The sequence below is a fragment of the Finegoldia sp. P2-F-LR genome (assembly GCF_052932265.1).
Genome location: NZ_JBRFJF010000012.1, coordinates 1 through 57671, shown reverse-complemented (window position 1 = coordinate 57671; position 57671 = coordinate 1). Strand labels below are relative to the sequence as shown.

At 29.5% G+C, this 57671-nt stretch carries 62 protein-coding genes, 4 tRNA genes and 1 other annotated feature (1 of these 67 running past the window's edge); of the genes, 59 read left to right on the top strand and 7 right to left on the bottom strand.

The window, feature by feature from the left end; all coding sequences use genetic code 11:
- From asnS to ACU68W_RS08035, 21 genes are all read left to right on the top strand, one after another.
- Nucleotides 1–268: the 3' portion of an asparagine--tRNA ligase gene (gene asnS / locus ACU68W_RS08135; protein ID WP_094208497.1), read on the top strand. It extends 1118 nt beyond the left edge of the window; 268 of the gene's 1386 nt are visible here — the last part of the coding sequence; its start codon lies beyond the left edge, outside the window; its stop codon occupies nt 266–268.
- 46 nt (nt 269–314) lie between these two features.
- Nucleotides 315–496 (top strand) — a binding site (T-box leader).
- A gap of 37 nt (nt 497–533) precedes the next feature.
- Nucleotides 534–2942, top strand: a complete 2409-nt coding sequence (leuS, locus tag ACU68W_RS08130; protein ID WP_094208498.1) for a leucine--tRNA ligase — start codon at nt 534–536, stop codon at nt 2940–2942.
- A gap of 106 nt (nt 2943–3048) precedes the next feature.
- Complete coding sequence (locus ACU68W_RS08125) at nt 3049–3456, top strand: RrF2 family transcriptional regulator (RefSeq protein ID WP_002839398.1); 408 nt, start codon at nt 3049–3051, stop codon at nt 3454–3456.
- A 2-nt stretch (nt 3457–3458) separates the two neighbouring features.
- Entirely contained in the window at nt 3459–4646 is a 1188-nt protein-coding gene (locus ACU68W_RS08120) for an AI-2E family transporter (protein ID WP_094208499.1), read from the top strand.
- Between the two features lie 10 nt (nt 4647–4656).
- A complete protein-coding gene (alaS, locus tag ACU68W_RS08115) occupies nt 4657–7278 on the top strand; it encodes an alanine--tRNA ligase (protein ID WP_094223379.1) in 2622 nt (873 codons plus the stop codon).
- A 12-nt stretch (nt 7279–7290) separates the two neighbouring features.
- Entirely contained in the window at nt 7291–7557 is a 267-nt protein-coding gene (locus ACU68W_RS08110; protein ID WP_094205556.1) for an IreB family regulatory phosphoprotein, read from the top strand.
- A 52-nt stretch (nt 7558–7609) separates the two neighbouring features.
- On the top strand, nt 7610–8023 hold the full coding sequence (gene ruvX, locus ACU68W_RS08105; protein WP_094208500.1) for a Holliday junction resolvase RuvX: 414 nt from the start codon (nt 7610–7612) through the stop codon (nt 8021–8023).
- Between the two features lie 2 nt (nt 8024–8025).
- Nucleotides 8026–8268: a DUF1292 domain-containing protein gene (locus ACU68W_RS08100; RefSeq protein WP_094205558.1), complete on the top strand. Its 243-nt coding sequence runs from the start codon at nt 8026–8028 to the stop codon at nt 8266–8268.
- Nucleotides 8268–8720 carry a Fur family transcriptional regulator gene (locus ACU68W_RS08095; protein WP_094208501.1) on the top strand — a complete coding sequence of 151 codons (453 nt, stop codon included), beginning with the start codon at nt 8268–8270 and terminating at the stop codon, nt 8718–8720. The genes ACU68W_RS08100 and ACU68W_RS08095 overlap by 1 nt, the downstream gene beginning before the upstream one ends.
- Nucleotides 8721–10388: a ribonuclease J gene (locus ACU68W_RS08090; protein WP_094223377.1), complete on the top strand. Its 1668-nt coding sequence runs from the start codon at nt 8721–8723 to the stop codon at nt 10386–10388.
- 1 nt (nt 10389) lies between these two features.
- On the top strand, nt 10390–10728 hold the full coding sequence (locus ACU68W_RS08085; protein WP_094205561.1) for a YlbF family regulator: 339 nt from the start codon (nt 10390–10392) through the stop codon (nt 10726–10728).
- Nucleotides 10721–11365, top strand: a complete 645-nt coding sequence (locus ACU68W_RS08080) for an O-methyltransferase (RefSeq protein ID WP_094205562.1) — start codon at nt 10721–10723, stop codon at nt 11363–11365. Before ACU68W_RS08085 ends, ACU68W_RS08080 begins: the two co-directional genes overlap by 8 nt.
- A gap of 46 nt (nt 11366–11411) precedes the next feature.
- Nucleotides 11412–12638, top strand: a complete 1227-nt coding sequence (locus tag ACU68W_RS08075; RefSeq protein WP_094208503.1) for a peptidase U32 family protein — start codon at nt 11412–11414, stop codon at nt 12636–12638.
- Between the two features lie 37 nt (nt 12639–12675).
- Entirely contained in the window at nt 12676–13833 is a 1158-nt protein-coding gene (locus ACU68W_RS08070; RefSeq protein ID WP_094208504.1) for an HlyD family efflux transporter periplasmic adaptor subunit, read from the top strand.
- Complete coding sequence (locus tag ACU68W_RS08065; protein WP_094208505.1) at nt 13833–14513, top strand: YggS family pyridoxal phosphate-dependent enzyme; 681 nt, start codon at nt 13833–13835, stop codon at nt 14511–14513. The genes ACU68W_RS08070 and ACU68W_RS08065 overlap by 1 nt, the downstream gene beginning before the upstream one ends.
- Before the next feature lie 9 nt (nt 14514–14522).
- The gene (locus ACU68W_RS08060) at nt 14523–15008 is read left to right on the top strand and encodes a cell division protein SepF (RefSeq protein ID WP_094203538.1); all 486 of its coding nucleotides are present in this window, start codon (nt 14523–14525) and stop codon (nt 15006–15008) included.
- The gene (locus tag ACU68W_RS08055) at nt 15005–15277 is read left to right on the top strand and encodes a YggT family protein (RefSeq protein WP_094223378.1); all 273 of its coding nucleotides are present in this window, start codon (nt 15005–15007) and stop codon (nt 15275–15277) included. Before ACU68W_RS08060 ends, ACU68W_RS08055 begins: the two co-directional genes overlap by 4 nt.
- Before the next feature lies 1 nt (nt 15278).
- On the top strand, nt 15279–16046 hold the full coding sequence (locus ACU68W_RS08050; RefSeq protein ID WP_446756384.1) for a YlmH/Sll1252 family protein: 768 nt from the start codon (nt 15279–15281) through the stop codon (nt 16044–16046).
- Between the two features lie 18 nt (nt 16047–16064).
- The gene (lspA, locus tag ACU68W_RS08045; RefSeq protein ID WP_094223380.1) at nt 16065–16511 is read left to right on the top strand and encodes a signal peptidase II; all 447 of its coding nucleotides are present in this window, start codon (nt 16065–16067) and stop codon (nt 16509–16511) included.
- Nucleotides 16511–17188, top strand: coding sequence for a uracil-DNA glycosylase (locus ACU68W_RS08040; protein WP_094223381.1), 678 nt, complete (start codon nt 16511–16513; stop codon nt 17186–17188). Before lspA ends, ACU68W_RS08040 begins: the two co-directional genes overlap by 1 nt.
- The gene (locus tag ACU68W_RS08035; protein WP_094223382.1) at nt 17185–18108 is read left to right on the top strand and encodes an RluA family pseudouridine synthase; all 924 of its coding nucleotides are present in this window, start codon (nt 17185–17187) and stop codon (nt 18106–18108) included. Before ACU68W_RS08040 ends, ACU68W_RS08035 begins: the two co-directional genes overlap by 4 nt.
- 16 nt (nt 18109–18124) lie before the next feature.
- On the opposite strand, the gene ACU68W_RS08030 is transcribed toward ACU68W_RS08035, so the two are convergent.
- Together ACU68W_RS08030 and ACU68W_RS08025 are read right to left on the bottom strand one after the other, a co-directional pair.
- Nucleotides 18125–19012, bottom strand: a complete 888-nt coding sequence (locus ACU68W_RS08030; protein WP_094223383.1) for a DegV family protein — start codon at nt 19010–19012, stop codon at nt 18125–18127.
- Nucleotides 19013–19045: 33 nt separating this feature from the next.
- Nucleotides 19046–19121: transfer RNA gene (locus ACU68W_RS08025), tRNA-Thr, on the bottom strand.
- Nucleotides 19122–19237: 116 nt separating this feature from the next.
- Here ACU68W_RS08025 and ACU68W_RS08020 point away from each other — a divergent pair.
- The 4 genes from ACU68W_RS08020 (at nt 19238) to ACU68W_RS08005 (ending at nt 20910) form a co-directional block, all read left to right on the top strand.
- On the top strand, nt 19238–19912 hold the full coding sequence (locus tag ACU68W_RS08020; protein ID WP_094223384.1) for a glucosaminidase domain-containing protein: 675 nt from the start codon (nt 19238–19240) through the stop codon (nt 19910–19912).
- A 19-nt stretch (nt 19913–19931) separates the two neighbouring features.
- The gene (locus ACU68W_RS08015) at nt 19932–20621 is read left to right on the top strand and encodes a thermonuclease family protein (RefSeq protein WP_094223385.1); all 690 of its coding nucleotides are present in this window, start codon (nt 19932–19934) and stop codon (nt 20619–20621) included.
- A gap of 125 nt (nt 20622–20746) precedes the next feature.
- Nucleotides 20747–20823 (top strand) — tRNA-His (locus ACU68W_RS08010).
- Between the two features lie 3 nt (nt 20824–20826).
- A tRNA-Leu gene (locus tag ACU68W_RS08005) sits at nt 20827–20910 on the top strand.
- A gap of 270 nt (nt 20911–21180) precedes the next feature.
- On the opposite strand, the gene ACU68W_RS08000 is transcribed toward ACU68W_RS08005, so the two are convergent.
- Nucleotides 21181–21267 (bottom strand) — tRNA-Leu (locus tag ACU68W_RS08000).
- Nucleotides 21268–21444: 177 nt separating this feature from the next.
- Here ACU68W_RS08000 and ACU68W_RS07995 point away from each other — a divergent pair.
- Together ACU68W_RS07995 and ACU68W_RS07990 are read left to right on the top strand one after the other, a co-directional pair.
- Nucleotides 21445–22401: a DUF1002 domain-containing protein gene (locus tag ACU68W_RS07995; RefSeq protein WP_102163543.1), complete on the top strand. Its 957-nt coding sequence runs from the start codon at nt 21445–21447 to the stop codon at nt 22399–22401.
- A gap of 130 nt (nt 22402–22531) precedes the next feature.
- Entirely contained in the window at nt 22532–23095 is a 564-nt protein-coding gene (locus ACU68W_RS07990; RefSeq protein ID WP_002836263.1) for a redoxin domain-containing protein, read from the top strand.
- A gap of 27 nt (nt 23096–23122) precedes the next feature.
- On the opposite strand, the gene ACU68W_RS07985 is transcribed toward ACU68W_RS07990, so the two are convergent.
- Nucleotides 23123–24964, bottom strand: coding sequence for an ATP-dependent helicase (locus tag ACU68W_RS07985; protein WP_094208516.1), 1842 nt, complete (start codon nt 24962–24964; stop codon nt 23123–23125).
- Between the two features lie 94 nt (nt 24965–25058).
- Between ACU68W_RS07985 and ACU68W_RS07980 the strand changes: the two genes are divergently transcribed.
- From ACU68W_RS07980 to ACU68W_RS07865, 24 genes are all read left to right on the top strand, one after another.
- The gene (locus tag ACU68W_RS07980) at nt 25059–25859 is read left to right on the top strand and encodes a nitroreductase family protein (protein ID WP_094207050.1); all 801 of its coding nucleotides are present in this window, start codon (nt 25059–25061) and stop codon (nt 25857–25859) included.
- Nucleotides 25860–25927: 68 nt separating this feature from the next.
- Complete coding sequence (gene modA, locus ACU68W_RS07975) at nt 25928–26734, top strand: molybdate ABC transporter substrate-binding protein (RefSeq protein WP_094223387.1); 807 nt, start codon at nt 25928–25930, stop codon at nt 26732–26734.
- Nucleotides 26727–27410, top strand: coding sequence for a molybdate ABC transporter permease subunit (modB, locus tag ACU68W_RS07970; RefSeq protein WP_446756383.1), 684 nt, complete (start codon nt 26727–26729; stop codon nt 27408–27410). The genes modA and modB overlap by 8 nt, the downstream gene beginning before the upstream one ends.
- Entirely contained in the window at nt 27397–28011 is a 615-nt protein-coding gene (locus ACU68W_RS07965; protein WP_446756382.1) for an ATP-binding cassette domain-containing protein, read from the top strand. The genes modB and ACU68W_RS07965 overlap by 14 nt, the downstream gene beginning before the upstream one ends.
- 76 nt (nt 28012–28087) lie before the next feature.
- Nucleotides 28088–30193, top strand: a complete 2106-nt coding sequence (gene rnr / locus ACU68W_RS07960) for a ribonuclease R (RefSeq protein ID WP_094207054.1) — start codon at nt 28088–28090, stop codon at nt 30191–30193.
- Between the two features lie 12 nt (nt 30194–30205).
- Nucleotides 30206–30655: an SsrA-binding protein SmpB gene (gene smpB / locus ACU68W_RS07955; protein WP_094223390.1), complete on the top strand. Its 450-nt coding sequence runs from the start codon at nt 30206–30208 to the stop codon at nt 30653–30655.
- 9 nt (nt 30656–30664) lie between these two features.
- Nucleotides 30665–32401 (top strand): Rqc2 family fibronectin-binding protein, encoded by a 1737-nt coding sequence (locus ACU68W_RS07950; protein WP_094223391.1) that lies wholly within the window; start codon nt 30665–30667, stop codon nt 32399–32401.
- Nucleotides 32402–32471: 70 nt separating this feature from the next.
- Complete coding sequence (locus ACU68W_RS07945) at nt 32472–33347, top strand: YicC/YloC family endoribonuclease (protein ID WP_094223392.1); 876 nt, start codon at nt 32472–32474, stop codon at nt 33345–33347.
- Nucleotides 33348–33354: 7 nt separating this feature from the next.
- Nucleotides 33355–33606: a DUF370 domain-containing protein gene (locus ACU68W_RS07940; protein ID WP_002838275.1), complete on the top strand. Its 252-nt coding sequence runs from the start codon at nt 33355–33357 to the stop codon at nt 33604–33606.
- Nucleotide 33607: 1 nt separating this feature from the next.
- Complete coding sequence (gene gmk, locus ACU68W_RS07935; protein WP_094207058.1) at nt 33608–34195, top strand: guanylate kinase; 588 nt, start codon at nt 33608–33610, stop codon at nt 34193–34195.
- The gene (rpoZ, locus tag ACU68W_RS07930; protein WP_094203559.1) at nt 34188–34385 is read left to right on the top strand and encodes a DNA-directed RNA polymerase subunit omega; all 198 of its coding nucleotides are present in this window, start codon (nt 34188–34190) and stop codon (nt 34383–34385) included. Before gmk ends, rpoZ begins: the two co-directional genes overlap by 8 nt.
- Entirely contained in the window at nt 34378–35544 is a 1167-nt protein-coding gene (coaBC, locus tag ACU68W_RS07925) for a bifunctional phosphopantothenoylcysteine decarboxylase/phosphopantothenate--cysteine ligase CoaBC (protein WP_094223393.1), read from the top strand. The genes rpoZ and coaBC overlap by 8 nt, the downstream gene beginning before the upstream one ends.
- 6 nt (nt 35545–35550) lie before the next feature.
- Nucleotides 35551–37920 (top strand): primosomal protein N', encoded by a 2370-nt coding sequence (gene priA, locus ACU68W_RS07920; RefSeq protein WP_094223394.1) that lies wholly within the window; start codon nt 35551–35553, stop codon nt 37918–37920.
- An 8-nt stretch (nt 37921–37928) separates the two neighbouring features.
- Nucleotides 37929–38417 (top strand): peptide deformylase, encoded by a 489-nt coding sequence (def, locus tag ACU68W_RS07915; protein WP_094223395.1) that lies wholly within the window; start codon nt 37929–37931, stop codon nt 38415–38417.
- Nucleotides 38407–39339, top strand: a complete 933-nt coding sequence (gene fmt, locus ACU68W_RS07910; RefSeq protein WP_094223545.1) for a methionyl-tRNA formyltransferase — start codon at nt 38407–38409, stop codon at nt 39337–39339. The genes def and fmt overlap by 11 nt, the downstream gene beginning before the upstream one ends.
- A gap of 9 nt (nt 39340–39348) precedes the next feature.
- On the top strand, nt 39349–40032 hold the full coding sequence (locus tag ACU68W_RS07905; protein WP_094223396.1) for a zinc metallopeptidase: 684 nt from the start codon (nt 39349–39351) through the stop codon (nt 40030–40032).
- Between the two features lie 114 nt (nt 40033–40146).
- Nucleotides 40147–41418 (top strand): 16S rRNA (cytosine(967)-C(5))-methyltransferase RsmB, encoded by a 1272-nt coding sequence (gene rsmB / locus ACU68W_RS07900; protein WP_094223397.1) that lies wholly within the window; start codon nt 40147–40149, stop codon nt 41416–41418.
- A 49-nt stretch (nt 41419–41467) separates the two neighbouring features.
- A complete protein-coding gene (gene rlmN, locus ACU68W_RS07895; protein ID WP_094223398.1) occupies nt 41468–42517 on the top strand; it encodes a 23S rRNA (adenine(2503)-C(2))-methyltransferase RlmN in 1050 nt (349 codons plus the stop codon).
- A complete protein-coding gene (locus tag ACU68W_RS07890; protein WP_094223399.1) occupies nt 42514–43251 on the top strand; it encodes a Stp1/IreP family PP2C-type Ser/Thr phosphatase in 738 nt (245 codons plus the stop codon). Before rlmN ends, ACU68W_RS07890 begins: the two co-directional genes overlap by 4 nt.
- Nucleotides 43241–45124: a Stk1 family PASTA domain-containing Ser/Thr kinase gene (gene pknB, locus ACU68W_RS07885; RefSeq protein ID WP_094223400.1), complete on the top strand. Its 1884-nt coding sequence runs from the start codon at nt 43241–43243 to the stop codon at nt 45122–45124. Before ACU68W_RS07890 ends, pknB begins: the two co-directional genes overlap by 11 nt.
- Nucleotides 45114–45992: a ribosome small subunit-dependent GTPase A gene (gene rsgA, locus ACU68W_RS07880; protein ID WP_094223401.1), complete on the top strand. Its 879-nt coding sequence runs from the start codon at nt 45114–45116 to the stop codon at nt 45990–45992. The genes pknB and rsgA overlap by 11 nt, the downstream gene beginning before the upstream one ends.
- The gene (rpe, locus tag ACU68W_RS07875; RefSeq protein ID WP_446756381.1) at nt 45992–46642 is read left to right on the top strand and encodes a ribulose-phosphate 3-epimerase; all 651 of its coding nucleotides are present in this window, start codon (nt 45992–45994) and stop codon (nt 46640–46642) included. The genes rsgA and rpe overlap by 1 nt, the downstream gene beginning before the upstream one ends.
- 16 nt (nt 46643–46658) lie before the next feature.
- Nucleotides 46659–47198: an energy-coupled thiamine transporter ThiT gene (gene thiT / locus ACU68W_RS07870; protein ID WP_316512911.1), complete on the top strand. Its 540-nt coding sequence runs from the start codon at nt 46659–46661 to the stop codon at nt 47196–47198.
- Nucleotides 47195–47827, top strand: a complete 633-nt coding sequence (locus tag ACU68W_RS07865) for a thiamine diphosphokinase (RefSeq protein ID WP_446756380.1) — start codon at nt 47195–47197, stop codon at nt 47825–47827. The genes thiT and ACU68W_RS07865 overlap by 4 nt, the downstream gene beginning before the upstream one ends.
- Before the next feature lie 29 nt (nt 47828–47856).
- Here the strand turns inward: ACU68W_RS07865 and rpmB are convergent, their stop codons facing one another.
- Nucleotides 47857–48072 carry a 50S ribosomal protein L28 gene (rpmB, locus tag ACU68W_RS07860; protein WP_002836298.1) on the bottom strand — a complete coding sequence of 72 codons (216 nt, stop codon included), beginning with the start codon at nt 48070–48072 and terminating at the stop codon, nt 47857–47859.
- A gap of 179 nt (nt 48073–48251) precedes the next feature.
- Between rpmB and ACU68W_RS07855 the strand changes: the two genes are divergently transcribed.
- The 6 genes from ACU68W_RS07855 (at nt 48252) to ACU68W_RS07830 (ending at nt 53976) form a co-directional block, all read left to right on the top strand.
- Entirely contained in the window at nt 48252–48614 is a 363-nt protein-coding gene (locus ACU68W_RS07855; RefSeq protein ID WP_094208535.1) for an Asp23/Gls24 family envelope stress response protein, read from the top strand.
- 8 nt (nt 48615–48622) lie between these two features.
- Nucleotides 48623–50251, top strand: coding sequence for a DAK2 domain-containing protein (locus ACU68W_RS07850; RefSeq protein ID WP_446756379.1), 1629 nt, complete (start codon nt 48623–48625; stop codon nt 50249–50251).
- Between the two features lie 88 nt (nt 50252–50339).
- A complete protein-coding gene (recG, locus tag ACU68W_RS07845; protein ID WP_446756378.1) occupies nt 50340–52376 on the top strand; it encodes an ATP-dependent DNA helicase RecG in 2037 nt (678 codons plus the stop codon).
- 8 nt (nt 52377–52384) lie between these two features.
- Complete coding sequence (gene rsmD / locus ACU68W_RS07840; RefSeq protein WP_094205599.1) at nt 52385–52945, top strand: 16S rRNA (guanine(966)-N(2))-methyltransferase RsmD; 561 nt, start codon at nt 52385–52387, stop codon at nt 52943–52945.
- Nucleotides 52938–53426: a pantetheine-phosphate adenylyltransferase gene (coaD, locus tag ACU68W_RS07835; RefSeq protein ID WP_094205600.1), complete on the top strand. Its 489-nt coding sequence runs from the start codon at nt 52938–52940 to the stop codon at nt 53424–53426. The genes rsmD and coaD overlap by 8 nt, the downstream gene beginning before the upstream one ends.
- 76 nt (nt 53427–53502) lie before the next feature.
- A complete protein-coding gene (locus ACU68W_RS07830) occupies nt 53503–53976 on the top strand; it encodes a hypothetical protein (RefSeq protein ID WP_035109473.1) in 474 nt (157 codons plus the stop codon).
- A gap of 56 nt (nt 53977–54032) precedes the next feature.
- Here ACU68W_RS07830 and ACU68W_RS07825 read toward each other — a convergent pair whose 3' ends face one another.
- Nucleotides 54033–54452 carry a flavodoxin gene (locus tag ACU68W_RS07825; RefSeq protein ID WP_094205602.1) on the bottom strand — a complete coding sequence of 140 codons (420 nt, stop codon included), beginning with the start codon at nt 54450–54452 and terminating at the stop codon, nt 54033–54035.
- Between the two features lie 3 nt (nt 54453–54455).
- On the bottom strand, nt 54456–55001 hold the full coding sequence (locus tag ACU68W_RS07820; RefSeq protein WP_094205603.1) for a DUF3793 family protein: 546 nt from the start codon (nt 54999–55001) through the stop codon (nt 54456–54458).
- A 205-nt stretch (nt 55002–55206) separates the two neighbouring features.
- Here ACU68W_RS07820 and secG point away from each other — a divergent pair, with 205 nt between their 5' ends.
- Nucleotides 55207–55431 carry a preprotein translocase subunit SecG gene (gene secG / locus ACU68W_RS07815; protein WP_002836307.1) on the top strand — a complete coding sequence of 75 codons (225 nt, stop codon included), beginning with the start codon at nt 55207–55209 and terminating at the stop codon, nt 55429–55431.
- A 24-nt stretch (nt 55432–55455) separates the two neighbouring features.
- Nucleotides 55456–57468, top strand: a complete 2013-nt coding sequence (locus ACU68W_RS07810; protein WP_094205604.1) for a sodium-translocating pyrophosphatase — start codon at nt 55456–55458, stop codon at nt 57466–57468.
- Nucleotides 57469–57671 lie beyond the last annotated feature (203 nt).

The following is a 57671-nucleotide window of genomic DNA, read 5'->3' as shown; positions in this document are numbered from 1 at the left end:
GGCAACAGATCTTTTAGTCCCAGGAATTGGTGAATTAATTGGTGGAAGTCAAAGAGAAGAAAGATACGAATTGTTGGATAAGAAAATGAATGAATTAGGATTCAATAAAGAAGAATACAAATGGTATCTTGATTTAAGAAAATACGGCGGAGTTAAACACGGTGGATTTGGTTTAGGTTTTGAAAGAATGGTTATGTATATGACAGGAATGTCTAACATAAGAGATGTCATTCCATTCCCTAGAACTGTTGGACATTGTGAATACTAATATTGAATTTAATTCTGTTATGTGATATCATAATAGTAAGTTTTTATAATAATATTTGAATAAAAGTAGTAAATAATTAAAAATTTTCAGAGAATTGGTGGTTGGTGCGAAACAATATTTGAGATTATTGAACTTGTTTATTGATAGAATATTCGTATATCTGCGTTAAAGATTTGAGTGGGATTAACCAATAAGAGTGGTACCGCGGAATTTTATTTCGTCTCTTCTTTGTAAGAGGCGAATTTTTTATTATTTGGAGGTAAAAATGGATAGATATAATCCGAATTCAATTGAGAAAAAGTGGCAAAAATATTGGGAAGAAAACAAAACCTTTAAGACTTCTGATGATAAGTCAAAAGAAAAATTCTACGCTTTAGTAGAGTTTCCTTATCCTTCTGGACAAGGACTACACGTAGGCCATCCAAGACCATACACTGCATTGGATATCGTTTCAAGAAAAAGAAGAATGCAAGGATATAATGTTTTGTATCCAATGGGTTGGGATGCATTTGGACTTCCTACAGAAAATTTTGCTATTAAAAATAAGATAAGACCTGAAATTGTTACAGAAAATAACATCAAAAACTTCAAAAGACAGATGCAATCAATCGGTTTTTCTTTTGATTGGGACAGAGAAATAAACACAACAGACCCAGATTACTATAAATGGACTCAATGGATTTTCATCCAAATGTTTAAAAAAGGACTTGCATATAAAAAAGAAATGCCTATTAACTGGTGTCCTTCATGTAAGACAGGACTTGCAAATGAGGAAGTAATAAACGGTCATTGCGAAAGATGTGGTGGAGAAGTAATCAGAAAAGTTAAGAATCAATGGATGCTTAAAATAACTGAATACGCTGATAGACTTATAGATGATTTAAAAGATGTTGATTATTTGGATAGAATAAAATCTCAACAAATAAACTGGATTGGAAGATCATACGGTGCAGAAATTAAATTCTCATTAAAAGAAGTTGACGAAAAAATTACTGTTTTTACAACAAGAGCAGATACTATATTTGGTGCAACTTACATGGTTATTTCTGTTGATCATCCTTTGATTGAAAAATATAGTGATCAAATTAAAAATATCGAAGAAATTAGAAGCTACAGACAAGAAGTAGCTAAGAAATCGGAATTGGAAAGAACAGATTTATCCAAAGAAAAGACAGGATACAAAATTGATGGATTAACAGCGATTAATCCTTTGACTAATAAAGAAATTCCAGTTTATGTATCAGATTATGTATTGATGACTTATGGAACAGGCGCTATTATGGCAGTTCCTGCTCACGACGACAGAGACTATGAATTTGCTAAAAAATTTAACATTGAAATGATTCCTGTAATTGAAGGATCTGACATAGAAAATTCTGCATTCACCGAAACAAACGAAGGAAATCTTATTAATTCTGAATTTTTGAATGGCTTGAGTGTAAACGAAGCAAAACAAAAAATGTATGAATACATTGAAGAAAAAGAAATAGGTCACAAGAAGACAAACTATAAATTAAGAGATTGGGTTTTTTCTAGACAAAGATATTGGGGAGAACCAATTCCATTGGTTTATTGTGAACATTGTGGATGGGTTCCTTTGGAAGAAAAAGATTTACCATTAGTATTGCCTAAGGTTGATAATTATGAACCAACAGATAATGGAGAATCACCACTATCAAATATAGATGAATTTGTTCACACAAAATGTCCAAAATGCGGTAGAGATGCTGTAAGAGAAACTGATACTATGCCACAATGGGCAGGATCTTCTTGGTATTATTTGAGATATACTGATCCTCATAATGGTGAAGCGATAGCAAGTAAAGAAAACTTAGACTATTATGTTCCAGTTGACTGGTATAACGGTGGGATGGAACACACTACACTTCACTTATTGTATTCAAGATTTTGGCACAAATTCTTGTATGATATTGGAGTAGTTCCTACAAAAGAACCATATATGAAGAGGACTAGCCATGGAATGATTTTAGGTGACAACAACGAAAAAATGAGTAAGTCTCGTGGTAATGTTGTAAACCCAGATGATATCGTCAGAGATTTTGGTGCAGATACTTTGAGATGTTATGAAATGTTCATTGGAGATTTCGAAAAATCAGCTCCTTGGTCTGAAAATGGAGTTAAAGGTTGTAGAAAATTCTTAGATAAAGTATGGAGAACACAAGAATTAGTAGATGAAGATTCTAATTTTGAAAAAATGGAAACTTTAACGCATCAAACTATTAAAAAAGTAAGTGAAGATTATGAAAATTTAAAATTTAATACAGCGATCGCTCAGCTTATGACATTATTGAATGAATTCAACAACTTAGATAAAATTTCTAATGAACAATATAAGATATTCTTGATATTATTAAATCCTGTTTGCCCTCATATAACAGAAGAAATTTGGCAAAGAATGGGATATGAAGGATATGTTCACGAAGCTAGTTGGCCAGAATATGATGAATCAAAGACTATATTAGATGTAATAGAACTTCCTATACAAGTAAATGGTAAGTTAAGAACAACTGTAGAGATAGGTAGAGATGCTTCTGAAGATGAAGTTTTTGAGAAAGCTATCAAGGATGATGTTGTAGCAAAATATCTTGAAGAAGGAAATGTAGTTAAGAAAATTTATGTAAAAGGTAGAATTTTTAATATAATTGTTAAATAATTTTGGTAATAGTAGATTGAGTTTTCTTAATCTACTATTATTATTGCAATAGGATATTTACACAACTATTTTACTATGATAAAATTTATCATAAATAGGAGGGCTTATGAGATTATCTACGAGAGGAAGATACGGGCTTGCGGCCATGATATATTTAGGCAAAAAATATGGAGATAATCCTGTTAGTTTAAATGAAATATCTAAAGCCACAGGACTTAGTAATAATTATTTAGAACAACTTATACGAGAATTGAAAAAACAAGATTTGGTGATTTCAGTTAGAGGTGTGCAAGGTGGTTATTTATTGAAAAAATCTCCAAAAGAAATTTCAGTAGCTGAAATTTTGGAGTGTTTAGAAGAGTTTTTTGGAGTGACAGAATGCTCTGTAGTTCCAGGACTTTGTTCAAGAGAAGACACTTGTCCATCTAGGCTTATTTGGACTCAAATGCACGATGATATGATTAACAGTATAAAAAACGTGAGTTTGCAAGATTTAATTAGCAAAGAGAAATAGATATGCTTATTAATTCTGAATTTTTGCGAAATGCATTAATATTTATAACTATTATTTTCATGGTTTTTGGAACTTATTTTCTGATTACTGTGGGAAATAGTAAAGTAGACGAAAAATACAAAATTGTATTTAATTTTCATAAAATAAAAAAGACTACAATACTAATACTTATATTGCTGGGAATCGCAGCTTTATTTTCAAAATATCCAATCATATATCATACAATTAATACTTTATTGATAGGAATAGTGCTTTCATATATTATAAATCCTTTGGTAAAATATATTGAAAAAAAAGGAGTTAAAAGGTCAATAGCTATTTTAATCATTTACGTTATAGTAATCCTCTTGATTATTTTATTGGGGATGATTGTCGTTCCACAAACTATACAACAAATTAAAAAAATGATAATAAGCTTACCTGGCTTTATGTCGGATATTTCTGTGAAATTAAATGCTATCAACAATAAAATATTTAAGGAATATCCTAACGTTAGCAAAATTATGTCCAATGCAATGCAAACAATTAACCAAAAGCTTGGAACTATCCAAACTTCTATACTGGACAAATTATCCCAAACTGGAGATGTTACGGGAAATATATTCAGCAATTTACTCAGAATTGTTTTAGTTCCAGTTGTAAGTTTTTATATGTTATTAGATAAAGAAAAGTGCATTGATTTTATTATGGGATTTATACCAAATGAAAATAAAGACAAGTTTTTGAGCGTTTGCAATGATATGGATAAAGCTTACAGTGAATTCATTCGTGGTAGATTAATAATGGCGATATTTGTAGGAGTGCTTACAGCTATTGCTTTAATTATAATGAGAGTTGATTTTGCGATTATCATAGGAATACTTACTATGGTAGGAGATATTATTCCGTATATTGGTCCTTTTATAGCGGTTACTCCCGCCTTTATCTTGGCTTTTTTGGACAGCCCTTTAAAAGCGGTGGTTGTAGTAATTGTATTTGTTTCTATTCAATGGGTTGAAAATAATATTCTTGCTCCTAAATTATTAGGTTCGAAAATTGGCATTAATCCATTGTTAGTAATTGTTAGTTTGATTATAGGTGGAGGAATGTTTGGAGTTGTAGGTATGATTCTTTCAGTTCCATTCGTTGCTACAGTTAAAATATTATATTTACATTTTAAGGATAAAATTAAAATGTTTTTTAAAAATTAGTGAGGTTATAATGAAAGATTATGGTTTAAATGAAATTAGAAAAAAATTCTTAGATTATTTTGGGGAAAGGGGACATCTTGTGATCAAATCATTTCCTCTTATACCACAAGATGATAAAAGTCTTCTACTTATAAATGCTGGTATGGCTCCTTTGAAGAAGTATTTTACAGGTGAGAAAAAACTAAAAAAAGACAGAGCAACATCTTCACAAAGATGTATCAGAACAGCTGATATTGACGAAGTAGGGAAGACTCAAAGACATGGTACTTTCTTTGAAATGCTTGGTAATTTCTCTTTTGGAGATTATTTCAAAAAAGAAGCTATTACATGGGCTTGGGACTTCTTGACAAATGAATTAGAAGTACCAAAAGATATATTGTGGATAACTGTATATGAAGAAGACGAAGATGCTTATAATATTTGGGTAAATGATGTAGGAGTTAGTCCAGAAAGAGTTGTTAAATTAGGAAAAGCTGACAACTTCTGGGAACTAGATCAAGGACCTTGTGGACCATGTTCTGAAATTCACATAGATAGAGGATTTGAATTTGACCCTAGAGAAGATGCAAAACCAGGTGATGAAGGCGAGAGATTCTTGGAAGTATGGAATTTAGTATTCACACAATTTAACAAAACAGCAGATGGAAAATACGAAAGAATTGCTCATCCAAACATAGATACTGGTATGGGTCTTGAAAGAATTACAATGGTTTTGGAAAATGCTGATAATATTTTTGAAATTGGACTTGTAAAAGATATAATCAAAACTATTGAAGAAATTTCAGGCGTAAAATACAAAGAAAATCATCAAAATGATGTATCAATCAGAATTATTGCTGACCACGTACGTGCTATGACATTTTTGATTTATGATGGTGTAATTCCAAGTAATGAGCAAAGAGGATATGTACTAAGAAGACTTATAAGAAGAGCTTGTAGACACGGAAAATTATTGGGAATAAACGACAGCTTTATAGAAAAAGTTATAGATTCTTGCATTAAAGTTTATGAATCTGGATATCCTGAATTAAAAGAAGAAAGAGATAGAATTGTAAAAATAGCTAATGCTGAAGAAAAGAAATTCCAAGAAACTTTGGATTTAGGTTTGAGTATTTTGGATTCTATGCTAAAAGAAACTGAATCAGATGTGTTTAGTGGAGAAAATGCATTTAAGTTATATGACACTTATGGATTCCCTATAGATTTAACTAAGGAATTGGTTGGTGAAGTCAACAAAACTGTAGATGAAGATGAATTCAAAAAATTAATGGAAGAACAAAAACAAAGAGCCAGAGGATCAAGAAATGAATCTAACATGGGTTGGTCTTCTGACAAAAAATATGGCGAAGGACTTCCTGAAACAAAATTTGATGGATATGATTCTTTAAAAGATGAAAGTGAAGTTATCGAAATCTACGGTGAAAATGATAATAATTTAAATGCTGAAGATATGGGTATAATAGTATTAGACCGTACAACTTTTTATGGAGAAGGTGGAGGTCAAGTAGGTGATAAGGGAATTATCTATAATGATAATTTCAAAGCTGAAGTGTACGACACGAAAAAAACTGGAAAGAAAGTATTCTTGCATTACGTAAAAGTTATCGAAGGAAGCTTAAATGTAGGCGATAAAGTTACAATCGAAGTAGATGAACTTAATAGAAGAGATATTATGAAAAATCACTCCGCTACGCACTTATTGCATCAAGCATTAAAGGATGTTGTAGGAGATCACGTTAATCAAGCAGGTTCTTATGTTGATGGCGAAAGATTAAGATTTGATATTACACATTTTGAAGCAGTTACTAAAGAACAATTAGAAGAAGTTGAACAAATTGTCAATGAAAAAATAGCTTTAGGTATTCCTGTAAAAATTGATGAAATGTCATTAGAACAATCTCAATCAATTGGAGCTAGAGGTCTTTTCGAAGATAAGTATCAAGACGTTGTAAGGGTTGTTCAGATGGGAGATTATTCTAAAGAATTATGTGGAGGAACTCACGTTAAGACAACAAGTGACATTCAAATGTTGAAAATACTTTCTGAATCAAGTGTAGCTGCAGGTGTCAGAAGAATTGAAGCAATTACTGGTCGCGCAGTATACAAATATTTAAAAGATAGAGATAGTTTGATTGATATTGTTAAGCATTCGTTAAAGGCATCTAATGAAGATGAAATCACAAGAAGAATTGAAATGAACACTGAAGAAATTAAAGAATTGAAGAAAAAACTTAAAGATATAACAAATAAGGATTTATCTTCAAATATTGATTCAGTTATTAATGATGCTGTAGAGGTTAATGGTACAAAAGTTTGCACATTTGAATTAAGTGGTTTGGACAATAATTCATTTAGAGATTTTGGAGAAAATATTAAATCAAAATTAGAAGATGGTGTTGTAATATTAGCTAATTCAGATGATTCAAAAGTATCATTTATAGCTTTAGTTACGGATTCTGCAGTTAAAAAAGGTGTATTTGCAGGAGATATTGTAAGAGAAGTTGCCAAAGTATGTGGTGGTAACGGCGGTGGACGTAAAGACTTTGCACAAGCTGGTGCAAAAGATAGTTCCAAAGTTGATGAAGCACTACAAAAAGGAATTGAAACAGTAAGATCAAAAATTAATGCTTAAAGGAGGCAAAAAATGGAAGGTAAGGATTTAAACCATACGGTTAGATTTGAAGCATCAAAACTTGAACAGAAATCAATAAAGGAGACTTTGAAGAAAGTTTACCAAGCTTTAGAGGAAAAGGGATATGATCCTAAAAATCAAATTATTGGATATATATTATCAGGAGATCCTACTTACATTACAAGCTTTAATAATGCAAGAAATTTGATAAGACAAATAGATCGAGATGATTTATTGGGAGAAATGTTAGAAGTTTACTTGAATGAAATAGATAAATAAAGGATAATGTAGAGCTGTTACTTGTAACAGCTCTCAAAATATGTAAAAACTTATGGAAAGATATATTGGACTTGATGTGGGAGATAGGACTATAGGTGTCGCTATAAGTGATCCGTTTTTATTGACTGCCCAATCATTAATGACGATTAAGAGAAAAAGTAAAATTGAAGATATAGAAATCATTAATGATATAATTAAAGAGAAAGAGGTCAGTAAAATTATAGTAGGTCTACCTAAAAATATGAATAATACAATTGGCCCTCAAGCTAAAAAAGTTAAAACATTTGTAAAAGAACTAAGAAAACACACTGATCTAGATATTGAATATGTTGATGAGAGATTGACAACAATCAGTGCTACGAGAGTTTTGATAGAACAAAATGTATCAAGAAAAAAAAGAAAAGATGTAATAGATAGTGTTGCAGCGACATATATTCTGCAAACTTATTTAGATATGGGAAGATAATTATGGAAACAATAAAATTATACGATGAAAATAATAATGAAAAAGAATTTAAAATAATTAATACATTTGGTATGGATGATGATAATTATTGCGTATTAGAGGATGTATCAAATGGAGAGAATGTTATTTTGAAATATATAGAAAATGATGAACAAGTTGAATTTATTGGATTAGAAAACGAAAAAGAATTAAACGATGCTATTGAAGTATATGAAGATCTAATGAATTCACAAAAGGAGCAATAATGAACATTGAAACATTAAAAACTAAACTAATCAATGCAGGATACAAAGTAACTAAACAAAGAGAAGTAATTTTTGAAGCGTTGTTAGAAAATATGGATTCACACCTATCTCCGGAAGAATTAAACGAAATAGTAAGCAAAAAAGATCCGGAAATTGGTATAGCTACGGTTTATAGAACTCTATTAATTTTTGAAGAACTTAACTTGGTTTACAAGTTAGATTTTGATGATAAAAGATACAGATATGAATTGGTAGATGAGGATGAAGACCACCATCATCACCATATTATATGTACTAGATGTGGTAAAGTTGATGAAGTTAAGTATGATTTATTAGAAGGCATCGAAAAGCAAATTAGAAAAGATTACAACTTCGATATACAAAATCACGATTTAAAGTTTTATGGGATATGTTCTGATTGCCAAGAGAAACTTAAAAATGAGGAGAAATAAATGGCAAAAAAGAATATTGATAAATTAAAAGTTATTCCACTAGGAGGACTTAATGAAATAGGGAAAAATATGACAGTAGTAGAATACAAAGATGATATTATTGTCGTTGATTGTGGAATGACATTTCCTGATGAGGAAATGTTGGGGGTAGATATAGTAATCCCTGATATTTCTTATCTAGAAAAAAATAAGGAAAAGATCAGAGGAATAGTTATAACTCACGGTCACGAAGACCATATTGGAGCAATTCCTTATGTATTAAAAAAATTAGATGTCCCTGTTTATGGAACAAAACTTACAATGGGACTGTTAGAAAATAAAATATTGGAGCACAAGTTAAGTTTGAAGTCACTTCATACAGTTGATTACAGAAAACCAATTAAACTTGGAGCTTTTAGCGTAGAATTTGTAAAAGTATGTCACTCAATTCCTGATGCTGCAAGTTTATCTATAACAACTCCTGTGGGAGTTTTGTTCTTTACTGGTGATTTTAAAATTGACTACACTCCAATTGATAACAATAGAATGGATTTTGGAAGAATAGCTTCTATAGGTAATAAGGGAGTTCTAGCACTATTCGCTGATAGTACAAATGTTGAAAGACAAGGCTATACTTTAAGCGAAAAAAGCGTTGGAAAAACATTTATAAATTTATTTGATGATGCACCTGCTAGAATAATTGTAGCTACTTTTGCGTCTAATGTTCACAGAATTCAACAAGTTATTTCAGCAGCTGAACATTTCAATAAGAAAGTCGCTCTTTCGGGCAGATCAATGATTAACACTGTTAATGTAGCTCGTGAGTTGGGATACATTAAAGTTAATGAAAAAACTATTATTGATATAAATGATATCAATAGGTACCGTCCAAACGAAATAGTTCTTCTAACAACTGGTTCTCAAGGGGAGCCTATGAGTGCAATGACGAGAATGGCTAATGGTACACACAGAAAAGTTCATTTAGATCCTACTGATACAGTTATTTTGTCTGCTACACCAATTCCAGGAAATGATAATCAAGTTAGTTCAGTTATCAATAAATTGATGGAAATGGGAGTTAAAGTTATTTATTCTTCATTGGCTGATGTGCACGTAAGTGGACACGCTTGTCAAGAAGAATTAAAGTTGATGCATTCATTAGTTAGACCTAAATTTTTTGTTCCACTTCATGGTGAAATGAGACATTTGAAATGTCACGCGAATTTAGCGCTTGATATGGGAATGAAAGAAAAAGATATTGTGATTGCAGACAATGGTAATACAATTGAATTTACAAGAAAAAGCATTAATCTTGTCGACACTAAATTTGCAAGTAATATTTTAGTAGATGGACTTGGAGTAGGCGATGTAGGAAATGTTGTATTACGAGATAGAAGACATTTATCAGAAGATGGACTAATAGTTGTAGTAATTACCTTAGATGCTAGAAATAAAGAAGTTATAGCTGGTCCTGACATCATTTCGAGAGGATTTGTATATGTTAAAGAAAATAATGATTTAATGGAAGATTGCAAATCTGTTGTCCAAAAAGTCCTAGATGAATGTTATACAAAAAATATATATGACTGGTCTACTCTTAAACACAATATAAGAGAAACACTAAAGAAATTCTTGTATCAAGAAATTAAGAGAAATCCAATGATATTGCCAGTAATAATGGAGGTATAATATGGAATATAAGAAAAAAGCTGAAGAATTAGCACAATTGTTGAACAATTCTCAAGAATTTCAAGAGCTCAAAAAACTTCACAAAGAAGTTTATAAGAAGAATGAAACTAACAAAAATATGATAGATGATTTTAAAAAGCATTTATTTGAATATCAATTAAAAATTCAACAAACAGGAAAAGAAGATCCTGAAGATGTACAAAAACTTCAAAGCTTACAAAATATTATCATGACAAATCATGATATAGCAGCTTATTTACAAGCAGATGCAAGATTTTCTATGATTTTGAAAGATGTCTACGATGCATTAGAAGGTGGCATAAAATTAGAAGATGAATAGTATTGTAAATGAACAACTACAAGATTATTTAAGACAATTATCAAAAAGTAACGATGAAACTATTTTAGAACTAGAAGAATTTGCTAAGAATAATCATATACCGATAGTTGAACCAGAAGTTAGACAATTATTAAAGATGATTTTGCTGATGGAACAACCAAAAACTATTCTAGAAATAGGCACAGCTATTGGTTACAGCTCGATTATTATGAAAAAAACATGTCCTGATGCAAAGATTACTACAGTCGAAAATTACGAAAAAAATGCAAATTTTGCCAGAGAAAACTTCAAAAAGTATGGCTATGACGATATCGAATTAATATTTGGAGACGGATATGAAGTAATGAAAAATATGGATACAAAATTTGATTTGATATTTATCGATGCTGCTAAAGGACAATATATAAAATATTTTGAAGAAGCTGTACGATTATCTAACAAAAATTCAGTTATTGTATGTGACAATGTTTTGTTTAGAGGAATGGTATGCGAAAAAGAATTCTATGAACATAGACATAGAAAGATAACAATTGTTAAGAGATTAAGAGAATTTTTAGAAATTATTTCTGATAGTTCAAAATACGATACAACTATAATTCCAATAGATGATGGAATGAGCATAACTAAATTAAAATAGCGATAGTCGGAAGTCTATGATTTCCGACTATTTTTGAGGAGATTAAATGAAAAAAGTTGAGTTATTAGCACCGGCAGGTGATTTAGATAAATTAAAAACAGCCATAGATTATGGCGCAGATGCAGTGTATATGGCAGGTCCTGACTATGGTTTGAGAACTGCATCTAAAAATTTCACATTAGATGATATGAAAGAAGCAGTAGAATACGCTCATAGTAGAGACAAGAAAATATATATAACCATGAATATATTAGCCCACAATGACGATTTGGAAGGAATTGAAGACTACATTCAAAGCTTGATCGATATTAATGTAGATGCTCTTATTGTTTCTGATCCAGGAATTTATTCTATTATTAGAAGTATTAATCAAGATATTGAAGTTCACATGTCGACACAAGCATCTGTGACAAATTTTAGAACAGTAAAATATTGGATGGATCAAGGAATCAAACGAATTGTTTTGGCTCGTGAATTATCTTTAAAAGAAATTCAAGACATCAAGAAAAATATCCCTGATTCTGAATTAGAATGTTTTGTACACGGAGCGATGTGTATGTCTTATTCGGGAAGATGTTTATTGAGTAACTACATGACAGGAAGAGATGCAAACAGAGGAGACTGCGCACAAGCATGTAGATGGAAGTACAGACTTGTTGAAGAAAAAAGACCTGGAGAATATTTTCCGATTGAAGAAGATGAGAACGGAACTTTTATTTTCAATTCAAAAGATTTGTGCATGATTGAGCATTTAGATAAATTAATCGAGGCAGGAATTGATAGTTTGAAAATAGAAGGTAGAGTAAAGAGTCAATACTATGTAGCTACGGTAGTTAGAAGCTATAGAATTGCTATTGACAAGTATTACAATAATGAATTTGACGAACAAACAGCGAAGCGACTTTTAGAAGAGATTAAAAAAGTATCTTATAGAGATTTTACTACAGGATTTTTTGAAAAAAAACCTGATGAAAACGACCAATTGTACGAATCATCCTCCTACATTAGAAAATATGATTTTGTCGGATTATTATTGGATTATGATGAAGAAAATAATATTGCTACTTTTGAACAAAGAAATAGAGTTTTCAAAGGGGACGAAGTAGAAATTTTTGGACCAGAAGATGGATTTATTACCACGAAGATCGAAAAAATGTATGATGAAAAAATGAATGAAATTGAAGTGGCAAATAAGGCTCAACAAATTTTTAAAATAAAGATTGATCAAAAACTTCAACCGAATTCTATGATGAGAAAAAAGAGTGATAATTAATTTTGGAATGTAATTTATACTATGATATAATCAGATTATGAAAACGAAAAAACTTAACAAAAAAGAATTTTTTATAATAATTATTTCTTTTTTACTATTAGTATTTATTGTTCACAATTTATTAGGTTTTTTATTCAAACGAAACTTATATCTTGTGAACGATATTTCCAAAATAAAAAACGAAATAAATGTAAATGCTCTTGTTCTCAAAGATGAGTACATTTATTTAAATGATGTGGATACGAAAGTGGCTGAAAATGTCAAATATCCTGTGGGATCTAATGTAATAAACGTACCTAAAGATATCAACCTACAAATGAGTACAAAATATATAGATGACAAATTGAACGATTTGGAAATAAATCACGCCGATAAGACTACAAGTAAATTTGAGATTAAAGATACAGATATTAAAACACTATCAAATTCTATAAGAAATAGAAACTTTGATGATAAGTTTCTGTCTGAATATGATAAGAAAAAGAATATAACAGAAGAAGAGTATTTTCATTCTAAAAAAGAATTGGAAATATTGAAACAAGTTTTAAATTCAAAATCATCTACTGTAAAGACAACAGTTAGTGGAGTGTTAAAAAACGATATTGATAATTATGAAAACTTCGTAGGATATAATTCTTCAAGTATTATGGGTAGTGATTTTTATCTAAGAGATATAGATGAAAGTTATACTTCTAAAGGCTTATCAGTAGTTGATAGTATGAATTTGTCTTTGGCCTTTGATGTGGAAAGTTCTAAGTTAAATAGAAATTTAAAAAATAACGACGAAATAGAAATCCATGTTGACAAAAACGAATATTCAGCGCATATAAAAGACATAAAAGTAAATGGAGATATCATAACTATAGTATGCGATATGAATGATGGTATTAATTATTTAATGAATAAAAGATTTGTGCCTATAACTATGATTGATAAAAAAACAAAAGTATTCAAAATACCTAACAAGTCAATTATTACAAAAGATTCTACACAAGGCGTTTACATCAAAAAAGAGACAGGAATTATAAAATTTGTAGCTGTAAAAGTTTTAAAAACTGATGGTAAATTTGCTTATGTTTCAACGGGTATTGATGGACAGATTGATGTTAATAACAGAAAAGTAAACACTTTGGAGCTATACGATTATATTGTAAAAAATCCAAGGTTTGTCAAAGAGGGGGAACTTTTAAAATAATGAGTATAAAAGACAATCTAAATGAAGTTAATGAAAATTTGAAAAAATTTGCATCTCATGGAGAAACACCACAACTTATTGCGGTTACAAAAACTGTGGACATCGACAGGATTAGGGAAGCTATTGATTGTGGAGTAACTGATATTGGCGAAAACAAGCCCCAAGAAATGAGCTGGAAATATGATGAATTAAAAGATTGTGTTAATTATCATATGATTGGTCATTTGCAATCTAATAAAGTTAAAGATGTTGTAGGAAAAGCTTGTTTGATTCATTCATTAGATAGAATGAGTGTTTTAAAAGAAATAGAAAAAAGAGCTCGTGCAATTAATAAACCGCAAGATTGCTTGATTCAATTAAACGTTGCAGAAGAAGAGCAAAAATCTGGTTTATATCTTGATGATTTGGATTCTTTTATTGAAGAAATAGAAAGAAGAGAGTTCGTCAAAGTAAAAGGATTGATGAGCATTGCTCCATTTGCAGAAGATCCTGAAGAAATTAGATGGGTTTTCAAGAAAATGAGAGAAATTTATGATAAAATAAAAAATACAGAATACAAAAATATAGAAATGAAATACTTATCAATGGGAATGAGCCACGACTACAAAGTAGCGCTTGAAGAAGGATCCAATATGGTAAGAGTTGGAAGCTTTATTTTTGGCAAAAGAAATTACAATTAGGAGGACGTTATGTCATTTATGAATTCATTTAAAAAATTAGTAGGGGTAGAAGACGATTACGACGAATATTACGATGATGAATACTACTATGATGACTCAGATCATGTTGAAGCTGAATCAAATGATTATGAACCAAAACAAAATTACGAAACAAAAAACAATATAGTAAGCATGAATAATTCTACAACTAAACCTGTGGAATCAAAACCTTTAAACAGAGTTAAGATTAATATTCACGAACCAATTAGTTTTGATGATGCACCAAAGGTTATTGATGTTATATTAAAAAACGAAGTTGCTGTATTAAATATTGAAATGCTTGAAAAGGATGTAAAGCAAAGAATATTTGACTTTGTTAGTGGAGCTATTTATTCACTTGATGGTAAAATGCAAAAAGTAACTAAAGATATTTTTGTTTTAGTTCCAAAAGGGGTAGAAATTGACGGCAAGATTAAGGATCAAATTACAAAAAATAATGGATTTTTCCAATTATGATAAATGGATTTAGTATCGTTAATTTTTTCTTAACCATTTTAAAGCTAATAGAATGGTCGATATTTATTAGAGTTATATTGTCTTTTGTTCACATATCAAGAGACAATGCCTTAGTTGATTCGATTTATTTGATTACTGATTATATAATGTATCCTGCAAAAAAACTTTTAAATATGTTTGGACTTGATAGAGGCATTATAGATTGGTCACCATTAATAACATTGATATTTCTTCAAATTATTGGATCGGTTATAATAGGATTGGTTTAAAATGAGTTATGAATTAAATTACATTCAAGATATAGAAATTAAAAAGACTATCGATAGATTTATTGATAGTCTTATTTCAGTTAAAAGGACCAAAACTATTTATGCAACTGATTTTATGAATCCAAAGGAAATAGAGTATGCTACTTCAATTTTGAATACAGAGACCGATGTAGGGTATATGGTTACAAATTGTCCAATAAACTGTGAAAATAGCATTATTATAATGTGGGATAGGTTTTGCTACGCAGAAGAATACATTAATATGTTCGATTATATTGGTCTTTTAGAAATACAAACGGATCAGGAAATTACTCACAGAGATATTTTAGGAGCTGTATTGAATTTAGGAATTAATCGTGAAAAAATCGGAGATATTTTTATTCATAATAAAAGATTTTATCTGTGTGCTACAAATACGATGATTGATTTTTTGAATTTGAATTTGGCCAAGATAAAAAAGTTTAATATTTCGACATCGATTATTGAAGAGAATATAAAAAAAGATGAAGAAAAGGTTAAATCTTTTACTGGAATTATTAACTCAGAGAGATTGGATTGCTTGGTTTCTGAGATGGCAAATATTTCTAGGAAAGATGCTCAGATTATGATAAAAAACAAGAAAATCAAGCTTAATTATGAAGTAATATCCAATACAAGCAAATCAGTTGAAGAAAACTCTCTTGTATCAATAAGGGGATATGGTAGATACAGGCTTTTAGAATATTTGGGAAGCACAAAAAAAAGACAAATTGAGAATAAAATATATTAAATACATTTAGGAGTAAAAATGGTTACAATTTTAATGATGATTTTGGTAATTGGCTTGGATCATTTAACGAAATATATGGCAATTTCTCTAAAAGAAGGAGATATTATCATTTTTGATAAATTTTTGAAGCTTACTTACCTTGAGAATAGAGGAGCGGCTTTTGGAATTCTAGAAAATAAGAAAATTATTTTAATGATAATTACATTACTAATAATTGGATTTGTAATCGTGTATATTTTTAAGAATTACAAAAGCTTGGTTAGTTTTGAAAAAATAATATACGGACTATTACTTGGAGGTGCATTGGGAAATCTTATCGACAGAATTTTCAGAGGTTATGTCATCGATTTTATTTCTGTACGATTACCTTTTAATTACGATTTTCCAGTATTCAATGTTGCAGATATAGCTGTTGTAGTATCTTGTATTTTACTTGTGATATTTAGTTTAAAAGGACAGAAATAATGAGTGTTAGTATTGGAAATAGTTGGGATGATTTATTAAAAGATGAATGGAACAAGGATTATTATAAAAAAATAAGAGAAGTTTTGATACACGATTATCAAAATTACAGGGTATATCCTGATATGAATTATATTTTTGAAGCGTTGAAATTAGTTCCATTTGAAGATTGTAAGGTTGTGATTTTAGGTCAAGATCCATATCACAATCCTAATCAAGCTCATGGACTTAGTTTTTCTGTTAAACCAAATGTTAAAACACCTCCTTCATTGATCAATATTTACAAGGAATTGCAAAATGAATTTGGTTATCCAATTCCCAATAATGGATATCTGATGAAATGGGCAAAACAAGGGGTTTTGTTATTAAATACTTCACTTACAGTAATCGAAAACAAACCAAATTCTCATTCTAAAATTGGTTGGCAAATTTTAACGGATAAAATTATAGAATTATTAGGAAATTCTAATAGACCTATAGTTTTCATATTGTGGGGAAACAACGCTAGAATGAAAAAAGATTTAATTAAAAGCAAAAATGCTCTTATATTAGAATCACCACATCCTTCTCCTTTTTCTGCAAATAGGGGATTTTTCGGTTGCAATCATTTTATTAAAACTAACGATTATTTGAAGGATAACGGGCTTGAACCTATTGATTGGAAGATAGAAAATATATGATGTACGAATTTTTAATAGATGATTCTAATCAAAACTCAAGATTGGATGTTTTTTTGGCTAATGAAGTTGAATTATCCAGAAGTGAAATTCAAAAACTTATCGATGACAAAAAAGTACTGGTAAATGAAAAATTTCAGAAAAAAAACTACAAGTTAAATCTGAACGATAAAATTAAATTGGAGTATGAAAAGCCAGACAAAACTATAAAACCACAAAAATACGATTTGGATGTCGTATATGAAGACGATTATCTTGCGATTATAAATAAAGACAAAAATGTAATAGTTCACCCAACAGAGACTATATATTCTGATACATTGGTGAATTATTTGATGTATAATTTTGAAAATTTGAGTGATGTTGATGGAGATTATAGAAGGGGAATAGTTCACAGATTAGACAAAGATACTACAGGACTAATAATAATTGCAAAAGACAACGATACACATTCAAAATTAAAAGAGATTATCAAAAATCACGAAATTACAAAAACATATTTGTGTATTGTTCATGGAAAAATCGATGAATTTGGAACAATTGAAGAATATATGACTAGAAATCCAAAAGATAGAAAGAAGATGATGATTTCCGACGAAGGAAAATTATCTATTTCTAATTATGAAAGACTTGATTATAATGACGATTATTCCCTTGTAAAAGTTCAAATCAAAACGGGCAGAACTCATCAAATTCGAGTTCACATGAATTATATTCATCATCCGATTTTAGGTGACAAATTATATGGATTGAAAAAAGAAAAAATACTTTTCGACAGTCAAGTTCTACATGCATACAACCTTCAATTTGTTCATCCTCAAACTAACGAAAATATCAATGTAATTGGAAATTTGAAACAGGACTTTATCACAGCTATAAAAAAAACAAAACTAGATTACACAAAAATACCTTCTAAGTTATAACTTAGAAGGTATTTTTTTAAACTTCTGATAATTCGTCTCCCAAATCTTTGTTACTAAAATAAATACTTAGTAGATTTGGTCCAGTGTGAGCGCCTATTACACACCCTAAAGGACATTTAACAATTTTCTTGAAATCAAAATCTTCTTTAATTTTTTCAATAAGAAGATCTGCTTCATCTTCATCTTCTCCGTAACAAACATAAAGTGTTTGATTTAAATTCACATTGTTGTTACATTTTTCAATCATTAAATTCTTCATTTTAATAAAAGTTTGTTTTTCGCCGCGCGCTTTTTCTACAACATATAAGCTACCATCATTTTTATCCACACTCATAATTGGTCTTATGTTCAATAATGCTCCCATTACCTTTTGAGTCTTAGATAATCTTCCACCTCTGTACAAATACTCTAAGTTAGTAACAGTAAAAATATGCTCTTGTGCGCAGATAATTTCATCCAATTTTTCGTTTAATTCTTCAAATGAATAATTTAATTCTACAAGCTTGAGTACTTTGTTAATGACAGAAGTTTCTCCAGAGCAAGCACTCACAGAATCCTTAACCATTATCTTATAGTCTTTATTTTCTTCTACTAGTGCATTCATTGCCATTGTAGCAGTTTGAAATGTGCTTGTTAATCCACTAGACAATGTAATACATACTACATCATTTCCTTGTTCTAATTCTCTTTTAAAATTTTCGTAATAAGCTTTGTATGGCACTTGACTTGTTTTAAAAACTTCTCCATTTTTCATTCTAGAAAACATATCTGAAGAATTAATTGTTTGACCTTCTATGTATTCTTTATCAGAACTAATAACTGGCATATTCAGTATTATTAAATTTTCATTTTTATTAGAATCTGTTATTTGACAAGCAGAATCTGTGATTATTTTTATAGACATTCTTACCTCCAGATAAGTATTGTTTTTTTCGATTGGTGCTGTTGAGAGGGATCGAACCTCCGACCTATTGATTACGAATCAATTGCTCTACCAACTGAGCCACAACAGCATATACATTTATTATAAGCTTTAGAGTGCAATAATTCAAGATTATTATAATAATGAAAATCAATAGGAAATTAGCAAAAATTATGATAAAATACTAGTCATATTCTAGGAGGCAGAATGAAAAACAAGAAACTAATAAAAAAAAGAGTTGGGATATTCTTTCTTATGTTGGTATTTTGTGCCTGTTTAATAATTAATTATTCTGAAAATTATTTTTCTTTTTCTAACAAAATCACTTATCAAAAAAGTGAATTGGAAGACAATGAGTTGAAAACGCTAAACAAAATAGAAAAAGATTTGGCTGAATTTAAAAGAGTAGGCGCTTTAAAAATTACAGAAGATAATATGTTTTATCCAACTCACAAATCTCAAATATCTGAACGAATGTTAGAGGTTGCATTGGAAGGCACTGATTTAAAAGGCAATGCGCATTCATTTATTAAAGTAGAAAAGAAATACGGTGTGAACGCCTTGTATTTACTAGCTATAGCAAATCATGAATCTGATTTTGGACAAAGCAGAATAGCAAAGGACAAGAATAATTTGTTTGGATTCAATGCTATTGACTCAAATCCATATAACGGAGCAAGTCAATATGATTCACTTGATGAAGGAATTCAAGATATAGGCAAAAAAATAAAAATATTGTATCTTAGCGACAATGGGAAGTATTTTAAAGGGTACAATTCTTACGCTATGAACAAAAATTATGCTAGTGATAAGAATTGGGGAGAAAAAGTTAACAATCATATGATACTAATAGCTGAAAAGATTTTATCAAGCTATAAATAATAAAAAGTGAGAGAAAAACATGAAGAAATTTTTAGTAGGATTATTAATACTAATATCCTTAACAAGCTGTGACACAATTATTAAAACAGAAAATCAAAATAATTTGTATGAAGTAGTCAGAGTTGTAGATGGAGATACTGTAATATTAAATATAGATGGACAAAAAACGAGAGTAAGACTTATAGGAATTGATACACCAGAAAGTGTAGCGGAAGATAAAAGTCGAAATGTCAAAGAAGGCAAAATTGCAAGTGAATACACTAAAAATTTGCTAGAAAATAAAAAAGTTAGGTTAGAATTTGACGATGAAAAAGAGGATGTATATGAAAGAAAACTAGGTTATGTGTTCTTAGATGATGAATTTATTAATGAAAAATTACTAAAAGAAGGAATGGCAAAATTATACACTAAGACAACCAATCAAAAATATTCTGAACGATTAAAAAAGGCCGAACAATATGCAAAAGATAACAAAAAAGGATTCTGGAAAGATTTCTATGTAAATGATCCAAGTTTATATTTAAAATACACCGATTCTAAAGGTAGGGGAATGATAAAAGGAAATATCAACACTAAAGGATTGAAAATATATCACATGCCTAATCAGAAGAGTTACAAAGATGTAAAAATCAATTTCAAAAAAGGTGAGAAATATTTCGTAACAGAAAAAGAAGCGCAAGACGAAGGTTTTTCAAAATCTTCAAAATAATACTTGCAAAATTAAAAACACGATGCTATAATAATAAAGTCAAGTTCACTTGAAATAAATTTTACAAATGCTTGACAAACATATTTTATTATGGTACACTTATAAAGTAGTCAATTGAGGCTATGGTGGATGTAGCCTAGTTGGTTAGGGCGTCAGTTTGTGGCACTGAAGATCGAGAGTTCGAATCTCTTCATCCACCCCACAAGCAGGAATGGCGGAATTGGCAGACGCGCTAGACTTAGGATCTAGTGTCTTTGACGTGGGGGTTCAAGTCCTCTTTCCTGCACCAAATTATATCGACTCAATTCAAATGATTAAATCATTGGAATTGAGTCTTTTTTGTTTGTGTATTTAATTTAATTGATTACACATTTAATGATAAAACGTAACAAGAAACGTAACAATTTTTATCGGTTTGATTTTATTTTTTATGTTTTGATTTCTCTAAGAAATTTTAGCTATTATTTAATAACAAAACGAAAATAACCCAGGTAAAAATTTTTACTTGGGTTTTAAAATTTGCAAGAAAAAAAGATAGCTTTGAAAGCTATCTTGTATATGGTGCCGGAGGCGGGACTTGAACCCGCACGGTGTTGCCACCGCTGGATTTTGAGTCCAGTACGTCTGCCAATTCCATCACTCCGGCTGACTTTATAAGTATAGCATAAAGTAAAAACAATGTAAAGGAATTTTTGTAAAAATTTGAAATTTATTTATTAGTCTTTGAGATTTGGCTTATTATGTTTAGTTTTTCTTAATAATTTTGTAGACTTTGAACGCTTGATTTTGTGCTATAATCAATGTGAACGGAGGATAACAATCTATGAAAAAAATTACAGTTTTTTTATTAGCTATTTTGATTTCATTATCATCAACTATAAGTTTTGCCGGAGAGATAGACACGAAGGTTGTTGATGAGAGATGGGGCAAGCCAACTTTTGTGTATGGTGAAAGCTTAGATAAATCTCAAATCAGAAAAACAAAAGGACTTTTGAATATTGAAAATGATGACAATATAAAGTCTGTTATGGTTACTTATAATGATTTATTGAAATACATTGGAGGAGATGATTCAAATCCAGGTAGTATGATTTCAAGCGTTTTAGTGAAAAAAGAAAACAAGAACAAAGGTATAAAAGTCAATATTACAACACCAAAAAACATTACATTAATTACCGAAAAACAATATGAAAATGCTGCAATTACAGCAGGTGTAAAAGACTGCACAATAATGGTTGCTGCAGTGAGACCAGTAACGGGAGAATCTGCTCTCACTGGTGTATTCAAAGCTTTTGAGTCAAATGGTGAAAAGCTTGACAGTGACAGAATAAAAGTTGCCCAAAAAGAACTAGAAGTTGTCAGTGATATTAATAAAGAAAACAAAGATAAAAGTGACTTTAATAGAGACAAATTAAATGATGTCATTGTTGTAATAAAAGATAATATTGCTAACATAAATATCAACAATAATGGTCAAGCGCCAACTCTTGAAGAAATTAAAAAGATTGTCAACGACGCAATCAAAGAGAATAATCTTGAAAATGTAATTACAGAAGATCAAAAACAAGAATTGGTTAATTTTTTCGAAAAATATTCTAATGTGAAATCTATTGATTCAAAAGATATTAAAGATGAATTGTCTAATATTTCTGATAAAGTAATAGAAGGAGCTAAGGATATTTATAAAAAGGCAGAGGATGCAGGTATTATTGACAAAATAATCAACTTTTTCTCTTCAATCATAAAATCCATCGCAGATTCTTTTGATTCAAATAAATAACAAAATTAGAGGCTTTTGAGCCTCTTTTTTTAAAATTATAAAATATAAGAAATAATATCAATACAACTTGTAATCATTACAAAATATGGTATAATTAAATTGTAAATTAAATAGGAAAGGATGATTATTTATGTCATTAATTAAAAAACACGTTGAAGAATTTAAAGTTCCTGCTTATCACAATGAAGAACTTACAGAAGTTTCTAGTGAAGATTTAAAAGGTCACTGGTCATTATTGTTCTTCTATCCAGGAGATTTTACATTTGTATGTCCTACTGAATTAGAAGACTTACAAAACCTATACTCAGAATTTAAAGAATTAAACTGTGAAATATATTCTATCTCTACAGATTCAGAATTTGTTCACAAAGCATGGCATGATAAATCTGAAAAGATTAAAAAAATCGAATATCCAATGTTATCAGATAGAGCATTTGTTTTATCAAAACAATTTGGAGTTTTAAAAGAAGCTGACGGTCAAAGTCAAAGAGGAGCTTTCTTGATCAATCCTGATTTAGATGTTGTATTATACGAAGTATCTGCTGATGGAATTGGTAGAAACGCACACGAATTATTAAGAAAATTGCAAGCTGCACAATATGTAGACAAATATGGTGATCAAGTTTGTCCAGCAAACTGGGCACCTGGTCAAGACACTTTAAAACCAGGAATTGACCTAGTAGGTAACTTATAAATAGCAAAACTAGCTGTAAAATTACAGCTAGTTTTTTAAATTATTTTCAATTTCTATGATATCTTTTAAAAATTGAGACGAATCAACTTCAACGGAATTTCTAGTTTTGGGAGATAACAGTGTTAATTTATCCTTAGCCCTAGTCATAGCTACATAAAACATTCTTCTTTCTTCTTCAAATATATTTTCGTAATTCTTGTTGTTGGAGTCGATATTTGTAGGAAACTCACCATCTATCAAATCTATAATGAATACTTCATCAAATTCCAAACCTTTTGCAGAATGTACAGTTAATAAATTAAGATTGCTAGTATGTTTTATCGAATCTTTTTGGATTGTTTTCAAATTTTCAATTTCATTAATAAAATCTTCGTAGCACTCACAATCTTTAAACAAATATTTATAGATTTCTATCAAAAGATCCAATGATATCTTTTGATTTTGGAGTAGAACACTGTCTTCAATATATGTTTTGTAATCAATATCATTCATAATAATATCAATTTTTTTGGAACCTTTTGCTCTTTTTATTCCTGAAAAAAATGATTTTAAGTCCATAAATCTGTCTACATAAAATCTACTTAGAGTTGAATCATCCAAAAGACGATCTAAAATAGGCATTGATTCATCATAGGTTTCCAGTTGATTTATAGAAGTTTTTTTAATATAGCTGTTTAATTTGTAATAAATATCCCTAAAAAGTCCAACAGACGTTTTATTTTCAGAAAATGCAATCATTTTTAAAATATCATTGAGCACAAAATGATTGTAAAAATCATCTTTTTGATATCTAGAGTGGAAATCAATATCTTGATCGTGTAAATACTTACTCAAGGCAATAGAGGAAATATTTTTTCTGTATAAAATTGCCGTCTTTTTTTCAGGATTTATATTGTTTTTTAGATAAGAAAACATCGACAAAAAGTTTTGAGTAAATTTTATAATTATTTTCTTGTCTGATGATTTTGTGGAAGTAACATCCTTATTGTATCGATTTTTATTTTGCTTGATAAACAAGTTACTAGCATTAACTATTTTGTCGCTACATCTGAAATTCTGATCAATATAATAAATACTAGCATCTGGGAAAATTTTATTAAAATCTAATAAATAGCTAGGATCTGCTCCCCTAAAAGAATAAATCGACTGGTCGTCGTCTGCTACAATAAACAAATTATTTTCAGGGTAGGCGATTTTTTTGATTAATTCAAATTGGATTTTGGAAGTATCTTGTCCTTCATCTACTTGAAAAAATTTGTACTTACGTTTAATTCTTTTTAATATATAATCATCTTCGTTGAGGATTTCAAATGATTTAGTAAGCATATCATCAAAATCAATATAAAAATTCTTTTTCTTGAAGTTTTCATATTCAAGGTATATTTGTTCAAAATTTTGAATATCGAATTTTGGAAAATCCTTGAATATCATCATATTTTTACAGTATCCATAATATTGCAAAAATTTTTCAACGTCTTCATCTTTAGAGTTTGTTTTATTGACTTTTCTAATTATATTTCTAATAACAAGATATTTATTGATATCATTATTAGATTCAAGAATTTTAAATATTCTATTATTCATTTTATAATGTAGTTTTATAATATAATAGCAAAAAGAATGAATCGTTGAAAAATACGCGGAATCTGTTTCTGGAAATTTTTCAGAAAATCTTTCTTTCATATCTACTGCTTGAGATTTGCTAAATGTTATGGATAAAATACTTTTTGGATCAATATTGTGAACTTGTTCCAAGTATTTAATTCTATTAAGAAGTACGGTGGTTTTACCGGCCCCAGGAACCGCTAATACTAATGCAGGAGATTTAAAATGAGATATTGCTTTTTGCTGATTTTCAGTAAATTTCATATTATCACCATTAATTATTATATCAAAATGTTTGTGATTATTCGCAATTTGTAGTATTATTTAATTATAAGATTTATTATAAGGGGTAATTAAAATGTCAATGAATGAATTTTTAGAAAATAGAAAATCAGTAAGAGATTTTAAATCAAAAAATCTTAGTGATTCAGATTTAAAAAAAGTTGAATCTATTATTTTTGATATAAACAATTTAGCAAAGAAATACGATGTTAATTTTAAATTATACAAAGATGGTTCTGTGGTTTACAATGCTCTTGATGGAGAGGGTGGGTACGATGGTACTATGATAAAAGCTAACCATTATATTGCAATGGAAGCTGACAAGAATAATGAGTTATCAATGATATTTGGTGCATTTTATTTTGAAAATTTAATCACTAAATTAGATGCACTAAATGTAGGAAGTTGCTGGGTGACTATATCCAACGCTTCAGAAGAATCCAAAAAATCAGCTTTTGGAGATAATTTTAATGTAGATTTCTTACTTGCTATGGGATATGCTCCAAACGAATTTGGATTTGGTAAGAAGAAATTTAGCTCAAGAATTGGTGTTGAAGAATTTGTTTGCGACAAATCATTGTCTACTCCAATCGATATAGATAAATTACAAAATTATGGCTTGGATGAGTTATTTAGTTATTTGAGATTTGCTCCTTCAACTAAAAACGAACAACCATGGAGATTTGTATTAAATGATGACGATTTTGATTTGTATATTAAAGATTACAAAGGAATAGAAAATTTAATAGATGCAGGAATTGTAATGTACTATTATACAGAATTAGCTAATTATAATAATATAGATGCAAATTGGATTGTAAAAGAAGAATTAAGTGATAAAGACAATTTCAAATACATTGCATCAGTAAATTTCTAATTAAGAAAAAAAAGCCTTTGACTAGGCTTTTTTAATACATATCGTTATATTTTAAGGAGGATAATGAAATGAAAAAAAAGTACTTATTATTCATGTTAGTGGGGTGTTTAATTTTGGCTAGTTGCGCAAAAAATGAAAAACAAAATTCTGGACAAAAAGAATTAAAGAAAACTGAAGAAAAAACGGATATTGAAAACATAAGCTTATTTGCAGCTGCATCATTAGAAGAATCGTTAGCAAAAATTATTCCTGAATTTGAAAAAGAAAACAATGTAAAAGTTGATGTTAACTTAGCAAGTTCTGGAAAATTACAAAAACAAATCGAACAAAAAGCGCCATGTGATGTTTTTGTTTCAGCAGGACAAAAGCAAGTAAAAGCTCTTGAAGAAAAAGATTTAGTGAAAGAATCAAAAAGTTTATTAAAGAATAAACTAGTAATAGTGAAAAACAAAGAAACAGACATTAAAATTTCTAAAATTGAAGATTTAGAAAATATTAAAGGTAAGATAGCTGTTGCTGAATTAGAAACAGTTCCAGTTGGACAATATACAAAACAAAGTTTGACTCATTATAACTTATTAGATAAGCTTACAGACAAATTTGTATACGGTAAAAACGTAAAAGATACTTTAAGATATGTCGATAGCAAAGAAGCTGATGTAGGTTTTGTATATTCTTCAGATGCTGTAACTGATGAAAAGGTGGAAGTAGCTTTAAATGTTGATGGAAGCTCACACAAGTCTATAATTTATCCAATTACTAAGACAACTTATTCGAAGAATACTGACATGCAAAATAAATTATACGAATTTTTGCAAAATGAATTATCAACAAAATATTTCAAGGAAGCAGGTTTTGAATCTAGTAATGAATAATGATATTATGATGCCTATTATAATTTCATTAAAGGTATCCATAATCTCAACCATTATAACCTCTATTTTATCTATATTTATTGCATGGATGATGGTAAAATTTAACAGGAAAAACGGTAGTGTTTTGGAGGCAATTATCACATTGCCTCTAGTTTTACCACCATCAATTTTGGGATACATACTTTTAATTGTAATAGGAAATAACGGATTAATTGGTAAAATTTTTTACGATAATTTTGGATGGAGCGTTATTTTTACATGGAAGGCATGTGTCATAGCATCTGTAATAGTTTCGTTTCCACTCATGTATCAAAACTGCAAAGCTTCATTTCAAAGTATTGATAAGAAAATTTTGAATGCAGCAAGAACAATGGGTGCTAGTGAATGGAAAATATTTTTCAGAATAGCAATTCCGTTAGCTTATACAGGGATAATCAGTGGGTTGGTACTTGCTTTTGCTAGAAGTTTAGGAGAATTTGGAGCAACTATGATGGTTGCTGGAAATATTCCAAGCAAAACTCAAACAATACCATTAGCAATGTATTATGCTGTTGAACGAGGAGATAAAACGATGGCGAATACTCTAATGATAGTTGTAGTGGTTTTTTCCTTCTCGTTGATATATTTCTTGAATAGATGGATAGAGAAGAGAAGGAATAGAAATGCTGAAGTGTAATATCGAAAAGAAATTAAATCATTTTGTTCTTAATGCTGAATTTATCGTGGAGAATCAAATTTTGTGCATAATGGGTGAGTCCGGAAGCGGAAAAACATCCATATTAAATTCAATCGCAGGTCTATTAACTCCGGATAAAGGAGAGATTATTCTTGATGATAATATTTTGTTTTCAGATAAAATAAATTTGAAACCACAGGAAAGAAATATAGGATATGTTTTTCAAGATTACGCATTATTTCCAAATATGAGTGTTAAAAACAATATTTTCTTTATGAATCCTGATAAAAATTATACAAATTCACTTATAGAAAAACTAGGAATTGAATATCTTTTGGGAAATTTTCCAAATACTTTATCAGGTGGAGAAAAGCAAAAAGTTTCAATAGTAAGAGCGTTAGCAAATAAGCCGCGCTTGCTATTAATGGATGAACCTTTCAGTTCAATTGATGAAAAATTTAAGTATAAGTTTTATGAAGAATTGATCGAAATCAAAAAATCATTGGATATTCCAATTATCATGGTTACCCATAATAGACACGAAGCAGAAATTTTATCTGATAGATTAATTTTTATTGATAAGGGGAAAATTGTAAAATAAACGTTAAATACATCAATTAGGTAGTTTCTTACAATTTAGGGTATAATATAGATAGGAAACAACTAGGAGGTATTTAATGAAAATAAAGCAAAAGGTACTTAATATCGTAAATTCTAATGATTATATTCCTCTAACTTTTGATGAATTATCTTCAAGATTAAATATTGAAAAAAAAGATAAGAAAATTTTTCATAAGATTATTAATGAACTACAAAAAGATAAGAAAATTTTACTTGATAAAAATTCTAATATAATTCCAATTACAGAGCAAAAAGCATATCCAGGTACAATTCAAGGATCTGGAAGTGATTTTTGCTATTTTATTCCCGATGATGAAAGCATTGATGATATATTTATAGCCAAAAAAGATTTAAATGGTGCAATCCATAAAGATAAAGTTTTAGTTACGATAACAGTAGAAAAAAAACCAAACAGAAGTCCTGAAGGGAAAGTTTTACAAATTCTATCCAGAGAAACAAAAAAACTTGTGGGAACTTTTGATGAAGCAAAGGGTTATGGATTTGTAATATTAGATGATAAAAAATACGGATTCGATGTTTTTGTCCAATCTGGTAATAAGAATGGGGCGAAAAACAACGATAAAGTCGTAGTTAAATTAATCAAAAATCCATCTAAAAAACACAAAAATCCAGAAGGTGTTATAGTTGAAGTCTTAGGAGGCAAGGACGATCCTGGAATTGATATTTATTCTATAGCAAAGACTTTTAAATTACCGTATGAATTTCCAAAGAAAGTAAAAGAACAAGCAAAGGAAATAGAGCAACAGGTCGATGAATCAGAAAAGAAATCTAGAATGGATTTTAGAGATTTATTTACAGTTACAATTGACGGGTCTGATGCAAAAGATTTTGATGATGCTATTAGTATTTCAAAAAAAGATGATAATTTTATATTATATGTTCACATAGCTGATGTCAGCCATTATGTAAAAAAGAACACTGCACTTGATAAGGAAGCTTTTAGAAGAGGAACAAGTGTGTATATGTTGGATAGAGTAATTCCTATGTTACCTATAGAATTATCTAATGGAATTTGCTCACTAAACCCTAATGAAGACAGGCTTTGTTTAACGATTAAAATGGAAATTTCACCAACGGGTAAAACTCTTGACTACAAATTTTATGAGTCTGTTATAAACTCTGATTATAGATTAGTCTACAAAAATGTGTCAGACTTTTTGGAAGACATAGAAAATCCTTATGATGATGAAAAACTCACGCATAATTTATTACTAATGAAAGAATTGTATGAAATTCTAAGCGTTAGAAGAAAAAACAGAGGAAGCATTGACTTCGATTTTCCAGAAACTAAAATTATTTTAGATGAAAATTCTAAAGTAGTTGATGTCACAAAAGATGAGAGAAGAATTGGAAATAAATTGATTGAAGAGTTCATGCTGATTACAAACGAAACAGTGGCAAGTCATTTTGGATATTTGGATAGACCATTTTTATACAGAGTTCACGAAGAACCTGACGAAGAAAAGGTGAATACTTTTAAAAGAATTTTGTCTAATTTTGGATACCATTTGAAAGGTAAGAATTTGTATTCAAAGGATTACCAAAGAATTTTAAATGAACTAGATGGCAAGCCTGAAAAACCTCTATTATCTTCGCTCTTATTAAGATCGATGCAAAAAGCTGAGTACAGTCAAAATCCTAGCATTCATTTTGGACTTGCATCGATGTTCTATACGCATTTCACTTCTCCAATCAGAAGATATCCGGATTTATTTATACACAGAATTGTGAAGAATTTTATAAATCATAAGCCAGATACTAATAACGAAAAAGAATTCATGAAATATATCAAAGACATTGCAAAACAATGTTCAGCAACTGAGAGAAGAGCTGAGGAAGCTGAGAGAGAAGCTATTGATATGAAATCTGCAGAATATATGCAACAACACATAGATGAAGAATTTGAGGGAATTATTAGTTCGCTAACAAAATTTGGAATTTTTGTACAACTTGACAACACGATTGAAGGTTTAGTACAATTTCAATCTATGATAGATGATTATTATGTATTTGACGATAAAAACTACACAGTTTATGGAGAAAGAACTAAAAAATCATACCATATTGGGCAAAAAGTTAGAATTAAAGTTATAAATAGTGACAAAGATAAACGTCAAATAGATTTTGAATTTGTAAATTAGAAAAGGAAAATAATGAGTGATATAAAATTATTAGCAAACAATAAGAAAGCACGTCACGAATATTTTATCGAATATGTGTACGAATGTGGAATTGAACTAAAAGGAACTGAAGTAAAGTCTATCAAAAAAGGAAAAGTTTCCATTAAGGAAAGTTATTGCATGATAGAAAATTCAGAAGTTTTTGTTTATTCGATGAATGTAAGTCCGTATACTCAAGGAAATATTTTTAACGTGGATAGTTTAAGAAAAAGAAAACTTTTAATGCATAAATCTGAAATCAGAAAATTAATAGGAAAAACAAAAGAACAAGGTTATACTTTGATACCTTTAAGAGTATATGAAAAAAATGGACTTGTAAAAGTAGAGATAGCTCTTGCAAAGGGTAAGAATCTGTATGATAAGAGAGAAACTCTGAAAAAACGTGATGATTTGAGAAATATGCAAAGAGCAATGAGAAGATAAGGAGTAATAATGAGCTTTGACGGAATTGTAACAAAAGCGATAGTAGATGATATAAAAGAAAAATTAACTAACGGTAAAATCAGTAAGGTTAATCAACCGGATAAAAACGAATTGGATTTAATTATCTATAATAACAAACAAAATTATAAACTTCTTATTTCTGCATCCTCATCGTTACCGAGGATGCATTTTACAAATGACAATAAGAAAAATCCAATTGAGGCGTATAATTTCTGTATGCTGATGCGAAAATACTTACAAGGAGCAGTTATAACTGATATTTATCAAGAATCGATGGACAGAGTTGTTAATATTGACATCAATAGCAGAGATGAGATGGGTTATGACATGAACTACACATTAGTTGTAGAACTTATGGGCAAGCATTCCAATATAATTTTAATTGAAAAAGAAAGTAAGATGATTGTAGATGCAATCAAAAGAATTAGCTTCGACACTAAAAGCATCAGACAAATACTTCCAAAAACCAAGTATTCGTGCTTGGAAGATGACAAGAGAAACATTCTGCAATCAGATGATCTTCCAACAGAAATAGCGGAGGGGACTACTAAACTACAAAAAGTTTTTTATATGAATTATACTGGATTTTCTCCCACTATTTCTAGAGAAATATGCCTGAGAGCAGATTTGGATTTTAATATAAGGCTCGAAGATTTGACCGAAGATGAAAAATCTCGATTTAATCAAACATTTATTGACGTTAGAGAAGCTATCAAAAATTGTGATTATGATTATTCTATCGTCATTGATGAAGATGAAAAATTAAAGGATTTTCATGTAATTAAATTAGAAAAATACGGATATCAAAAGAAAAACTTTGATGATATTCACGAAATGTTGGATTATTATTATAAAAAACACAGTTCGAATGATTCAATTACACAAAAATCTTCGCACTTGAAGAAAATAGTTTCAAATAAAATTCAAAGAAATTCAAATAAATTGAGCAATTTAACTGTAGATTTACAAGAAGCTAAGAAAAGAGATATTTACAAAGTTTATGCTGATTTGATAAGTTCAAATATGCATTTGATTCATAAAGGCGTGGATAAAATAAATGTACAGAATTTCTATGATGATATGAACCCAATTGAAATTCCATTGAATCCAATAAAATCTGGAAATGAAAATGCACAAAATTATTACAAAAAATTTAGCAAATTAAAAACTAGAGAAAAAATGATTACACAAGAGCTCCCTCTTATAAAACAAGAAAACGAATATTTACTACAACTTCTAGAAACGCTGGAGAGAGTGACAGAATATCAGGAACTATCAGAGATTAAGGATGAGATGGTAAAAATAGGTTTGATAAAAAAATCTAAGAAAAAAACTGCAAAAGTAAAACCATCAAAGCCAAGACATTTTGTAACAGAAAATAACGTTGATATTTTTGTAGGTAAAAATAATTACCAAAATGATAATCTTACTTTGAAACAAGCTAACAAAGAAGATATTTTTGCTCACGTAAAAGATATGCCAGGTTCACACGTCATAATGAGAAACGAAAACTTGACTGAAGAAGACTACGGCATTGCTTGTTTCTTAGCGGCGTATTTTTCATCAATGAGTAAAGAAAAATACGTTGAAGTTGATTATACTGAAAAGAAAAATGTTAAAAAAGCTAAGGGAGCAAAACCTGGAATGGTTTTTTACAATAATTTCAACACTGTTAATGTCGACATGAGTTCTTACGATATTGATAAAATCAAAGAAATTGTTTAAAAATTGTAATAAATTATTGTAAATTCTTAAAAATTAATATACACTAACAATATCAAGGGAGGCGATAGAAATGAAGTCTATGACAGGATTTGGATCTTCAAGTTTGGAATTAGAAGATTGCAGCATAGATATTGAAATCAAATCTGTTAATAATAGGTATTTGGATTTCAATTTTTCAATGCCGAGTTTTTTGAATTTTATGTTGGAAGACATGAAATCATTAATCAAAAATAAGTTAAAACGTGGTAGAGTTGATGTTTATATCAAAATTAAAAAATATCAACTATCAGTTGACAGTGTGGATATTAACTATGAATTAGCTCAAAAAATCAAGGAAAAACTTGATTCATTAAATCAAAAGTTAGATATGAAATCGGATATTAGTGTAAGAGATTTAGTAAAATATGATGATGTAATGACATTTACTTACAAAGATTTGGACAATGAATTTTTGCACGATAATATTCTAAAAGTTTTAGATGAAGCTGTGAATAAAATTTATTCAATGAGATCTATTGAAGGCGATAATTTGAGAGAAGATTTATCGACTAATTTATCAAAAATAGAAGATCAAATATCTAAGATATCAAGTTTAACTGAAAATAGTGTAAAAGAATACAGAGAAAATTTGTTTAATAAAATATCTGAATTGTTAGATGAAGAAAAAATTGATAAGGATAGAATGTACTTGGAAGTTGCTTTGATGGCTGATAAAGCTGACATTAACGAAGAATTAAAGAGATTTGATTCACATATAGTTCAATTTAAATCGGCAATGGATATGAAAGATTGCATCGGACGTAAATTGGATTTTATAATTCAAGAAATGAATCGCGAAATTAATACAATTTCTTCAAAATCTAATGATGAATCTATTTCAGTTTGTGTTATTGAAGTTAAAAGTTTGATTGAAAAATTAAGAGAACAAGTACAAAATATTGAATAGAGGGAAAATGGAAAGTTTAGGTATAGGTTTTTCAAATTTAGTTAATAGCAACAGGATTATCGCAATTGTTAGTCCCGAAACAAATCCAATTAAAAGAATTGTTCAAAAAGCAAAAGAAGATAATAATCTTATAGACGTTACTTTTGGAAGAAAAACCAGGAGTGTAATAATTATGGATTCAAGTCATGTTGTGTTGAGTTGTCTTCAACCAGAGACTTTACAAATGAGATTAGATAAATCAAATAATAAGGAAGATTAAAATGAGAGACGGATTTTTATTAGTTGTTTCTGGACCATCAGGAGTTGGTAAAGGAACTGTTTGTGAAAAATTAATATCACAAAAAAATGATATTGTATATTCTGTATCAGCTACAACAAGGAAGAAGAGACCCTATGAAGTAGACGGAGAAAATTATTATTTCTTGAGCTTGGATGAGTTTAAGAAGAAAATCGAACAGGGAGATTTCATCGAATATGCCAATGTACACAATAATTATTATGGGACTCCAAAATCATTTGTTTTTGATCAAATAAATAAAGGGGAGATAGTCATTCTAGAGATTGATGTTCAGGGTGCATTAAAAGTAAAAGAAAACTATCCAGAAGCTGTTTTTGTTTTCATTCTTCCACCGGATTTAATTGAACTTAGGAGAAGAATTGAAGGCAGAAATACAGAAGATGAAGAAACAATTAATATTAGAATGCAAAACGCCAAGAAAGAATTGAGTTTTATTGATGAATATGATTATGCAGTTATCAATGAAGATGTCGATGAAACTGTAAAAAATATTGAAACTATAATTGATGCAGAAAAATTTAGAGTTGTAAAAGGAGAAAAATATGATTAATCCATCATTTAAAAAATTATCAGAAATAAATAATAGTAGATATGCACTTTGTGTAATGGTGAGTAAAAGAGCAAGAATGTTAATAGATGGCAAAGACACAAAACTAAAGAAAGCAAAAGCTCAACCAGTTACTACAGCTTTAGAAGAAGTTATGGAAAAAAAGGTTTGGGAAAACAAATCAAATGAATAAAAATATTCTTTTAGGTGTTACTGGAGGAATTGCTATTTACAAGGTTGTAGATGTTGTAAGTAGACTAAAAAAACTTGACTATAATATCAAAATAATTATGACTGATTCAGCTTGTGAATTTGTAAGTCCAATGACTTTTGAAACAATTGGCAAATGCGATGTTAAAAACAAAATGTTTCATAATAATTCACACAAGGTTGTTGAACATATAGAGCTTGCAAAATGGGCAGATTTGTTTTTGATTGCACCTGCTAGTGCAAATACTATGGCTAAAATAAATTATGGTATCGCAGAAGATTTGTTATCATCTACTGCGCTAGCATATACCAAGCCAATAATGTTTTGTGTAAGTATGAATACCAATATGTTGAATAATCCTGCGACACAAAAAAACATAGAAGATTTGAAACAAAAAAAACACTTAATTGTAGATTCAAATAGTGGGATGCTTGCTTGTAATACAAAAGGAAACGGAAGATTAAAAGAACCTTGGGAAATTGTTGAAGAAGTTGAAAAATACTTTTGCGAAAAAGATTTACAAGGTAAGAAAATTTTGGTTACTGCAGGAGCAACAGTTGAAAGAATTGATCCTGTACGATATATAACGAATGATTCCAGTGGGAAAATGGGATATTCGATTGCTAAGAAAGCTTTTATGAGAGGAGCCGATGTAACAATTATTTCTGGAAAAACAACAGCAGAAAATCCATATGGTATTGAAAACATAAAAGTGGAGTCTGCAATTGAAATGAAAGAAAAAATAGAAAGTTATATTGACGACTTTGACTGTTTAATTATGGCGGCAGCTGTAAGTGATTTTAAAGTAAAGAACAGAAAAGATTTAAAAATAAAAAAACAAGATGGCATTAATTCTTTAGAATTAGAAGAAAACCCAGATATTTTAAAATCATTAAATAAAAAAGATAATCAAATCTTTATTGGATTTGCCGCAGAAACAAATAATTTATTAGAAAATGCTAAGAAAAAGTTAGATAAAAAAAATCTAGATTTTATAGTATTAAACGATGTATCAAAAAAAGACATTGGATTTAATTCAGAATATAATAAGGTAACTGTAATCAGCAAAGATAATATATTAGAAATTGGTAAGGACACAAAGTTAAATATCGCAGATAAGATATTGGATTTGATAAAGTAGGTAAACATGTATATTGATGTTATTTTTAGAAACAAATCGAAGATGACTAACAGACTATACTCATATTATTCAAGTGAAGATGTCGAAGTTGGAATGAGAGTTATAGTCCCTTTTGGTAAATCAAATATTAACAAATTAGCATTAGTGGTTAGAATTAATGATAACCCTAAACGAGATATCGATTACAAAGAAATAATATCAGTAGTAGACTTGAATCCTATTGTCACACAAGAATCAATTGATATGGCTTTTTTCATGGTAGATAATTATTTAAGCGATTATAGCTCCGCTTTTCAAACTATTTTGCCACCTGGAAACTTTGAAGAATTAAAAGAATATTTCACTGCAAATGATAAACTACTGAATGTAGATGAAGATTTGTACAATATTCTTAAAACCAAGAAAGAATATTCAGAAATTAAAGAAATTTCAGATATTAGCCATAAAAAGCTAATGGAGTATGTAAAATCTGATTTTTTAAAAATGGATTTAGTATATGATCAAAAAATTACTCCAAAATTTTTAAAATACGTCAAACTTATAGACGATAATCCAGTTATTTCAAAAAGGGCAAATGCTCAACAAAAAATAGTTGATATGCTAAAAACTAATAATAACATACTTTATAGTGAGATTTTAGCGAAAACAAATACGACTTCAAGTGTAGTAAAATCACTTGAAGAAAAGAAAATTGTTGAAATTTATTTTAAAGAAGTTGACAGAGTTGTCGTGGACGATACTAAAACTTATCAAAAAATAAAACTAAATTCACAGCAAGAAAAAGCCTATAATTCGATTTTAGAAAATCAATTTAATTTGTTACATGGTGTAACAGGTAGTGGTAAAACTGAAGTTTATTTGCATTTGGTTGAAAAAATGTTAAATGAAGGTAAAGATAGCATAGTATTGGTTCCAGAAATATCATTGACTCCGCAGACGATTGAAAGGTTTGAGGGTAGGTTTCCAGGGAAAGTTGCGATAATTCACTCTAAGCTAAATGTTAACGAAAAATTCGAACAATTTCGAAAAATGTATAATGGAGAATATAAAATAGTAGTTGGAGCTAGAAGTGCTGTATTTTCTCCGTTTAAAAATTTAGGATTGATAATAATAGATGAAGAGCATGAAACAAGTTATGTAAGTGAAAAAAATCCTAAATACAACGCTATTGATATTTCCAGATTTAGAGCAGAATATAATAATGCAAAGCTTTTATTGGGTTCAGCAACTCCTGGAGTTGAAGAATACAGCAAAGCTTTAAAAGGTGAGTACAATCTTATTGAAATGAATAAAAGAGCTAATGACACAAACCCTGTTGAATGCACTATTGTAGATATGAGAAAAGAACTTGAAACTGGAAACATGAGAATGTTCAGTAAAGTTCTACTCAATAAAATTCAAGAAAATTTAAACAACAAAAAACAAACTATTTTGTTTTTAAACAAGAGAGGTCACACTTCTTTTATTTCGTGTAGAAGATGTGGATATGTACTAAAATGTGATAGCTGTGATGTCTCCATGACATATCATAAGACAAAAAATAGATTGATTTGTCACATGTGTGGAAGAACAGCTCTAAAGCCGAAAGTATGCCCAAACTGTGGCTCGAAATTTATAAAAGAGTTTGGAGCAGGTACTCAAAAATTAGAAGAAGAAACTAGAGAGCTTTTTCCAAATGCTCGAATTGCACGAATGGATAGAGACACTACAAACACAAAAAAAGATTACAAAAAAATCTATGATATGATGAATAATCAAGAAATAGATATATTAATCGGGACGCAAATGTTGTCGAAAGGATTTGATTTTCCAAATGTTACATTAGTCGGAGTAATGGCTGCAGATATTAGTTTGAACTTAGGAGATTACAAATCTAATGAAAAAACTTTTCAATTGATAACTCAAGTAGCTGGAAGAGCAGGAAGAGCAGAATATGAAGGAGATGTGATTATTCAAACATATAAGCCTGATAATTTTGCTATAACATCGGCGGCACTTCATGATTATAAGATGTTTTATGAAAAGGAGATAAAGCTAAGAAAATCATTTAATTATCCTCCTTTTTTCAGAATATTAAATATTAATATTTCCAGTAAAAACAGAAATGTTGCTATGAAAAAAATCAATGAAGTTTCGAATTACGTTGCTGCCCTTATCAGAAGATACAAACTATCTACAACATTAATAAATGGGCCTCATCCTTCTCCAATAGAGAGAATTAATAATATGTACAGGTTTGATTTGTACTACAAATTTCCAAATGGAGAAGATAAAATAATAGAAATAATAAAAAAAGTTTTGATAAATAATGAATACAATATTAACTTAGAGGGAATAACACTTAAAATAACGTTAGATCCTCAAAGTTATTTTTAGGAGATAAAATGGCATTAAGACAAATAAGATTAGAAAATGATCCAATCTTGAGAAAAAAATCAAGAGAGGTTGAAAAAATAGATGATAGAATCAAACAAATCGTAGATGATATGTTTGAAACAATGTATGAAAATAAAGGAATAGGATTGGCTTGTGTTCAAGTAGGAATGCTTAAGAGAATAGTAGTAATAGACATGCAAGATGAAGACGGTAAAATGGTTCTAATAAATCCAAAAATCGTAGAAAGATCAGATGAAAAGCAAATTAATGTTGAAGGTTGTCTGTCAGTTCCTGGTAAAAATGGATATGTTGAAAGACCTAAGACTGTTACTGTAGAATACACAGACTTGGACGGAAACATTCAAAGGAAAACAGGCACTGATTACAAAGCACATTGTTTTTGTCATGAATTAGACCATTTGGATGGCGTATTGTACACTGATAAAGTATTGAATCTTTCTGATGAAGAGATTGAGAGATTGAATGATGAAAAATAAAATTGTATTTGCGGGATCTCCAGATTTTGCAGTTGAGAGTTTGCAAAGATTATATGACAACCCAAATAACGAAATTCAATTAGTGATATCACAACAAGATAAAAAACGAAATAGAAATAAGTTTTCACCTACGGCAGTTAAAAAAAGAGCTATGGATTTGGGAATAGATGTTATTACTCCACAAAATATAAATGACGATGAAGTCTTTGATCTATTAGACAGACTTAATCCTGATTTTATTGTGGTGGTAGCTTATGGTCAATTAATCAAAAAAAGAATTTTGGATAGATTTAAAAATAAGATTTTAAATGTTCACGCATCAATTTTGCCCAAATACAGAGGGGCTTCTCCTATAAATTATTCGTTACTAAATGGCGACAAAGAATCTGGTGTAAGTATTATGCTAGTTGAACAAGGGCTTGATACAGGTGATGTTTTAGCTGTAGATAAAATTGAGCTTGACAAAAACATTATGCTTGAAGAATTACACGATAAATTAATGATAATGGGTGCTGATTTAATAGATAAAGTTATCAATGATTATCAAAAATATTTCGATTCAAGAGAAAAACAAAATGAAGATAAAGCATCTACTGTAGGTAAAATTCAAAAATTTATGGGTGAAATTAATTTTAATGAAAAAGCAGAAGTAATTTACAATAAATTTAGAGGATTGACTCCTTGGCCAGGTTTATTTTTTAAATTAAACGATAAAACTGTAAAAGTTCACAATATCAACATAATAGAACAATATAATGATAATAAGAATGGGGAAGTTGTAAAAGTAGACAAAAATGGAATTAAGGTTGCTTGTGAAGATGGATTTATAATTATCACAAGATTACAACTTCCAAATAAAAAACCTCTTAACGTTAGCGAATATTTGAATGGAAATTCATTTGAAGAGGGAATAATTTTGTAGGAGGAATCATTGTTTAATTTTTATTATGATAGAACTATGCTGCTGTTAATTCCAGCTTTGATATTGGCGTTTTATTCACAAATCAAAGTTACTCATACTTTTGATAAGTATAAGGAAACAACTAATTCAAAAGGATTGACTGGAAAAGAAATGGCAAGAGTTTTGCTTGATTACGAAGGTTTGTCAGATATAGAAATAGTAAATGTTCAAGGAAGCTTGACTGATTACTATGATTCATCAAAAAAAGTTTTGGCTTTATCAGATGCAGTGTATAATAGTCAGTCGATTTCTGCAGTTTCTGTGGCAAGTCACGAAGTAGGTCATGCGATTCAAGACAAGGAAAATTATGGTTTCTTGAGATTTAGAGAATCGTTGTTTCCTGTTGTGAATTTCGCATCGAAATCAGTGTGGATTTTAATTTTACTTGGATTTATGTTTAGCATGAGACCATTAGTAGAATTTGGAATTATTTTATTCTCAGCGACTGTTTTGTTTCAATTAGTTACATTACCTGTTGAGTTTGATGCTAGTAGTAGAGCTATACGAGCTTTATCAAATGGGCTGTTGACTGATGATGAAATAGAACCTGCGAAACAAGTTTTAAAAGCAGCTGCATTAACTTATATAGCAAGCGCTTTGGTTTCACTGTTACAATTGGTAAGATTAATACTGATATCAAGAGATAGAGATTAAAAATTAATGTAGATTGAACCTAAGGTTAATCCTTTTAGGTTCAATTTTTTTATTTTTGCTGTTTTAGTGTAAAATATATTATGTAATTAAAATAATTAAAAGAAATGAGAGATTATGAATATTAGAAACGAAATAATTAATATTACCAACTCAATTAATAATAAATCGGGATACTCTTCTGAATTATTAAAGACTTATGATTATGGTGATTTGGACAAGAGAGATATCGCGTACATTAAAAGGTGTGTATTTACAGAAATAGAAAATAGATTTTTCATAGATTATGTAATATCTAAGTGCAGCGATTTGGAATTAAATAAGCTTGATAAAATTGTTCTGGAAATATTGCGAATGGCAACTACGGAAATACTATTTATGAAAACAGCTGATTATGCTGTAGTTGACGAAGCAGTAGAATTGGCTAACAACTTAACACATTATAAAGATTATGTTAATGCTGTTCTAAGGGAGGTTTGCAGGATTAATTTGGATGAGGAAGATTTAGGAGATGAATTAAAATTTTCCATAAACAAAGAATTACTTAAGATGTTGAACAAATCTTATTCTAAAAAAACTGTAAAAAAACTTCTCAAATCTTTCTTTTACAAATCTGATTTTGTAATTAAACAAAATAAATTGAAGGAGAATAATTTAAAAACAAATTTAGAAAATCAGGGATTCGTATTAGAAGAACATCCTTTTTTAAAAGATAGTTTTATCGTAAGAAATCCTGAATCGATAATAGATACGAACGAATTTAAAGAAGGTAAATTTATTATCCAAGATGGTTCTTGTAGTTTGTGTGCAGAGGTTTTAGAGCCAGTGGAGAACTCCATAGTTCTTGATATTTGTGCAGCTCCTGGGTCAAAATCATGCAACATTCAAGAGATAACAAATAATCAATCGATTATTTACTGTAATGATATTAACGAGAATAAAATATATAGAATAAAAGAGAATGTGAATAAATGTGGAGTTGAAAATGTTCAATATATGAATTTTGATGCGACTATTTTACAAGAAGATTTGATAAATAAATTTGATAGAATTCTTGTGGATGCACCGTGCTCTGCAACTGGTGTTATCAATAAAAATCCAGAGATAAAGTTGTTCAGAACGAAAAAAGATGTAGAAGATTTGGTTCGAATCCAAAGAAAAATTCTTGAAAATTGTGAAAAATATTTAAAAAAAGACGGCATCTTAGTATATTCTACATGTTCTCTTTTAAAAGAAGAGAACGAAGAAAATGTGGATTATATTGAAAACAAATTAAATTTAAAAAGAGAAGATATTGATTTTTATGGAGATAAAAATGAATTTATAAAACTTATGCCTTTCCAAAAAGGAACACAGGGATTTTTCATTTCAAAGTTTGTAAAAGACTAATAGATTACAAAACTTGAGATTTTTGATATAATTTAGATTGGTGAATAATATGCAAAATAAAATTGTCTTGGAAAATATGACTGTCTATGAACTGAAAGAATTTTTTGTGAATAATGGAGAAAAATCTTTCAGAGCATTGCAGTATTTTCAAGCTATTCATAAAAATAGAATATTCAATCCTGATAAAATGACTAATTTTTCAAATGATTTAAGAAAAAAACTAGAAGAATATAATGATATCAAAAATTGTTCTATTATCAAAAGGATTGATTCAAAATTAGACAACACGAAAAAATATCTTATAGAGTTGAGTGATGGTAACATCGTAGAGACGGTGTTTATGGAATATAAAACTCACACTTCAATATGCCTATCAACACAAATTGGTTGTAGAATGGGATGTAAATTTTGTGCGTCGACAAAGAAAAGTTTTTTAAGGAATTTACAACCTTATGAAATGTGCGCTCAGATATATTTGGTAGAAAATGATTTGGGTATACGAATTAACAATATGGTACTAATGGGGATAGGAGAACCATTAGATAATTACGATAATGTTATTAGATTTATTAATCTGATTACGAATAAAGAAGGACAAGATATGTCTATTCGAAATATAACATTGTCTACGTGTGGATTAGTCGATAAAATAATTAAACTTGCAGATGAAAATATAGGTATAAACATAACTATTTCACTTCATAATCCATTTGATAATGAGAGAAATCAGCTAATGCCCATTGGAAACAAATACTCAATTGAAGAAATTCTAGATGCTTGTGACTATTATTTTGATAAAACAAAAAGGCGAATTGGATTTGAGTATACGGTAATCGAAAGTGTAAATGATTCAAAAAAATATATGGACAAGCTAGTCGATTTATTAAAAAATAGAAATTGTCTTTTGAACTTAATAACATTAAATCCTATTGAAGAATTTAATCAAAAATCTCCAGATAGAAACAAGATGATGGAATTTATGAATTACATGAATAAAAACAATGTTAATACTACAATAAGAAGAAAACAGGGCATTGATATTGAAGGAGCCTGTGGACAATTAAGAATTAACAATATGACTAAAAGAGGTGTGAAATGAAATATGCTTCAAGCACAGATATCGGATTGGTAAGAAAGCTTAATGAAGATTATCATATGAATTACATTACAGATGATTTTAGCTTGCTTGTTGTGTGCGATGGAATGGGTGGACATAAAGCTGGTGAGGTTGCAAGTAAAAAAGCTGTCGAAACAGTTATAAACTACGTAAAAGAAAAAGAAAATGAAAAAGATTACGAAAGCATACTGCGTAAAGCAATTACTTTAGCAAATGAGGAAGTTTACAAAGACAGTGAAAATAATACTGAACATAGAAATATGGGCACAACGATAGTTGCTTGTTTAGTTTATGATGAAAATGCTATTGTTGCAAATGTTGGCGATAGCAGATTGTACTTATACAGGGATGAAGAATTAAAGCAAATAACTGTAGACCATTCTCTTGTGAATGATTTATTATCATCTGGAACTATTACTGAAGAAGAAGCCGTTGATTTTGCACAAAAAAATGTTATTACAAGATCTTTAGGAATTCAAGATACTGTAGATATAGACATTTTTAACGTTGAGCTTGTTAAGGGTGATTTGATATTAATGTGCACAGATGGTTTGACTTCACAATTAGAAAATGAAGATATAGTTGATATTATTAAAGAAGAATCAGATTTGGATAAAATAGCTCAAAATTTGATTGATGAAGCAAATGATATCGAAGGTATTGATAATATAACTATTACGCTTTATTTATATGAAGGGGAAAATTATGATAGGTAAAGTTTTAGGCGATAGATATGAGATAATAGAAGAGGTCGGCGTTGGCGGGATGGCCAAAGTATACAAAGCTTTGGACACTGTTTTAAATCGATATGTTGCTGTAAAAGTATTAAAAAATGAATATATGGAAGACCAAGATTTTCTGAGAAAATTCGCTATGGAAGCACAATCTGCTGCATCATTGACTCATGCAAATATAGTAAGTGTGTTCGATGTTGGAAGTTCGTATGTTGATGGTCGCAAATATAATTACATCGTAATGGAATATGTAGATGGTAAGACATTAAAAGATATAATCGATGAAAAACAAATTTTGCCGATTGAAGATATCGTAAATTATGGAGTTCAAATAGCAAGTGCATTAGAATGTGCTCATAAGAATGGAATAATTCACAGAGACATTAAGCCACATAATATGTTAATTGATAAATCTAATAATTTAAAAGCTACAGATTTTGGTATTGCAAGAATTTCTTCGTCTGCAACATTGACATATACTTCAACTGTTTTGGGAACTGTTCATTATATTTCACCAGAACAAGCAAAGGGTAAATTTATTGATGAGAAAAGTGATATATATTCATTAGGTGTTGTATTGTATCAAATGGCTACAGGAGAAGTACCGTTTGATGCACCAAATGCTGTTGGAATTGCATTGAAACATATTCAAGATCCATTGGTGCCACCTATAAATCTTCGTCATGATTTACCACAAGGTCTTAATGATATAATAGTTAAAGCGATGGCAAAAGATCCTAATGATAGATTTAAATCAGCTACAGAATTGAAAGAAATGTTGAGAAATTATCAAAACTATTCTTCTGATTTATATCAAAAAACTACTAAAAATCCAATAATTAAAGAAAATGATGAACAACCTGAAGTAAAAGAAGCAGTTTATAAAACGCCCAAACAATCTTCTACAAAAGATAATAAAAATAAATCTAAAAAATTTATGTGGATTCTATTGCCTATAGTTTTAGCAGCTCTGGTATTTGTTGCAATTATATTTGGCAAGAAATATATAAACAAGAATAAGCAAGATCTAGTTTTAGTTCCTGCATTAACTGGTTTAACGGAAACCGAAGCTTTAAATAAAGCTAAGGCTAATAATTTAATTGCTGTTGTTTCAGAATATAAGACTGAAAGTAGTGTTGAACCAGGAAAAGTATTAGAACAAGATCCTGAATCCAGTACAGAAGTGAAAAAAGGAACTATTATAAAATTAGTTGTAAGCAAAGGCGAGGAACAGGTGTCTGTACCTAATTTATCCAATATGACTATTGAAAATGCTAAAATTCAACTAAATAAATTAGGCTTAGAAATTGGTGAAATAACTAAAGAAAATAGCGATAATTTTGAAGCTGGAAAAATTATGCAACAACACCCAGATGCAGGAACTAGCATAAGTAAAGACTCTAAAGTTGATGTTGTAATTTCTTTAGGTAAAAAAGAAGAACTAGTAGAGATGGTTGATTTAATAGGAGCGGATATAAGTCAAGCTAGTAATAAATTAAAATCAATCGGACTAAATATAGGAAATATTGAAAAGAAATTTAGCAATTCATATGATACAAATCAAGTTATATGGCAACAATATGATGCTGGAAAGAAACTAAAAAAAGATAGTTCAATTGATGTTATAATCAGTAAAGGTAAAAAAGAACCTGAAATGATTGATAAAGTATTCAGAATAAGTAAACCTGTAGAAAAAGGAATTTACACAGTAACTATTAAAGATGAAACTGAAAATAATATAATATATGAAGAAAATCATAATGCTTCTGAAGGAGATATCAGAATTAAAGTAAAAGTAAAACCTAATAATGATATTAAAGTCTATATTAATGGAGAATTAGTTAATGTCGGATAAAACAGGTGTTATTACGAAAATTCAAAGGGAATTATTCTACGTAAGCGTTGGAAACGAAGTGTATCCTTCGAAGGCAAAGGGGAATTTTAGGAACAAGAAAATTACTCCAGTTGTAGGCGATAAAGTAGATATAAACGTAGAAAATGGTCTTGGATTTATTTTAAAAATACATCCAAGATCTGTACTTTTGCACCGTCCTGAAGTGAGTAATATAGATAAATGTTTCGTTCTAAGTAGCATTAAGTCACCTAATATTAATCTAATGTTACTAGACAAATATCTACTAATGATTGAGAAAAATAACATTGATTGTGTCATTGTATTTAATAAAACTGATTTAGTATCTGAAGATGAGAAAAAATATTTTGCTGATATATACAGAAATATTGGGTATAAAGTAATATTCAACTCAAATGAATCTTCAATCACTAATGAAGAATTATTAAATGAATTCAGAAATCATATAAATTGTGTTATTGGTCCTAGTGGAGCAGGGAAATCTAGTACTTTAAAAAAATTATTTCCAAGTGAGGATTTTATTTCTGGTAAAATAAGTGATAAAACTCAGCGAGGAAAGCAAACGACAAGACACATTGAAATTAAAATGGTAGATGACAATACTTACGTTTTAGACACACCGGGTTTTAGTTCTTTTGATTTGTCTTTTTTAGATGACAAGTCCGAAATTAAAAATAATTTTGTAGAATTTAGAAAACATAGTTTAAGATGTAAGTTCAATAATTGTGATCACATTAATGAACCAAAATGTGAAATAAAAAGACTTGTTGAAATTGGAGAAATATCCCAGAGTAGATATGATAATTATTTGAAGATAGTTGAAGAATACAAAAAAATTAGGAGGTATTAATGGCTAATTTAAGTCCGTCTTTGTTGGCGTGTAACTTTTTTGAATTAGAAAAAAACTTAGATATACTAAAAAATAAGGGAATAAAATATTTGCATTTGGATGTTATGGACGGAAATTTTGTGCCAAATATTTCTTTTGGTCCAGCAGTTATAAAACAAATAAGAGAAAAATATCCGGACTTTATTCTTGATTGTCACTTGATGGTTAACAAACCAGAAAATATTATAGATGACATTTTGAATGCCGGGGCTGATATAATTACTTTTCATCCAGAAGCAACTTTTCATCCACATAGGATTATTCAGATTGTTCATAAAGCTGGAAAAAAATGTGGATTAGCACTTAATCCATCCACAGGATTGGAATGTTGTGATTATATTATTGATGATTTGGATATAATACTTGTAATGAGTGTAAATCCAGGCTTTGGAGGACAATCCTTTATAGAGAGTCAATATTCAAAAATAAAAGATGCAAGAAAAATGATAGAAACATCAAAAAAAGATATTTTACTGGAAGTTGATGGAGGAGTGAAAACTTCTAATGTCGATAAAGTATTACAATCTGGAGCTAATCTAATTGTAAGTGGTTCAGATGTTTTTAATCATGACATAGAATCGCAACTAGATATTTACAATCAAAAATTATAGTTAAAAGGAGGATATTTTGAACAAAAATTTGAGATTTATGGTTGAAGGGGCAATTACTTTAGCTTTGACAGCTGTACTAAATAGCATTGTTATTTTTAAAATGCCAAGAGGAGGATCTGTTTCCCTAGCGGGATATGTTCCGATTTTATTATTTGGACTAAGATGGGGGCTAAAACCAGGGATTGTAATTGGATTAATGTATGGAGTTTTGGATAGCTTTGTTGATCCTTACGTTATCCATCCAATACAATATATGCTAGATTATCCAATAGCTTATATGGCTTTAGGATTATCAGGGTTAGGATGTAATGAAGAAACTTTGAGTGGCAAAATTAATTATAAAATGATTTTAGCATGTATATTCGCTATTTTAATGAGAGGAGTAGCTGCGATTTTAAGTGGTTATGTATTTTTCAAAAACACATTGCCATCAGATATTCCTGCATTACTAGGATCATTCTTATATAACATCACATACATTGTTCCTAATGGAATTATAGCTATAGTGGTCATATTAATTTTAATTAAACCGGTATCAAAGGTTAGTAAAAAATGATTGGCTTGATTTGTTGCGCAGGGGAATTATCTGATAAGAATCTTTTTGAAGAATATTATGAAAAATCAGACTTTAGAATAGCTGTAGATGGTGGAACAAAATATTTCACCGATTATCATAAAGATTTTGATTTTGCTATAGGAGATTTTGACTCTATAAATAATAAGGACAAAAATTTTCTAGAAGAAAACAACAAGATTTTTGAAAAATATAATTGCAAAAAAGATTTTACTGATTTTGAAGCCGCAATAAATATATTAATCGAAAAGAACTGTAATACAATATATGCTTTTGGGGCAACAGGAACCAGATTAGATCACACAATGTCGAATTTAATTTATTCAAAAAGATGTTATGAAAAAGGGATTGAACTTATTTTTATTGGTAACAATAATATAATTAAATTCTTAGGAGAAAGCACAGAATGTGTTATGAAATATGACTATATTTCCATTGTAGTTTTATCGAATAGTGGAATTAAAATTAAATTAAAAGGTTTTGAATACGACAGCGAATTTTTAGATGTTGATTTTTGTTCATCATTGACGATTAGTAATAAAATAAAAAATAAAAAAGCATATATAGAATTAATAGAGGGATATGGCCTTTTAATTGATTCTAGAGATTAAAAAAGAGTCGAAGTTTTCGACTCTTTGTTTTATTCTTCTTCTGTTGTTTTGATAAATTGAGGTCTTTCAACTAAACCTGATCTTAAGCATCTAGTGCATACATTGATTCTTTTTGGTTTGCCATCGACTAAAGCTCTAACTTTTCTGATGTTAGGTGCCCAGCTTCTATTTGAAGATCTTAAAGAAAATGATCTATTATTTCCGAAAGTTCTTGATTTACCACAAATTTCACATTTTTTGGACATAATTACACCTCCTGGTTCTTTTTCAAATGTCTCTTGATATTATAGCATATTTTAAAACTGAATTTCAAGCTTTTAGAGCTAAAATATGTTATAATAATATAGTATTAATATGTAAATTAGAATCTTAAACATCAAAAGAGTATAATATAATTAGTTAGGTATCACAAATAGGAGGTAATATGACTACTAAAATTGATAACGAATATGGTTCAATATTAATATCAGATAATATCGTTAGAACTATTGCTAGTGAAACAGCTATGAGTTGTTACGGAATTGTTGGACTAGCTTATAAAAATTTATCAGATGGATTTTTAATGTTACTCAATAAAGACAATATGAGTAAGGGAGTAAAAGTTTATACAAAAAATAATAAAATTGTAATAGATTTAACTGTAGTTTTGGAATATGGTACTAAAATTGCTGTGGTTTGCCAAAATATTATTGATACAGTTAAATATAGTGTAGAAAATAAAACTGGTCTTGAAGTAGAATGTGTTAATGTTCTTGTTCAAGATATGAGAATAAATGAAGAAAAATAGGGGGCACAATGAAGAATGACGCAACACTGTTCAAGAATTGCCTTCTAGCGGGATTTAAGAACTTAGAAAATAAAAGAGAAATAGTAAATAGCTTAAATGTTTTTCCAGTTCCAGATGGAGATACTGGTACTAATATGACATTGACAATTAAATCAGCTATTTCAAAAGTTAATGGCGTAACTGATTTGAGTATTGCAAATTTAGCTAAAGCTATGAGTGATGGTTCTCTTATGGGAGCTAGAGGAAATTCTGGTGTAATTACTTCTCAAATCATGAGAGGTTTTTATAATGGATTTAAAGATTATACTGAATTTAATATATTTGCATTAAGAGATGGATTTGTAGAAAGTTATAAAACTGCATACAAAGCTGTAATGAAACCAACAGAAGGAACTATTCTTACAGTTTCTAGATGTATGGGTGAGTTTGCTGATCAAAACTATCAAAATTACGAAGATATTAAAAAATTTTTGACAGATATTATATCTGAAGGTAACAAGGCACTTCTAAAAACTAAAGAAATGTTACCTGTTTTGAAAGAAGCCGACGTAGTTGATGCAGGTGGACAAGGTTTAATGTTATTCTTAGAAGGCGTTTTAAATTACGATAATGAAAAATTAATTTCAGAAACAATAATTGACGAATCTTCTAGAACTATTAATGAAAATACTAATGTTGTATCAGATGAAGAAATAGAATTCGGATATTGTACTGAATTTTTTATAATGACTGATGCAGATGAGAATTCATATAGATCAAAATTAGAAAACTTTGGGGATTGTTTACTAGTTGTAAAAGGTGATGGAGTAATCAAAACTCATATTCATACTAATAATCCTGGTAAAGTTTTAGAAATTGCCATGGAACTAGGTGCTCTAAGAGATATCAAAATAGATAATATGAGATTACAACATCAAAACTTGCATTCTACTGAAGAAGAAATTAATCAAGCTTCTACAAAAACTTCAGAACCAGAAAAAGATTTTGGATTTGTAGTGGTTAGTAGTGGTAAAGGATTCAGTAAAGTTTTCGATATGTTAAATGTTGATGAAGTGATTACTGGTGGACAAACAATGAATCCTTCAACTGAAGATATAGTTAATTCTATCGAAAGAGTTAATGCAAAGACAGTTTTTGTATTTCCTAACAATAAGAACATCATATTATCAGCTAATCAAGCAAAACAAATAGTTGATAAAAAAGAGGTATTTGTTGTAGAGACAAAAGCCGTACCACAATCTATTTCGGCTCTTTTAGCATTCAATGAAGAAGCAAGTGCAGAAGAAAACTTTGATAGTTTTAACGATGTAATAGCAACAGTTAAGACTGGTGAAGTTACTTTTGCGGTAAAAGATTTAAATATGTCAGATATTAAAGTAAAGAAAGATGACATTATCGGTCTTGACCAAAAGAATATCAGAGCGGTTGGTAATGATATTAATAAAGTTTCAATGGATTTATTGAGACAACTAATTCAAAAAGACGATTCATTGGTTACAATTTATTATGGTGAAGGCTGTGATGAAATGATGGCTAATAAATTGAAAGATAGTTTGGAAGAAGAATACAAAAATATTGATATTGAGGTTGTCGAAGGATCTCAACCTTTATATTACTATGTATTTTCAATAGAATAACTCCTTACAAATAATTACAAATAATAGATCGATTTTATCGGTCTATTATTTGTATGTTTAATGTAGGGATTTTTTTGTGTGGTGAGTTATGCAATTATCAGAAGTAAAAGGAATAGGAAAGAAAAAATTAGAAGTTTTAAACTCAATGGGTATTTTTGATGTTAATGATTTATTGAATTATTTCCCGTATAGGTACGAAAATAGATCAACAATAAAAAATATAATAGATATACGAGATGAAGAAAGCTGCGTTATAAAAGTCAAATTTATTTCAAAGCCTGTAACTAGATATCTTAGAAGAAATTTAAACTTAACATCTGCTATTGCTTTTGACGATACTTCTAAAATAAGTGTGTCATGGTTTAATCAGCCTTTTATCAGAAATCAAATTCTACCAAACACTACCTACTATTTGTATGGGAAAATAAATAGAGTTCAAAATCAATTCAAAATATCGTCACCAATTTTAAGTAAAACTTTTGGTGGGAAATTAGGCATTATTTATCCAATTTACAAAGTAAAAAAAGGCGTTACAAATAATGATATGATTAAATTCATTGATTTTGCTATTAAACATTGTATTGATGAAATTAAAAATGTTATTCCTTATAGTATGATTAAAAACTACGATATTGAGAACAAAAGAAATGCAATAAAAAACATACACAGACCTGTGGATTATGCACAATTTAAACGAGCTAGGACAGCGCTTGTTCTTGAAGAAGTTATTATAATGCAATTGGCAATGAAATCAATGAAGACAACACTAAACGAACAAAATTATATAAAATTTCAAACTGACGAAAGCATGGATATTTTCATACAGTCTTTAAAATTTGAACTTACAAAAGGACAGTTAGAAGCAATTAGAGATATTGAAAGTGATATGACATCTGAAAAGAGAATGAATAGATTGGTTCAAGGAGATGTAGGAAGTGGAAAGACAATAGTAGCTGAAGCAGCGATATTCAAATCATATTCAAGTGGTTATCAATCAGCTTTTATGGCTCCTACGGATATTTTAGCGACACAACATTATGAAAACTTATCGGATGATTTTTCAAAATTTGGGTTAAAAGTTTGTTTATTAAAATCTGATTTAACGAAATCGGAAAAAGATTCTGTTTTAGAAGGAATAAGGGCGGGTTATTTTGATGTCATAGTTGGTACGCATGCAATAATTCAAGATTTTGTGGAATTTAAAAAGCTTGGACTCGTAATTACCGATGAGCAACATAGATTTGGTGTAGGACAAAGAAAGAAAATTTCAGACAAGGGACAAAATCCAGATGTTCTTGTGATGACAGCTACTCCAATTCCAAGAACTTTAGCACTTTCTTACTATGGGGATTTGGATATATCAACAATAAATGAAATGCCTAAAGGCAGGAAAGTAATAGAAACATATTCTGTTGGATTTAGTTATGAAAAAAGAATAGCAGCTTTTATCAGAAAACAAGTTGAAAATGGGTTTCAAGCTTATATTGTGTGTCCATTGATAGAAGAATCTGAAGCATTGGATTTAGAGAATGTAACAGAACTTTACAATAGGTTATCTAGTGAATATTTTTCTGATATAAATGTTGGAATGTTACATGGTAGAATGAAATCTTCGGAAAAAGAAGAAATTATGAAAGATTTTGTAGACGGGAAAACAAAAATATTGGTATCTACAACAGTTATTGAAGTTGGGGTTAATGTCAAAAAAGCAAATGTAATTGTTATATATAATGCAGAAAGATTTGGACTTTCACAACTTCATCAACTAAGAGGTAGAGTGGGCAGATCTTCAGATCAATCTTATTGTATTCTTATCAACAATGCACATTCTGATGAACAAATGGAAAGAATGAATATTATGGTTAAAACAAACAGCGGATTTGAACTATCACAAAAGGATTTGATGATGAGAGGTAGTGGTGATTTGTTAGGAACAAGACAATCAGGAATACCACTTCTAAATATAGCAGACCTAGAAAAAGACTATGATTTGATAGAAAAAGCTGCTCTTATAACTGAGTATATATATACGAATGATTTATGCGAAACTAAAGAATATATGTATTTGGATGAAGAAATTAATAAGTTTAAAGATAAATTACTAGAAAATGTTATTTTTAATTGAGGTGAGAAATGAAAGTTATTTCAGGGAAAATGAGAGGTATGAACTTAAATACCGATCTAGATAGATTTACAAGACCGACGGAAGGAAAAATTAAAGAAGCTATATTTAGTGTGATTTTTCAAGTAAAACCTAATTCCAAAGCATTAGATTTATTTGCAGGAAGTGGAGCAGTTGGTATAGAGTTCATAAGTCGTGGATGTGATTTAGTAGTATTTAGTGAAGCTTCTAATGATAATATAAAATGCATCAATGAAAATATTGAGCATACAAAATCACAGGAATTCGCAAAAGTCTTTAAAGGTGATTTTAAGAAAAATTTATTAAATATCAGAAGACAAGGATTAAAATTTGATTATGTTTTTATCGATCCGCCTTATGAAAGATTAAATTATTACAAAGAATCCATTCAAATGCTCATAGATAATGATCTTTTAAATGATGATTGTCTTGTGATATTAGAATCTGAAAAAGAATTGTCTGATGAATATTTCAAAAATTTGAAATTAGAAAAAGAAAAACAATATGGTAAAAAGAAGAATATATATTTTTTGAGGAATGATAATGAATAAAACAAAGGTATTATATCCGGGTAGTTTTGATCCAATTACGAATGGACACATGGATATTATTGAAAGAAGTGCAAAAATTTTTGAAGAAGTAAATGTAGCTGTTGTAAAAAATATTCAAAAGAAAAGCACATTTTCTCTTGAACAAAGAGTTTCGATGATTAAAAAATCTTGTAGCCATTTATCTAATGTAAGAGTTCATCAATTTGAAGGATTGACTGTAGATTTTGCAAAACAAATAGGATGTAGTACAATTATAAGGGGACTACGTGCTGTTAGTGATTTTGAATCAGAGATGCAAATGTCTTTGGCTAATAAGAAATTAAATAATGAATTAGAAACATTGTTTTTAGTCGCAGATGGGAAATATGCATTTCTTTCGTCTTCTATAGTAAGAGAGATAGCTTCCTATGGCGCTGATATATCAGAACTTGTTCCAGAAAATATCATTGACGATATAAAGGATAAATTTAACGATAAATAAATGCTTTATCTTGAATTAATTTGATATTTTTATTATAATAATTGTAAGAATAATTAGCTCAATGTAGGAGGGTTACATGGATATTATTAAGTTAATAGAAGAAATGGAAGACATACTTGATGAAGCATCAACAGTTCCATTTTCTAAAAAAGTTATGGTTGAAAGAGAAGAACTTCTATCAGTTTTAAAAGATATGAGAGAAAATTTACCAGAAGAAATCAAACAAGCTCAATGGACTAATGCTGAAAAGAATAGAATTATTGATGAAGCTAACAGAGAATCTGAAAATATTAGAACTCAAGCTTACAAAGAAGCAGAAAAAATAGACCAAGAAGCTCGAAACAGATTTGAAACAATGGTAAATGAACACGATGTTACTATTGCAGCTCAAAAAAATGCAGAAGAAATTACTTCTCAAGCTGAAAACAATGCTAGACTATTAAAGAGTCAATCTATCCAATATATCGATGAAATGTTGGAAACAACTCAAGACAAGTTGAACAATCTATTGGAAGAATTACAAGAAAACAGAAATGAATTAAAAGGCTAATAAAAAGCTAATAAAAAGCTTGGTAGTTTTAGATGACTACCAAGCTTTTTTAAGTATTATTTTAATAAATTATCTGCGAATTTTTTGATATCAGCAGTAGAATTTTCGTCTGGTGTATCATAGCAAATTACAGTATCAATAACGTTTAAATTATTTTTCGAACATCTTTCTTTCCAAAAGCCCATCCATTCACCGTTGTTCCATTCATAAGAACCAAAGAGAGCAATTTTTTTATCACTTAATGTATTTTCTAAATCAGAAAACATCGGTTCAAATGAAGTATCTTCTAGTTCTTCATCACCCATAGCAGGGCACCCAAAAGCAATGACATCGAAATTGTCTATATCGTAGTTTTTATAATCATCACTAAATACCATTTCGACTTTAGATCCTTTTGACTCACATTCTTCTTTAATAATTTGAGCCATTTTTTCAGTGTTACCAGTTTGAGACCAGTATAAAATTAATAAATTCATAATTTACTCCTTAAAATAATTTATTATATCAAACAAGTTATTTCCTTGTAATGATAATCTTTTTGTTACGAGTTTAGCGTAGTCATATTTTTTAAATATATCTTTTGCTTTTTCTACATCAGAATATACTTTCCATTTTCCAGAAATACATTCATTTTTTCCGTTGTAATTGATAAAACCAAGAACATCCTCGTAGGGATACCCTAAGAAGAATCCGATTTCATGAGGAAATTCATTTTCAAGTAATCTTTTCTTTAAAAAATTTATGCTGCTATTAAAATTATCCGCAGGATAACCATAACTTTTCAAAGCATTTTGCAGCCTCTTATCATTATAGTTTTCTATTAAATTGTAATTTATTAAGTACAGCAACAACTTTTTTCTAGTTTGCTTTAAAATAATTAAGCTAAAATTATATTCTGATAATTTTTCGTTTAATTTAAATATGTCTTCAAATATGCTATCTGTATAATCAACATTTATCATATTTGCAAATTTGAGATTACTTAGTGCGGGATAACAATGTTCTAATAATATGTCTTGTAACATAACCACCTCTATAATAAGTATTGATAATTGATATCACAATAAGTATAGCACATGATTTTTGATAAATCAATACTGATTATCAATTAAATTCAAAGAAATTTGTGGTATAATATCTTTGTGCAATAATGATATATGAAGTATCTTGATAATATCGAATGTCTATGTTATATTTTATATATCAACTTAATTGAAATGAGGTGTATAAATGAAGACTATTTTTTCAGTAATTTTAGTTATTGCCAGCATTGTAATAATAATTGCAGTGATGAGTCAAGAAACTAAATCAGAAGGGATGGCAGCGTTAACAGGCGAAACTAATGTCGGTGGACATGGTGGAAGATTAACTAAGGATAATTATATTAACAGAGTTGTTATTGTATCATCAGTTATATTCTTGGTTTCAGCTTTGGCGTTAGCATATATAAAATAATTTAATAGTTGAAAGGAGTAAATCATGGACAATATGTATTACTATTTAGCTATTGCAGCAGGTATTATCGCTTTATTATTTGCTGCAATAAAATTTAGTAGCATAAGTAAAAAAGGTGCTGGTAATGAAAGAATGAGGGAGATATCTGGATTTATTCACGACGGAGCAATGGCTTATCTTTCTCGCCAGTACAAAGCACTTATTATTTTTGTAGTTATAGTATGTGTAATTCTAGGTGTTGCAATCGATTATAAGACAGCAATTTGTTTTTTAGCTGGTGCAATATTTAGTGTACTTGCAGGTTACATCGGTATGCAAGCTGCAACAAAGGCAAACGTTAGGACAGCTAATGCGGCAAAAGAAGAAGGAATGAATGGAGCATTAAACGTAGCATTTTCTGGTGGAGCAGTAATGGGAATGTGCGTTGTTGGATTAGGAATTTTAGGTATAACTCTTTCTTATATTATTTTCCAAGATGCTGAAGTTGTTACTGGATTTAGTTTTGGTGCTTCTTCTATAGCTTTATTTGCCAGAGTTGGTGGTGGTATCTATACAAAAGCCGCCGATGTTGGAGCAGACTTGGTTGGTAAAGTCGAAGCAGGTATTCCTGAAGATGACCCTAGAAACCCTGCAGTAATTGCAGATAATGTTGGGGACAACGTAGGGGATGTTGCTGGTATGGGAGCCGACTTATTTGAATCCTATGCTGGTAGTATTTTATCAGGTATTACATTAGGTTTATTAGCTTACGAAGAAAAGGGAGTATCGTTTGCAATAGCAACAGCAGCTTTAGGTGTTATTGCATCTATTATAGGTGTATTTACAGTTAGAGGAGGAAAAGATCCTCAAAAATCTTTAAATACAGGTACAATTATCAGCTCAATATTAGCAATCGCAGGATCATTCTTCTTATCAAGATCTATTCTTGGTAGTAATAATGCTTTCTTTTCTGTATTAGCTGGTATATTAGTTGGATTGATAATTTCACAATTTACTGAATACTACACATCCGAAGATAAAAAGCCAGTTCAAAAAATTGCTGAAGAATCAGAAACAGGTTCTTCTACAAATATTATCTCAGGATTGGCTACAGGAATGAAATCAACTACTGGTCCAATTATTGTAATAGCTATTGGTATAATAATTTCATTCTTTGCATCAAATGGTGCTACAAACCCTACAGAAGGTTTGTATGGTATTGCAGTAGCTGCTATAGGTATGTTATCTACTTGTGGAATGACAATTGCAGTAGACGCTTATGGTCCAATAGCAGATAATGCTGGTGGTATTGCTGAAATGTGCGAATTACCAGAAGATGTTAGAAATATTACAGATAAATTAGACTCAGTTGGTAATACTACCGCTGCAATAGGAAAGGGATTTGCAATCGGTAGTGCTGCATTAACAGCATTAGCATTATTTGCATCATATACAGCTGTAGTAGGTTTGAAACAAATAGATGTTACAAGTCCAGAAGTTGTAGCTGGTATGTTCATTGGTGGTATGTTACCATTCCTATTCTCAGCATTGACTATGGATGCTGTAGGAACAGCTGCAAATGATATGATTGTTGAAGTTAGAAGACAATTTAAAGAGTTCCCAGGAATTATGGAAGGTACTCAACAACCTGATTACAAAAAATGTGTAGATATTTCTACAGGTGCTGCATTAAGACAAATGCTTGTTCCAGGTTTGTTAGCTGTAGTTTGTCCAGTTATAATGGGATTCTTATTAGGTGCAGAAGCTTTAGGAGGACTTTTAGCAGGTTCACTTGTAACAGGCGTATTAATGGCAATATTCATGTCAAACAGTGGTGGAGCATGGGATAATGCTAAAAAATATATTGAATCAGGTCAACACGGTGGAAAAGGATCAGATGCTCATAAGGCAGCTGTAGTTGGAGATACTGTTGGGGATCCATTCAAGGATACTTCAGGTCCATCATTAAACATATTAATTAAATTGATGACGGTAGTATCATTAGTATTCGCACCATTGATTGCTCAACATGGTGGAGTAATACTAAACTTATTCTAAAAATCGAATATTTTAGTATTTGAAGTGTTTTTCTAAAACACGAATTGAATTAAATGATTTTAAGCGGAATGTTATCTTTGATATGTACCCTCTTTACTGGACAAACCAGTAAGGAGGGTATTTTTATGAAATATAGTTATGAATTTAAAAAAGAATGCGTACAGTTGTACAGAGAAGGAAGATGGGCGGATACACCTGAAGGA

Coding starts and splice junctions, on each gene's coding strand:
- ACU68W_RS07990 (WP_002836263.1), top strand. CDS start 22,532: ATGTCATTAATTAAAAAACACGTTGAAGAATTTAAAGTTCCTGCTTAT.
- leuS (WP_094208498.1), top strand. CDS start 534: ATGGATAGATATAATCCGAATTCAATTGAGAAAAAGTGGCAAAAATAT.
- ACU68W_RS07980 (WP_094207050.1), top strand. CDS start 25,059: ATGTCAATGAATGAATTTTTAGAAAATAGAAAATCAGTAAGAGATTTT.
- ACU68W_RS07995 (WP_102163543.1), top strand. CDS start 21,445: ATGAAAAAAATTACAGTTTTTTTATTAGCTATTTTGATTTCATTATCA.
- ACU68W_RS08070 (WP_094208504.1), top strand. CDS start 12,676: ATGAAAACGAAAAAACTTAACAAAAAAGAATTTTTTATAATAATTATT.
- ACU68W_RS08125 (WP_002839398.1), top strand. CDS start 3,049: ATGAGATTATCTACGAGAGGAAGATACGGGCTTGCGGCCATGATATAT.
- ACU68W_RS08015 (WP_094223385.1), top strand. CDS start 19,932: ATGAAGAAATTTTTAGTAGGATTATTAATACTAATATCCTTAACAAGC.
- fmt (WP_094223545.1), top strand. CDS start 38,407: ATGAAAAATAAAATTGTATTTGCGGGATCTCCAGATTTTGCAGTTGAG.
- ACU68W_RS07820 (WP_094205603.1), bottom strand. CDS start 55,001: ATGTTACAAGACATATTATTAGAACATTGTTATCCCGCACTAAGTAAT.
- ACU68W_RS07825 (WP_094205602.1), bottom strand. CDS start 54,452: ATGAATTTATTAATTTTATACTGGTCTCAAACTGGTAACACTGAAAAA.
- rpoZ (WP_094203559.1), top strand. CDS start 34,188: ATGATTAATCCATCATTTAAAAAATTATCAGAAATAAATAATAGTAGA.
- rpmB (WP_002836298.1), bottom strand. CDS start 48,072: ATGTCCAAAAAATGTGAAATTTGTGGTAAATCAAGAACTTTCGGAAAT.
- ACU68W_RS08075 (WP_094208503.1), top strand. CDS start 11,412: ATGAAAAAAGTTGAGTTATTAGCACCGGCAGGTGATTTAGATAAATTA.
- ACU68W_RS08110 (WP_094205556.1), top strand. CDS start 7,291: ATGGAAGGTAAGGATTTAAACCATACGGTTAGATTTGAAGCATCAAAA.
- ACU68W_RS07810 (WP_094205604.1), top strand. CDS start 55,456: ATGGACAATATGTATTACTATTTAGCTATTGCAGCAGGTATTATCGCT.
- ACU68W_RS08065 (WP_094208505.1), top strand. CDS start 13,833: ATGAGTATAAAAGACAATCTAAATGAAGTTAATGAAAATTTGAAAAAA.
- ACU68W_RS08090 (WP_094223377.1), top strand. CDS start 8,721: ATGGCAAAAAAGAATATTGATAAATTAAAAGTTATTCCACTAGGAGGA.
- def (WP_094223395.1), top strand. CDS start 37,929: ATGGCATTAAGACAAATAAGATTAGAAAATGATCCAATCTTGAGAAAA.
- rpe (WP_446756381.1), top strand. CDS start 45,992: ATGGCTAATTTAAGTCCGTCTTTGTTGGCGTGTAACTTTTTTGAATTA.
- ACU68W_RS07965 (WP_446756382.1), top strand. CDS start 27,397: ATGCTGAAGTGTAATATCGAAAAGAAATTAAATCATTTTGTTCTTAAT.
- ACU68W_RS07850 (WP_446756379.1), top strand. CDS start 48,623: ATGAAGAATGACGCAACACTGTTCAAGAATTGCCTTCTAGCGGGATTT.
- ruvX (WP_094208500.1), top strand. CDS start 7,610: ATGGAAAGATATATTGGACTTGATGTGGGAGATAGGACTATAGGTGTC.
- ACU68W_RS07890 (WP_094223399.1), top strand. CDS start 42,514: ATGAAATATGCTTCAAGCACAGATATCGGATTGGTAAGAAAGCTTAAT.
- secG (WP_002836307.1), top strand. CDS start 55,207: ATGAAGACTATTTTTTCAGTAATTTTAGTTATTGCCAGCATTGTAATA.
- lspA (WP_094223380.1), top strand. CDS start 16,065: ATGGTTACAATTTTAATGATGATTTTGGTAATTGGCTTGGATCATTTA.
- alaS (WP_094223379.1), top strand. CDS start 4,657: ATGAAAGATTATGGTTTAAATGAAATTAGAAAAAAATTCTTAGATTAT.
- smpB (WP_094223390.1), top strand. CDS start 30,206: ATGAGTGATATAAAATTATTAGCAAACAATAAGAAAGCACGTCACGAA.
- ACU68W_RS08035 (WP_094223382.1), top strand. CDS start 17,185: ATGATGTACGAATTTTTAATAGATGATTCTAATCAAAACTCAAGATTG.
- coaBC (WP_094223393.1), top strand. CDS start 34,378: ATGAATAAAAATATTCTTTTAGGTGTTACTGGAGGAATTGCTATTTAC.
- coaD (WP_094205600.1), top strand. CDS start 52,938: ATGAATAAAACAAAGGTATTATATCCGGGTAGTTTTGATCCAATTACG.
- ACU68W_RS08040 (WP_094223381.1), top strand. CDS start 16,511: ATGAGTGTTAGTATTGGAAATAGTTGGGATGATTTATTAAAAGATGAA.
- modB (WP_446756383.1), top strand. CDS start 26,727: ATGAATAATGATATTATGATGCCTATTATAATTTCATTAAAGGTATCC.
- rsmD (WP_094205599.1), top strand. CDS start 52,385: ATGAAAGTTATTTCAGGGAAAATGAGAGGTATGAACTTAAATACCGAT.
- ACU68W_RS07855 (WP_094208535.1), top strand. CDS start 48,252: ATGACTACTAAAATTGATAACGAATATGGTTCAATATTAATATCAGAT.
- ACU68W_RS07950 (WP_094223391.1), top strand. CDS start 30,665: ATGAGCTTTGACGGAATTGTAACAAAAGCGATAGTAGATGATATAAAA.
- ACU68W_RS08030 (WP_094223383.1), bottom strand. CDS start 19,012: ATGTCTATAAAAATAATCACAGATTCTGCTTGTCAAATAACAGATTCT.
- priA (WP_094223394.1), top strand. CDS start 35,551: ATGTATATTGATGTTATTTTTAGAAACAAATCGAAGATGACTAACAGA.
- ACU68W_RS08055 (WP_094223378.1), top strand. CDS start 15,005: ATGATAAATGGATTTAGTATCGTTAATTTTTTCTTAACCATTTTAAAG.
- rsmB (WP_094223397.1), top strand. CDS start 40,147: ATGAATATTAGAAACGAAATAATTAATATTACCAACTCAATTAATAAT.
- modA (WP_094223387.1), top strand. CDS start 25,928: ATGAAAAAAAAGTACTTATTATTCATGTTAGTGGGGTGTTTAATTTTG.
- ACU68W_RS08060 (WP_094203538.1), top strand. CDS start 14,523: ATGTCATTTATGAATTCATTTAAAAAATTAGTAGGGGTAGAAGACGAT.
- rlmN (WP_094223398.1), top strand. CDS start 41,468: ATGCAAAATAAAATTGTCTTGGAAAATATGACTGTCTATGAACTGAAA.
- ACU68W_RS08050 (WP_446756384.1), top strand. CDS start 15,279: ATGAGTTATGAATTAAATTACATTCAAGATATAGAAATTAAAAAGACT.
- rsgA (WP_094223401.1), top strand. CDS start 45,114: ATGTCGGATAAAACAGGTGTTATTACGAAAATTCAAAGGGAATTATTC.
- ACU68W_RS07940 (WP_002838275.1), top strand. CDS start 33,355: ATGGAAAGTTTAGGTATAGGTTTTTCAAATTTAGTTAATAGCAACAGG.
- ACU68W_RS08020 (WP_094223384.1), top strand. CDS start 19,238: ATGAAAAACAAGAAACTAATAAAAAAAAGAGTTGGGATATTCTTTCTT.
- ACU68W_RS08095 (WP_094208501.1), top strand. CDS start 8,268: ATGAACATTGAAACATTAAAAACTAAACTAATCAATGCAGGATACAAA.
- ACU68W_RS08080 (WP_094205562.1), top strand. CDS start 10,721: ATGAATAGTATTGTAAATGAACAACTACAAGATTATTTAAGACAATTA.
- ACU68W_RS07985 (WP_094208516.1), bottom strand. CDS start 24,964: ATGAAATTTACTGAAAATCAGCAAAAAGCAATATCTCATTTTAAATCT.
- ACU68W_RS07830 (WP_035109473.1), top strand. CDS start 53,503: ATGGATATTATTAAGTTAATAGAAGAAATGGAAGACATACTTGATGAA.
- ACU68W_RS07865 (WP_446756380.1), top strand. CDS start 47,195: ATGATTGGCTTGATTTGTTGCGCAGGGGAATTATCTGATAAGAATCTT.
- gmk (WP_094207058.1), top strand. CDS start 33,608: ATGAGAGACGGATTTTTATTAGTTGTTTCTGGACCATCAGGAGTTGGT.
- ACU68W_RS08120 (WP_094208499.1), top strand. CDS start 3,459: ATGCTTATTAATTCTGAATTTTTGCGAAATGCATTAATATTTATAACT.
- rnr (WP_094207054.1), top strand. CDS start 28,088: ATGAAAATAAAGCAAAAGGTACTTAATATCGTAAATTCTAATGATTAT.
- ACU68W_RS08085 (WP_094205561.1), top strand. CDS start 10,390: ATGGAATATAAGAAAAAAGCTGAAGAATTAGCACAATTGTTGAACAAT.
- pknB (WP_094223400.1), top strand. CDS start 43,241: ATGATAGGTAAAGTTTTAGGCGATAGATATGAGATAATAGAAGAGGTC.
- ACU68W_RS08100 (WP_094205558.1), top strand. CDS start 8,026: ATGGAAACAATAAAATTATACGATGAAAATAATAATGAAAAAGAATTT.
- ACU68W_RS07945 (WP_094223392.1), top strand. CDS start 32,472: ATGAAGTCTATGACAGGATTTGGATCTTCAAGTTTGGAATTAGAAGAT.
- recG (WP_446756378.1), top strand. CDS start 50,340: ATGCAATTATCAGAAGTAAAAGGAATAGGAAAGAAAAAATTAGAAGTT.